Origin of the sequence: Amycolatopsis sp. NPDC051373 (assembly GCF_040689465.1) — a bacterium.
Taxonomy (GTDB): domain Bacteria; phylum Actinomycetota; class Actinomycetes; order Mycobacteriales; family Pseudonocardiaceae; genus Amycolatopsis.
This window is the reverse complement of record NZ_JBFBAE010000007.1, coordinates 1-57,671: the sequence shown is the minus strand read 5'-3', so window position 1 is coordinate 57,671 and position 57,671 is coordinate 1. Positions and strand designations below refer to the sequence as shown.

Below are 57,671 nucleotides of genomic sequence, written 5' to 3'. Positions count from 1 at the left end.
GCGTCCTGGCTCCACACCAGGAACCCGTCGGTGTCACCCAACCAGCTGCCGCCCTCGTCGAACGACGAGCGGATGCGCAGCGCGTGGCGGTGGTCGCACACCGACGGCGCGGCGAAGATCAGCCGCGTGTAGGCGCCGCCGGTGCCCGTGGCGCTCATCGCGAGCGTGGACCCCTGCACGTCGGGCGTCTTCGCCAGACCCGGCTCGGTCACGAACTTCTGGCTGAACGTCAGCCCGCCGTCGGAGCTGATCGCGTACGCCCGCTCGACGGTGGAACACATCGTCCCGGCGTTGTTGCGGGCCGAGGCGTAGATCTTGCCGTCGGGCAGCTCGGTGAGGCTGATCTCCTGCGGGTTGAGCGCGGAGTTGTTCGTGCTCGCGTCGGTGGCGCCGCGGTGCCAGGTCGCACCGCGGTCGTCGCTGTAGATGATCGCGCCCGTGTCGGGCGCGGAGCTGTTGACCTGGTAGCTCATGCCGGCGACCAGACGCCCCTTGTGGGCACCGCGGGTGAGCACCGAAGCGTGCGACGGCCCGGTCGCGAGCCAGCCCGGCGCCGCCGCGAAGCCGAGCTGCGTGGTGAGCACCTGAGGCGCGGCCCACGTGGAGCCGTTGTCCTTGCTGACGCTCACGCGGGGAACGCGGCCGCACGCGGCGTGCGGGGCGACGCACTGCATCACCGACAGCAGCACCACGCGGCCGTTGGGTTCGTCCACGGTCGGCGGCACGACGACGGGCGTGGGGTTGCCCTTCACATCGCCGAAGCCCTGGATCACGATCTGCAGCGGGCCCCACGTGGAGCTGCCCTTGGCCTGGCGCTTCATGACCAGGTCGATGTCGCCGGTGTCGGCGCAGCTGTTCTTGCGGCCCTCGGCGAAGGCGAGCAGGTCGCCGTTGTTGGCCTTGACGATGGCGGGGATGCGGAAGCACGAGTAGCCGCCGGTGCCGGCCTGGTACACCACCGTGCTGGCCGCGTCGGCCGACGCGGCGGGGGTCGCGCCCGGCACCACGGCCGCCGCGGCGAACGCCGTCGCCCCGGCCACTGCCATGAGCAGTCCTCGTGCGACACGTCTCAGATTCACTGTCGGTCTCCGTCCTGGGGGCCGTCCCCGCGATCACGGGGCGGCTGCCGAAAGTGCTCCCAGGCTCCGGCGCGGTCGTACACACGCCGTACAACCGCACGCACAATCGCTTTTGTACCAAGGAGAACTGTTTGCCCGGCGGTGACCTGGCCGTGATCGTCCCACGTCCTACCTGCGGGACCGTTGTCCTGTCGGCAGGGCGCTCTCGCGGACCCGCGCTGTAACGGGCGCTACGCTCAACAGGAGACGTGCCCGCAACCGGTGAGCGAGGGAGGAACCGGTGAGCGAACCCGGTGCCCCCGTCGGGGTCCGGTTCGAGCTGCTGGGACCGCTGCGCGCCTGGCGCGGTGGCCACGAGCTCGCGATCGGGTCGCCGGCGCAGAACCTGCTCCTGGCGGTGCTGCTCGCGCGCGCCGGCCAGCCGACCGGGGTCGACGAGCTCGTGGGCCAGCTGTGGGACGACCAGCCGCCGGCCAGCGCCGTGAACGTGATCCAGCGCTACGTCGGCGCCCTTCGCCGGCTCGTCGAGCCCGACCTGCCCGCGCGTTCGCCCGGCCACTGGCTCGTGCGCCACCCCGGCGGCTACGGCCTGCAGGTCGACGCCGCCTCCTCCGACCTCGTCGAGTTCCGCGCCCGCGTGCAGCGAGCGCGGCGCGCAGAGAACGCCGACGACGCGCTCGCCGAGTTCAACGCCGCCCTCGCCCTGTGGCGCGGTCCGTGCGCGGCCGGGCTGATGATGCCCGGGCGCGCCCGCGCGCTGCTGGCCGGCATCGACCAGGAGGGCCTGGCCACGGTCGTCGAGGCCGCCGACGTCGCCCACGCGGCCGGGCGCCCGCTGCAGCCGTTGCTGCTGCACCTGGAGCGGGCCGTGAAAGCCGATCCCTTCAACGAGACCGTGCACGCCCGGCTCATGCTCGCGCTGGACTCGGTCGGGCGCCGGGCCGCGGCGCTCGAGGTGTACCGCGAGATCCGCAAGCGGCTGGTCGACGAGCTCGGCGTCGAGCCCGGCGCGGAGCTCACGCGCATGCAGCACGACGTGCTGACGCAGCAGGCCGAGGAGGTGCCCGCGGTCCGCGCGCCGCAGGCCCGGCCCGTGGTGCGCCCGGCGCAGCTGCCGCCGGACCTGCCGACGTTCACCGGCCGCCGCGACCAGCTCACCCGGCTCGCCGGGTTGTTCGACTGCGCCGCCGAGCGCCGGCGCGTCACCGTCGCGGTGATCGACGGGCTGGCCGGCACCGGCAAGACCTCGCTGGCCATCCACCTCGCGCACCAGGTCGCCGAGCGCTTCCCCGACGGGCAGCTCTACGTCAACATGCGCGGTTTCGACCCCACGGGTGCCACCGTTGACCCGGCCGACGCGCTGCGCGGATTCCTCGACGTGCTCGGCATCGAGGCCACGCAGGCGCCCTCGGGTCTCGACGCGCGCAGCGGTCTCTACCGCAGCCTGCTCGCCGGGCGCCAGATGCTGGTGGTGCTCGACAACGTCCGAGACTCCGAGCAGGTCCGGCCGCTGCTGCCGGGCAGCGCCGGGTCGGCCGTGATCGTGACCAGCCGCAACCGCCTCAGCGCCCTGGTCGCCACCGAGGACGCCGACGTGCTGACGCTCGACACGCTCTCGTCGTCGGAAGCCCGCGAGACGCTCGTGCGCCGGCTCGGCGAGGAGAAGGTGGCGGCCGAACCCGAGGCCGTGGAGGAGATCATCGAGCTGTGCGGCCGGCTGCCGCTCGCGTTGGCGATCGTCGCCGCGCGCGCCCGGACGCACCCGCAGTTCTCGCTCGCCGACATCACCGCGAAGCTGCGCGCCACCCAGGGGACGCTGGAGGCGTTCCGCGGCGACAGCGCGGGCGACGTGCGCACGGTGTTCTCTTGGTCCTACCGCGTACTCGAACCCGGTGCGGCGCGGCTGTTCCGCCTGCTGTCGCTGCACCGCGGCGCCGACTTCTCGACCGCGGCGGCCGCGAGCCTCGCCGGGGTGCCCCTGCCGCAGGCGCAGGACCTGCTCGAAGAGCTCACGCGCATCCGCTACCTCAGCGAGCACCGCCCGGGGCGCTACCTCGCCCACGACCTCGTGCGCTCGTACGCGATGGAGCTGCGCGAGCAGACCGACCCGGCCGACGAACAGGCCGACGCCCTCGCGCGGCTAGTGAACCACTACCTGTGCAGCACCCACGGCGCGTACCTCGCGCTGAACCCGCACCAGCTGCCGATCGACCCGCCCGTGCTGGAGCCGGGCGTGACCGCCGACCTCGCGCGGGGCTACGGCGAGGCGATGGAGTGGTTCGAGGCCGAGCTGCCCGCGTTGACACTGCTGATCCGGCAGATCGCCGGAGTGCCGCGCCTGGCCGGCAACGTGTGCAAGCTGGTGCTGAGCCTGCAGCCGTACTACCAGCGCAGCGCCCTCTACCACGACTGGGTCACGCAGGCGGAGCTCGCGTTGCGCGTCGCCGTCGGCACCGGAGACCTGGCGGCGCAGGCCAACGTGCACCGCAGCCTCGCGGGCGCCTACCACTTCGTCGAGCGCTACGACGAAGCGCTGGAGCACCTCAACCGCACCGCGGAGCTGTTCGAACAGCTGGGTTTGGCGGCCGACCAGGCCTACGTGCACAGCAACTTCGGCACGGTGTTCGCCAAGCTGGGCCGGTTCAACGCGGCCCTGGAGCACCACGAGCGCGCGTTCGAGCTCTACCGGGCCAGCGGCAACGTCAAGGGCGAGGCCATCGGACTGGAGGGCATCGGCCGCTGCCTGAGCGAGATGGGCGGCAACGCCGAGGCCGTGCCGCTGATCCTGCGGGCGATGAAGCTGTACGAGGACATCGGCGACCGCAACGGCGAGGGCAACTGCTGGAGCACGCTGGCCACCGCGTACGGCTCGCTCGGGCACCTCGACCAGGCGATCGACGCGTGGCGCCGCGCCGTGACCTACTACCGCGAGCTCGGGAACCGCTCCGACGAGTCCGACTCCCTCGTGGCGCTCGGCGACGCGCTCAGCGCGTCGGGCGACCCGGAAGGCGCGGAGAAGGCGTGGCGCGAGGCGCTCCACGTGCTCGACGCGTTCGGCATGCCCGCAGCCGACGACGTGCGGCTGCGCCTCGGCGACCCGGACTCGCGCGTGGTGTCGCCGCCGGGCGCGTGAGCGGTCAGATCAGGCCTTCGCGGATCGCGTAGGCCACGGCGTGGGCGCGGTTGCGCAGCTCCAGCCGGACGGTCATCTTGCTGATGATGTTCTTCACCGTGCGCTCGCTGTAACCCAGCTGGTTGGCCACTTCGCCGGCCGAGAGACCGTCGGCGAGGAAGCGCAGGATGTCGGTCTCGCGGCGGTCGAGGCGGTTCTGCCGGGCCGCCGCGTGCGTCAGCCGGCGCACCTGCGTGCTCAGCCGCTCGACGGGGTCCGCCGGGTGCACGCCGGCCGCGTCGATCACGGCTTGCGTGACGGCCTCGCTGCGGCTGGTCGTCTTGTCCAGGATCGTGACCACGCGGTGCTGGGCGAGCTCGGTGATCGGCAGGTCGTCGAGCCGGCCGATGACCAGCACGGACGGGATGTCGAGCGTCGCGGCGACGCGTTCCAGGATGTCGCGCGTGCGCGGCGTGAACCGGTCGGTGACCACGAGCGAGACCTCGGCGCCCATCGGGCGCGTGCGGTCGACCACGGCTACTTCGGGCTTCCCGTCGAAGTAGCTTTCGAGGCACGCGCGCGTGAGCGCGTCGGAGACCGAGAGCAGGGTACGCACGGTTCCGGTCCGCAGGGTCTGGTTCATGCTGCCAGCATGCGCGAGTGGACTGATCAACTACTCCGGGCGCGTTCAGTCGTCGTTCAGTGGCGCGCAGAGCACCCCGCGGCGGTGGCCGTTCGGTCACGCGTGCGGGAAAGTGCTCGACTCACCGGCGGTGATCGAGTTTGATGCGGGCAGGGGGCAGGTGGGTCCTTCTCAGGACCCCGGACGACGAGCTGGTGCGAACAAGATGGACGACGTTTTGGCCGAGGTGGCCGACCTGGGGCTGACCGCGAAGCTGACTCCGGTGGCGGGCGGGATCGCCGCCGTGTGGCGCTGTGACCTGCTGCGCGACGGCGTGGCGCTCTCAGCCGGGCCGGGCTACGGCGCGGGTGCCACCGCGGAGCGTGATGCCGTGCTCGACGCGCTGACCCGCCGGTTCGGCGGTGCCGCCTGGCTGCGCCCGGCCGACGTTCGCGCGGTGCCGGCGCCTGAGCTGGCGACGGGCCCGCTGGCTGCCGACGAGACCGTGTGCTCCCTGGCCCGCTACACCGACCTGCCCGTCGGCACGCTCGCGTACCGGCGGCTGATGCCCACCGGCCTCGGCCCGGTCGCCGCCGTGCCGGCCGTGCTCGCGATCACCGACTACGGCCGAGCCGGGCACCTGCTGCTGCGCCACTCCGTGGGCGACGTCGTGGGCTACGACGCGCTCGGCACCCGGCCGGCCGCCGCTTCGTGGGGCGCCGCGACGACCAGCGTCGAGGCGACTGTGCGCGCGCTGATCGGCCTGCTCGACCACAACGCCCACGAGTCGATGCTCGCCGGTGCCCGCCCGGCGCTGCTCGACCCGGCCGGCCTGCCCCCGGACCTTTCCGCCCTGCTCGCCTCCGCGTCGCTCGCCGCGGGCGGGCCCGTGCGCGTCGCCGACCTCACGCCCCAGCTCGGCGTGCCCGCTTACCTGGCCGGCGACCGCGCCGCCTGGGGCGCCGGCGTGTCGTTCAGCCGGCGGTGCGCCCTGACCGACGCGTTGACCGGCTTGCTGCGCCGTCGCGCCGCGACCCCGGCCGCCCGGTACCCGGTCCTGGCCGAGGCCGCGGAATTCGTGCCGTTCCGGGAGAACAACCTCTCCGGTACGGCGCCGGAGCTGCTGGCCGAGCTCCTGGACAGCCTCGCCGCGCGGGAACTGACGGCCTACCTCCGCGAGCACCACACCGGCCGGGTGTCGGTGGTCCACGTGTTGGTGCCGGGGCTGCGGTGCCGGGAGGGGCTCACTTCGGTGTGATCCGGGGCAACCCGCTGAACCGCTCGGCGTTTCCGTCCGTGTAACGAAGAGGAGCACCGGCCGCCGTGCCGGTTTCGGGCGGAAAGGAACCCCGTGTCACTCTTCACGCGCACCGACGACCGCGAGCTGTCCGGACTGGAGGATCCGGACCCCGCGCCGCCGGAGCGCAGCCGGGCGCGGCGCGTGACGGCGGTGGTGCTCACGGTGCTGGCGTGCCTGCTCGTGTTGTTCGCATTGGTGGCGCCGAACAACCTGGGGGAGCTCTCGCCCGCGGCGTTCGTCCGGATTCCGGTTGAGGCGCTGGTCGTCACGGCGCTCGCGCTCGTGCTGCCGCCGCGGTGGCGGCGCGTGCTGGCCGGCGTGGTCGGAGCGGTGCTCGGCGTGCTGACGGTGCTGAAGCTCGTGGACATGGGGTTCAACGAGGTGCTCTCGCGCCCGTTCGACCCGATCTTCGACTGGAGCTTCGTGAGTGCGGGGCTCGACTTCCTGCGTGGTGAGGTCGGCGGCGCCGGGGCGATCGCCGCCGCGGTGGGCGTGGTGCTGCTGATCCTGGCGGTGGTCGTGTTCACGACGCTCGCCACGATGCGGCTCACGCGCCTGGCGGCCGGGCGGCGCACGGCGTCGACGCGCGTGGTGGCGGTGCTCGGGGTCGTGTGGATCGTCGCGGCGGTGTTCGGGGTGCAGCTCGCGCCCGGGCAGCCGATCGCGTCGCGCAGCGCGGCCGCGCTCGCCTTCGACGACATCCGGCAGGTCGGGACCGACCTGCACGACAAGCAGGACTTCGCGGCGCAGCTGGCCGACGACCACTTCGCCAACACTTCGGGTGACCAGCTGTTGCAGGGGTTGAAGGGCAAAGACGTGCTGCTGACCTTTGTGGAGAGTTACGGCCGCTTCGCGATCGAGGGCTCCGACATCGCCCCGGCCATCGACACCCAGCTCGATCAGGAGACGAAGAGCCTGCAGGCGGCCGGGTTCGCGGCGAAGAGCGGGTTCCTGGACTCGTCGACCTTCGGCGGCGGCAGCTGGCTCGCGCACTCGACCGTCCAATCGGGAACGTGGGTGGACAACCAGCAGCGCTACAACGACCTCCTGGCGAGCAACCGGCTTTCGCTGACGCGCGCGTTCGGCAAGGCCGGCTGGAAGACGGTCCAGGACGTGCCCGCGCACACGATGCCGTGGCCGGAAGGCAAGTACTACGGGTTCCAGCAGTACTACGACTTCCACACCGTCGGGTACCAGGGCCCGGGCTATGCGTACGCCACGATGCCCGACCAGTACACGCTGTCCTTCCTGCAGCGCACCGAACTCGCCGCGCAGAACCGCAAACCCGTGATGGCCGAGGTCGACTTCGTGTCGAGCCACGCGCCGTGGTCGCCGCGTCCGTCGCTTGTGGACTGGAACAAGGTCGGCGACGGCTCGATCTTCGACCCGCAGCCGGCGATGGGCGAGGACCCGGAGCAGGTGTGGAAGGACCCGAACCAGATCCGCGACGCATACGGCAAGGCGATCCAGTACACCCTCTCGACACTGACGTCCTATTTGGAGACCTACGGCAACGACAACACGGTGCTGGTGTTCCTGGGCGACCACCAGCCGCCCGTCGTCACGCCGGCCGGGGTCACGCACCAGGTGCCGATCACCATCGTGGCGAAGGACCCGGCGGTGCTGAACCGGGTGTCTTCGTGGAACTGGACCGACGGCATGCGCCCGGCGGCCAACGCGCCGGTGTGGCGCATGGACACCTTCCGGGACCGGTTCCTGACCGCGTTCGCCAAGTAGGCGGCGGCCGGTCGCTGCGCGCGGTGCGGCCATCGGGGAAGCTGTCGGGGTGGAAGACGAAGCGGCGGAACGGACGGGCTATCGGCGGTCGGCGGGGTCGCCGCGCGGGGAGGCGCGGCGGCGCGAGCTGCTGGCGCGCGTGACGGACGACCTCGCCGTGAACGGCCTCGTCGACTTCTCCCTCCGGCGCGCGGCGCGGGCGGCCGGCACCACGCACAAGGTGCTGCTCTACCACTTCGCCGGCGCGGAGGACCTGCTCGCGCAAGCCGTGTTCGCGTTGCGCGACCGCCGGATCGGCAACGCGCTCGCCGCCATGTCCGACGGCGCGAAGCAGCGCACGCTCGCCGGCCGTGTGCGCGTGGCGTGGCAGACGCTGCGTGACGAGGACCCCGGTCTGCGCCGAGTGCTCGACCAGGCCGTGGGGCTCACCATGTACGACCCCGAGCGCTACGCCGACCTCGGCCGCGGTTCGACGCGGCAGTACTTGAACCTGCTGGTGTCGTTCTGCCCCCAGCGGTGGCCCGAGCAGCGCAAACGGGAGGTGGCCGAGCTCGTACTGGCGACGTTGCGCGGGTTCGTCGTGCACCGCCTGACCAGCGACGATCCCGGCGGAGCCGACGCGGGCTTCGCGGCGCTGGAGCGGGCGCTGGAGCGGGAGGAAGCAGCGGGAGAGTGAGCCGCTCGGGCGGTTTCCCGGGGCGGCGAGACTGGACGCGTTTGCGAACCACGTGGTTCACTTCTGGCGGGGCGAACGACCGGGAGGTCCGCATGGGGTGTCGGCGAGCACGGTTCGGGGAGTACGGCGGTCCGTCCGCGGGGGAGGCGGGCGAATGAACGAGATCGAGCTGTCCGCGGGGACGATCGAGTACGAGGACACGGGCGGCCTCGGGCCGGTTCTGGTGTTCCTACACGGGTTGCTGATGGACTCGTCGCTGTGGGCCGAGACGATCGCGGACCTCGCGGAGGAGTACCGGTGCGTCGCGCCGACGTTGCCACTCGGGGCGCACCGGAAGGCGATGCGGCCCGACGCCGAGCTGTCGATGCCGGCGCTCGCGCGGCTGGCGGGGGAGTTCTTGGCACACTTGGATCTTCGTGAGGTGACGCTGGTCGGCGTGGACACCGGTGGGGCGCTCGTGCAACTGCTGATGGCCGGGGAAGCCGGCCGGGTGCGGCGGGTGGTGCTCGCGTCGTGCGACGCGTTCGACAACTTCCCGCCGGGGTTGACGGGGAAGACATTGTTTCTCCTGGGCCGGTTGTCGCCGGGGTTGTTCGGGGCCTTCATGCAGCAGATGCGGCTGAAAGCCCTGCGCCGCTTGCCGATCGCGTTCGGGTGGCTCACGAAACGGGGCGACGCGGCCGTGGTCCGGTGGCTGCGGCCCCTGCTGAAAGAGTCCGGGATCCGCCGCGACACCGTCCGCGTGCTGCGGGCCGCGGCGGCCGAAACCGGGATCCTCGTCGAAGCCGCGGCGCACCTGCCGGAGTTCGACCGTCCCGCGCTGGTGGTGTGGGCGAGCGAGGACCGCGTGATGCCACCGGAACACGGGCGACGGCTGGCCGGGCTACTGCCGAAGGCACAACTGTCCGAAGTGGATGACAGCTTCACCCTGCTGCCGCTCGACCGGCCGGCCGAGCTGGCCCGGCTGATCGGCGAATTCGCGCGCACCACCTGAGCCTCACTGTCCACAAGGTCACTTCGCGGCCATCGGGTTCGCGCCGGTCACTGTGCGTGGTCTTGGTGGCCGCGATCGTGCTCTCGACGCGCTTTCCCATGTTGACGTCTGTCCCGTCGCGACTCGATCGGGAAAATCGGAAGCGTTACCTCAGATGATGGCGCCGGGCGGCGCGGAGGCCTAACCTTCCCGCAGCAACAGCCCCACCCCGCACGCCGGCCGCAACTCCGTGGCCGGTTCGCGACCTGGAGATACTTCCGCTGTGAAAGTGTTTCCTTTATCCTGGATCCAATCGCCAATCCGAGAGGAAGGGCTTTCATGATCGATTCCCAGGCCGACACCGACGCCGACCGAGTACGGGCCGATCTCGTCACCTGCACCAGCTTGCTCGTGTTCAAGGGTGTCCTCGACTACAGCGGACACCTCTCCGCGCGGGTGCCGGGCACCGACGACCGCATCTTCATCCAGCCGCGCGACGCGAGCCGCGCCGCGCTGCGACCCGAAGACCTGCTGGTCGTGGACCTGGACGGCAATCTCGTCGAGGGCGAGCTCCCGCCGCCGGCCGAGACGGCCATCCACACCGGTGTCTATCGCGCGCGGCCCGAAGTGGACTTCATCTGCCACGGCCACCCCACGCTGTCGACCACCTTCACCATGGTCGACCACCCTTTCCTGCCGATGCGCCACTTCGCGTACAAGTTCCCCGACGGCCTGGCCGTGCACCCCGACCCCACGCACATCCGCTCGCGCGAGCAGGGTGACGCCGTGGCGAAGACCCTCGGCGACGCCGGCGCGTGCCTGCTGCGCTCGCACGGCACGGTCGTGGTCGCGAACCGCATCCAGGAACTGCTGATGGACTGCCTCGACCTCGAGGAGAACGCCCGCACGCTCCTCATCGCGCGCCAGCTCGGCACGCCGCTGCCGCTCACGCCCGAAGAGATCGTGCAGGTCGCCGAGAGCTACGACCGCGGCGGGCACCGCCCCGGCAAGCTCTGGGACCACTACGTGCACCTCGGCCGCCGCGCCGGTGTGCTCGCCGCCTGACCACACAGGACAGATCCACACAGGACAGAACACCGTCGGCCGGGGAAAACCGGCCGGTGGCAGTCGTTGTGCGCACTTCTCGTGTCCACAGTGCACGAAACCCGCGCTGCGCAACACGGTGCACACGAACGTCATCCCCGAAACGAACAGTTCACGGCCGGACTGCTTGACCTTGATGTCGAATGGATCCAGGCTCCAACTGACAACCGGAGGAGGTCACGGTGTCCCTCACCGAAGACACGAGCTTGGCCAGTTCGGCCCCGGACCGGGCCGGACCGCCGGCCGCGCCACCCAGGAAGTTCCGGATCCCGTGGAACGCGAAGGTCCGCCGGCGGGTGCTGCCCGTCGCGTCGGTCGTGGTGTTCCTGGGCGTGTGGCAGATCTTCGGCGCGCAGGTCAACCCGATTCTGCTGGCCACCCCGTCGGCGGTCGCCGCGTCCTTTGTGGACATCATCGGCAACGGTGAGCTCGGCGCGGCCTTCCTGCGGGCGATGGAGGTGCTCGCGGCGGGCTTCGGGCTCTCGGCCGTGGTCGGCATCGCAGTGGGCGTGTGGATGGGCCGGCGCGAAACGGTGTCGCGCGTGCTCAACCCTTACGTCAGCTTCTTCCAGGCCACGCCGCTGATCGCGCTCACGCCGCTCGTGGTGATCTGGACGGGCATCGGGTTCACCTCCGAGGTCACGATCACCTTCCTGCTCGCGGTGTGGTCGATCATCATCAACACGGCCGAAGGCACCCGCAACACCCCGGCGATCCTGCTCGACATGGCGAAGGTCTACCGGGCGGGGGAGTGGTCGGTGGTCCGTCACGTCGCGATGCCCAACGCCGTGCCCTACATCTTCGCCGGCCTGCGCATCGCGCTGGCCAAGGCCCTGATCGGTGTGATCATCGGCGAGATGGACATCAGCCTCAAGGGTCTCGGCGGGCTGATCCAGAACTACGGCGACTCGTTCCAGACCGCGCCGCTGCTCGCCTCGATCATCAGCTCCTCGATCGTCGGCGTGATCGGCACGATCATCCTCGAGGTCCTGCGCCGCAAGCTCGCCCCGTGGTCGTCCAACGCCTCGGCCCACACCCGCGTCTGAACCCGGCACCGTCAATGAAAGGTTCGCCATGAGCGCACCCACGGCCTGCATCGAGATCGAGCACGTGTCCAAGCGCTACCAGCGCCCGGGCCGCAAGGCCGAGAGCTTCCTCGCCGTCTCCGACGTGCATTTCGACATCCGCCAGGGTGAGTTCATCTCGCTGATCGGCGCCTCGGGCTGCGGCAAGACCACGCTGCTGCGGATGATGTCCGGGCTCATCCCGGTCGACGACGGCCAGATCCGCATCAACGGCAACCCCGTGCAGGGCGTGCCGGGCTCGATCGGGTTCGTGTTCCAGGAGCCGGCGCTGCTGCCGTGGAAGACCGTGCGCGAGAACATGGTCTTCGCCTTGAAGGCCAAGGAGCTTCCGCCCGAAGAGGTCGACGCCGCGATCGCCGCGAAGCTCGAGATGACGAGCTTGCAGGACTTCGCGGGCTATTACCCGTCGGCGCTGTCCGGCGGCATGCAACAGCGCGCCGGTCTGGCCCGGGCCTTGGCCTGCGACCCCGACGTGCTGTTCATGGACGAACCCCTGTCCGCGCTCGACGCCTTCACCCGGCGCCGGCTGCAGCAGGACATCGCCACGATCATCGAAGGCATCGGCGCGACGACGGTGCTCGTGACGCACGACGTCGACGAGGCCGTGTTCTTCTCCGACCGCATCGTGGTGATGGGCACCTCGCCCGGCTCGGTCCGCGATGTCGTCGAGGTCCCGTTCCCCAAACCGCGCACGCACGCGGAGCTGCTCGGCGATCCCGAGGTGGCGAAGCTGCGCGACCACGTGCTGGGCATCGTGCTCGGCCTGCACTGAAGTTCCCGCACTGAAGTTCCTGACTGAAGTTTCTGCACCGAAGAACCACGCTCGAACCGCTCTCCCAACCCCCATCCCCACCCCACCGTCAGATCCAGTCCAGAAAGGAGGGTCCGCGATGTCCGCTCCCTCTTCGCGGCGGCGCCGCACGGCGCTCGTCGTCGGCGCGATCGCAGCGCTCACCGTGTCGCTCACGGCCGCGTGCGGCTCCGGCGACGCGGCCACCGGCACCGGCGACAAGCTGCCGACCTCGGCCGACGGCACGCCGAACCTCAAGGGCACCACCATCCGGATCGTCACCGGCGCCGCCCCCGCCATCGAGGACACCAAGATCGCCCTCGTGGCGCAGGTGCTCAAGAGCTGGGGCGCCGACGCGTCGATCGTCAACCAGACCGGCGACCCCTCGGCCATCCGGGTGCTGCTCGCCGGCGACGCCGACATCGGCACGCTCGCCGTGTCGTCGTCGATCAACTCGGGCCTGAAGATCTTCGGGCCGAGCCAGCCGCGGCTGGACTACCACTTCATCGGCGCCCCTTCGCTGAGCTCGATGAAGGACCTGCCCGGCCACGTCTACGGCACCTCGAACGTCCACGGTGTCGAGGCGCTGATGTTCGCCGACCTGCTGGCGAAGAACAACATCGACCCCAAGGCGGTCACCACGACCGTGGCCGGTGGCGCGTCGGTGCGCGTGAGCGCCATGCTCACCCACCACATCGACGCGACGTTCGCGCACGCCACCGACGTCTCGAAGCTGACCTCGGCCGGCTTCCACGACCTCGTGACGATGTCGAAGACCGCACCTGAACTCGCAGACTCGTTCCTCGCGACCTCACCGCAGTGGCTCGCGAGCCACGGCGCGCTGGCCGTGGCGATCGACCAGGCGTGGATCAAGGCGGCGCAGATCTTCAACACCGACAAGGACCAGTGGGTCAAGGCCGCGGTCGCCTATGCCAAGGCGGACGACAAGGAAGCGTCGAGCACCTACGACGCCCTCAAGGCGGCGGACACGTTCCCCGCGACGAAGGACGCCTACTCCGAGGCTTCGGCGAAGGTCCAGGAGGATCTGGCCAACAAGGTCGGCGCGATCACCAAGGCACCGGCCACGTCCGTCTGGGTCGACACCGCCACGTGGGACAAGGCGACGGCGGCCATGAAGATCAACTGATCCACCTGATCCGCAACGGAAAGTCCCGGTGAAAAGCTCCAGTGGGAAAGGACTCGTCCGGGTCGGTCCGATAATGGATCCAGGATACGATTGTCCGGCAAAACCAGGACGAATGGTAACCGCTTGACGGCCGGCGCACGCCGGTCGAGGGGAGGCTAGGTCACGATGGCTCAGCGTCAGTCCGGGGGAGCCGGCGGCGGTACGGGAGGCGGCACCCCGGAAGGGGCCGCGATCACCGGCCGCGCCAGCTTCGACGAGGTCGTGTCGCGGTTGTCGAGCGGCTACCGTTCGATCGGCGACATGGTCTACGAGGTCCTGCGCCAGGCGTTGCTCTCCGGGGCGTTCGCCCCCGGGGAGCACCTCCGGCAGGAGGCGCTGGCCACCGCGATCGGGGTGTCCCGGCTCCCGGTGCGGGCCGCGCTGCTGCGGCTCGACGCCGAGGGGCTCGTGGAGTTCCACCCGCGCCGCGGCGCGGTGGTCAAGACGCTGACGGCCGAGCAGCTCGTGGAGATCTACGAGCTGCGCGACCTGCTCGAGACCCACGCGCTGCGCAAGTCGATGAAGACGATGACCGTGGACCGGATCGCGAGCCTGCGCCGCAACGCGGAGCTGCTCGACGCCGAGGAGGAGGGCGAAGGCTTCCTCGACGTCCGAGTGCGGTTCTACCGGGAGCTCTACGACGCCGAGCGCAACCCGCGGCTGGTGGAGCTGATCGAGGACCTGCGCAGCAGCGTCGGGCGGTACCTGCTCGGCTGGCGGGTGTCGGGCAGCCGCAGCCACCACGGGCGCCACACCACGCTGGTCGACCACGTCGAGCGCGGTGACGTCGAGAAGGCCGAAGCGGCGCTGCACGACCACCTTCGCGAAGTGAGCGAAGGCGTCGCCAAGATCCTTTCCGGCGAAAGCGATCGCGAACCCGACAGCGAATTCCCCGCGTAACAGAATCCTTTCCCTTCAGTCGAACACAGTTCCGCAATCGAATACAGCGTTGTCCGCAAACCCGGCCGAATCGCCGGGCAGGTATCCCCTGCCCGGAAACCGGCGGGCAGGAGTGAACGGAAACGGCATGAGAACTGACGAGGTCTCCTGGTTCAGCGACGGCGAACGCATCAGCGGGCTCTGGCGCACCCCGGACGAGGGCGACGGGCCCTACCGCGTCGTCGTGCAGGGCCCGGGCTGGATGGGCCTGAAGGACGCGAAGCTCTATGTGCGCTACCACCAGGCGCTCACCGACGCCGGGTTCGCCGTGCTGGTGTTCGACTACCGCGGCTTCGGCGATTCCGAGGGCGATCCGGAGCTGCTGTCGCCGGCCCGCCAGCTGGCCGACCTGCGCAGTGCGGTCACCTACGCCGAGGCGCGGCCCGACGTGCTGCCCGACTCGATCGGCGTATTCGGCAGCGGCGGCACGGGCGGGGGCAACGCGGTGCTGCTCGCGGCCGTCGACCCGCGGGTGCGGGCGGCGGTGAGCCAGCTGCCCGTGGCCGACGGCGGCGACTGGCTGCACCGCATGCGCAGCGAGTACCAGTGGCTCGACTTCCTGGCGGAGCTGGACGCCGACCGGCGCGAGCGGACGCTGCACGGCGTGGGCAAGCTCGTGAACCCGCGCGAAGAGATCATGGTGCCGACTTCGGAACGCCGGGCCACGAGCGTGAAGTCCGATGTGGACGGACGCGTGCCGAAGCAGGTGCGCCTGGCCGCGGCGGAGGAGATCATCGCCTACCGGCCGGCCGAGGCGGCGGCGGCGCTGACCACACCGCTGCTCGTGATCGGCGTGGAGAACGACGCCACCACGCCCACCGACCACGCGGAGCAGATCTACGAAGCCGCGCGCGGGCCGAAGGAACTGATCATGCAGCGGCACACGAGCCACTACGCCGCCTACGACAAGTACTGGACCGCGACGACGCCCCGCATCGTCGCGTGGTTCGAGGAGTATCTCCGCCCGGCCGATGTGGTCGTGCGTTCGAGCCGGCCGGGCGGACACCCGGCCGCAGTGGAGGTGAAGGCATGAGCATCGATCTCCGTGTTTCCGGTGGCCGCGTGCAGTTGCCCAGCGGCGCCGTCGACGGCGACCTGCTGGTGAACGAGGGCAAGGTCGTCGGGGTCGTGTCCGGCTCCGTCGAGATCGCCGACGTCGGCCGCACGGTCGACGCCACCGGGAAGCTGGTGCTGCCCGGCATGGTCGACGTCCACGTGCACACCCGCGAGCCCGGGTTCGAGCACAAGGAAGACATCTACACCACGTCGCTGCAGGCGGCCGCGGGTGGCGTCACCACGATCTTCGGGATGCCGAACCTGAACCCGCCGACCACCACCGCGAAGACGCTGCGCGAGGTGTTCGGCCTCTACGCCGAGAAGTCCATCGTGGACTGGAACCACAACCCGGCGGCCACGCAGCCCGACGAGATCGCGCCGATGGCCGCGATGGGCGTGAACGCGTACAAGATCTACATGGTCGTGGACACCGGCCGTACCTACCCGCACCCGGCCGGCACCGGCATGCACGGGCACGGCGACCTGCTGCGCATGATGGACACCATCGCCAAGACGGGTAAGCGCTTCATCATCCACCCGCACGACCAGTCCTTGATGGACTACATCGAGGGCGAATACCTGGCGCGCGGGGAAAACACGCCGCAGGGCTACGCGTCGGCCTACGCCGCGCGCAACGGCGTCATCTGGGACACGGCGATCGAGGTCGTGCTGCGGCTGGCCGAGGCTTCGGGCTGCAAGGTGCACCTCGCGCACATCCAGACCCGCCGCTCCGTCGAGGCGGTCCGCCGGGCTCGTGAGCACGGCGTGGACGTGACGTGTGAGGTCAACCACTGGCTGCCGTTCCTGTCCACTTGGGACGATGTGGAGAAGCTCGGCCCGTACGCGCTGTCCTACTGGGTGCCCGACGACGGCCGCGAAGCCGTGTGGGAGGGCCTGCGTGACGGCACGATCGACATGTTCTCCTCCGACCACGCGCCGCACACGCGCGAGGAAAAGGAGATCGGCTGGACGCAGATGTGGAGCTCCCACACGGGAACCCCCGGCATCCAGTACTTCTACCCGCTCGCGCTCGACGCGGTGAACAAGGGCCTGCTCACGCTCGACCGCGCGGTGGAGCTCGTCGCCGGTGCGCCGGCCGCGAAGTTCGGCCTGCAGGGTGTGAAGGGCGCACTCACCCCGGGCTGCGACGCGGACTTCGTGATCGCAGACCTCGACGCGCCGTGGACGATCACCAACGACGGCGTGCTGTCGAAGATCGGCTGGACCCCGTACGACGGCCGGCAGCTCACGGCCGGCATCGAGCAGACCTACGTCCGCGGCACCGAGGTGTTCGCGGGCGGCAAGGTGACCGGCGAGGCCGGGCACGGCAAGCAGGCGGTGTCAGGAAAGGTGCAGAACGCATGAAGTTCGGACTGTTGCTCCCGCATTTCGGCGAGCACGCCTCGCGCGACAACGTGCTCCAGGGCGCGATCATGGCCGAGAAGGCCGGGTTCGACTCGGTCTGGGTGCGTGACCACCTGGTGTTCGAGCCGCACGGCGAGATGGAGAAACCCAACCGCACGTTCTACGACGCGCTCACCACGCTCACGGCCATCGGCGCCGTGACCGAGCGCATCGAGCTGGGCACGGGTTCGCTGATCCCGTTCCGGCACCCGCTGGTCACGGCCCTGATGACGGGCACGATGACCCAGCTGTTCGGCCCGCGCGTGATCCTCGGGTTCGGCGCCGGCACATTCGACCACGAGTTCGAGGCCATCGAGTGGGGCGAGCGCGACCGCGTGGAGCTCGTGCGCTCCAACGCCGAGATTTTCAAGCGCGTGTTCACCGAGAACGACGTGACCTACTCGGACGCGAACTTCTCGTTCAGCGACATCACGATCGAACCGAAGCCGCTGGGTGGGCGGGTACCGTTCTGGTACTGCGGTGCCACCCCTCGTTCGGCCCGGCTCGCGGTCGAGTTCTGCGACGGCTGGATGCCGGGCCGGATCTCGATGGCGACGCTGGACAAGCGCGTGACGACCATGCGGGAGCTCTCGGACCAGGCCGGGCGCACGATGCCGACCGTGGCCGTGATCCCGCCCACGTCGATCGAGCGCACGTACGAGGAGGCGGTGAAGCACGTGAACGTGCCGGGCCTGCTGGCCTGGGCGAACAAGGCGAAGTTCGCGGTGAAGCCGCCGTCGGGCACATTCGAGACCGTGAAGGATCTCTCAGGGCAGCTCATCGTCGGGACACCGGAGGATGCTCTGGAGGAGATCGACCGCTTTGCCGCGACGGGAGTGGAGCACCTGGTGTTCGACTTCCGGTTCAAGTTCGATCGGTGGTTCGATCAGATCGAGCTGCTCGGGTCGGAGGTCATCGGCAAGGTGAACGCGGGCGTCTGAGAAGGGACGAGTCCAGTGGTGAGGTTCGGGTACAAGGCGTCGGCGGAGCAGTTCGCGCCGGCGGAGCTGCTGCGCTACGGCGTGCTGGCCGAGGAGAACGGGTTCGACTCGGTGTTCGTGAGCGACCACCTGCAGCCGTGGCGCCACGACGGCGGCCACGCGCCGGCCGCGCTGCCGTGGCTTGGCGCGCTCGGTTCGGCGACGCAGCGGGTGGTGCTCGGCACGAGCGTGCTGACGCCGACGTTCCGCTACCACCCGGCGGTGGTGGCGCAGGCGTTCGCCACGCTCGGGTGCCTGTTCCCGGGCCGCGTGGTGCTGGGCATCGGGTCGGGCGAGTCGATGAACGAGGCCCCGCTCGGCATCGAGTGGCCGGAGCCGAAGGTGCGGTTCGCGCGGTTGAAGGAGGCGATCGAGCTCATCCGCCGCCTGTGGACGGAGGAGCGCGTGGACTTCGAAGGTGCGCACTACCGCACGGAGAAGGCCACGGTGTACGACCGGCCGGAGGTGCCGGTGCCGCTCTACATCGCGGGCTCCGGCCCGGCGGCCACGCGGCTCGCGGGCCGGCGGGGTGACGGGTTCATCACCACGAGTGGCAAGGCGCCGTCGCTGTACACGGACACGTTGCTGCCCGCCGTGCGCGAGGGCGTGGAGCAGTCGGGCCGGGCGGTCGGCGACGTGGACATGATGATCGAGGTCAAGGTCTCGTTCGACGCCGATGCCGACCGCGCGTTGCAGGACACGCGGTTCTGGGGCGCGCTGGCGTTGAAGCCGGAGGAGAAGACGGGTGTCGAGGACCCGGTCGAGATGCAGCGGCTGGCCGACGCGCTGCCGATCGAGCGGGCCGCGAGCCGGTTCATCGTGTCGTCCGACCCGGACGAGCACGTGGCGGCGATCAAGCGGTACCTCGACCTGGGCTTCACGCACCTGGTGTTCCACGCCCCCGGGCCGGACCAGGAGCGGTTCCTGAAGGCCTACGGCACGGAGATCCTGCCGCGGTTGCGCAAGCTGGTGTGACCTGGGTGCCGCAGGCCCGGCGAGTGCGCCGGGCCCGCGGTGTCCACTGTGGTCAGTGCACTGGCATTGGTGTTTTCGCGCGATCCAGCCGGCCTGACACGACGGCCAGCGCGAGGGCGGCCACCGTCATGGCGGCGCCGACCCAGTTGGTCGACGCGTAGCCGTAGCCCGCGGCGATGACGACGCCGCCGAGCCAGGCGGCCAGCGCGTTGCCGAGGTTGAACGCGCCGATGTTCACGGCACTGGCGACCGTGGGTGCCGCCTCCGCGCTGGCCAGCATCCGCATCTGCAACGGCGGCACGGTGGCGAAGCCGAAGCCGCCCAGCAGGAACAGCGTGACGATCGCGGGCACGGCCGCGTGAGCGGTGAAGGCGAACACCGCGAGCACCACCGCCAGCGCGATCAGAACCGTGTACAGCGTCGGCATCAGCGCGCGATCGGCGAACTTGCCGCCGACGAGGTTGCCGAGCACCAGCCCGACGCCGAACAGCACCAGCAGCCAGCTCACCGCGCTGCTCGGCAGGGCGGCGACCTCGGTCATCATCGGCGCGATGTAGGTGAAGCTCGCGAACACGCCGCCGAAGCCCAGGATCGTCGTGCCGACCGCCAGCCACACCCGCGCGTGGCGGAACACGGCGAACTCCGTCTTGATGCTCGTGTTCTCGGGCCTCGGGGTGTCCGGCACGAGCGCCGCGACGCCGGCCAGCCCGAGCATGCCCAGCCCCGCGACCACCCAGAACGTCGCTCGCCACCCCAGGCCCTGCCCGATGAACGTGCCCAGCGGCACGCCGAGCACATTGGCCAGCGTCAGCCCGGTGAACATGAGCGCGATGGCGCTGGCCTTCTTCTCCGGCTTGACCAGGTCCGCGGCCACCACCGCGCCGACCCCGAAAAACGCCCCGTGCGTCAACGCCGCGACGATCCGGCCGGCCAGCAGCGCCCCGTAGCTCGGCGCCAGCGCCGACAACGCGTTGCCGACGATGAACACCCCCATCAGCAGGAGCAGCAGGTGCTTGCGCCGCATCCTGGTGCCGAGCGCCGTCATCGGCAACGCACCGGCCGCCACCCCCAGCGCGTACCCGGTGATCAGCCACCCCGCGGCCGGGATGGACACCCCGAAATCGGCCGCCACCTCGGGCAGCAACCCGGCGATCACGAACTCCGTCGTGCCGATGCCGAACGCGCCGATGGCCAGCGCGAGCAGGGCGAGCGGCATGGGACTTCCTCCTGAAGCGTGGACAACTACCGTCGCTGGCAATAGTTGCATACGCCTGCTGTTGAGGCTGTCGACTGTGATCAGCGGAACTCGTGGCGCGCGAAAGCTCGCCCCTGCGTGGTGAGCGGTGCGGCGCGATCAGCTGCCGAAGACGTGCCGGTCCAGGAACGGGTTGCGGAACTTTCCCCCGGGGTCCAGCCGGGTCGCCAGGGAGCGGAAGTCGGCCGACCGCGGGTAGGCCAGGTCGAGTGCCTCGCCGTGGAAGAGTTTGCCCCAGTGGGGGCGGGGGGCGAAGGGGGCGAGGGTGGACTCGATGGTCGGCAGAAGGGTCTCGACCTCGGGTGGGCGGGGGAGCCAGGTGAAGTGGATCGCCACGCTGTCGCGGCCCGACGAGGGGCTGAGCCAGAGGTCGTCGGCGGCGATGGTGCGGATTTCGGACACCAGGAGCAGTGGGGCGATGAGGTGGCCGATGCCGCGCAGGGCTTCGAAGGCGGCGGGGGCGGCGGCGCGGGGCACGAAGTACTCGGTCTGGAGTTCGGCGCCGACGCTCGGGGTGAAGCCGAGGCGGAAGTGGGGGAGGCGGTCATACCAGGGGCCGGGGGCGCCGAGCTGGGCGGTGGTGTTGCCGGCCGGCACGCCGGCCGCGTGGGCAGGATGGCGGGGACCGTCGGCGGGGACGGCGCCGAACAGTGAAGGCGGGACAGCGGCGGGCGGCGAAGCCGGAAACTCGGTCGGGGTGCGGCTTTTCAGCCAGACCTGGTCGACGACGTCGCGGGCCCAGTTCGTGAACAGGCTGACGCTGTAGCCCGCCGCCTGGATCTCGTCGAAGTGCTCGACGGCAGCGGACCACGGCAGGTTGTCGAACACGTCCTGGCGCACGGTGAACGACGGGATCAGGTCGAGCGTCAGCCGGGTCACCACGCCGAGAGCTCCGAGGCCGACGACGACACCGGCGAAGTCGGCGTCGCCCCGGGTGAAGGTCAGCAGCGAGCCGTCGGCGGTCAGCAGGTCCACCGCGGAGACGGCCGCGGCCAAGCCGGGGTGGCGTTCGCCCGAGCCGTGGGTGCCGGTGGCGACGCTGCCGGCCACGGTGATGTGCGGCAGCGACGCGAGGTTCTCCAGCGCGAAGCCGGCTTCGTCGAGCCGGGCCACGAGGTCGCCGTAGCGGACCGAACCCCCGACGGTCACGGTGGCAGCGCGAGTGTCCAGCGACGGTGAACCCGAGATCCCCGAAAGATCCAGCTGCACGCCACCGGGGCTGTCGGCCACGTCGTTGAAGCTGTGCCGGCTGCCGAGCGCCTTGATCCGCTCCGCGGAGGCGACCAGCTCGCGGGCCTCGTCGAGCGTCCGCGGGGTCAGCACCTCGCGGGCGCCGTAGGTGAGGTTCCCCGCCCAGTTGGCGGCCGCGCCGCGCGCACTCTCGATCACGAACGCCCAGCTTAGGCGGGGCTCGCCAAAGGCGTCGGATCCGGGCAGACTTGGCCCATGCTTCTCGTACAGCCAGTGCGCCCCGGACCGGCAGCGCTCTTCGAATCGGCAGCGCTCTTCGAACCGGCAGCGTTGTTCGAACCGGTAGTGCGTTTCGAACCGGCAGGGCGCTGACGTGCACTCGGCCGGACTGGTACTGCACCCGAAGCGGGACTCCGCCCCGGCGGTCGAGGCCGTCCTCGCGTGGGCCGCGAACCGCGGGATCAAGATCCTCGGCATCGCCGAAGAGATCGTGCGCCTGGACTGCAAGGCGGTGGGGGTGTCGGCGGAAGAGCTCGCCACCCAGTCCGACCTGCTGGTGAGCCTCGGCGGCGACGGCACCATGCTGCGCGCCATGCGCCTGGCCGACGGGCAGCGCGCCCCCGTGCTGGGCGTGAACCTCGGCAAGCTCGGCTTCCTGGCGGAGGTCGACGTGCCCGACCTGCCCGGCGCGTTGTCGATGATCGACGCGCGCGAGTTCACCGTCGAGCCGCGCCTGGCGGTCGACGCGGTGATCGGCGGCCGGACCGTGACGGCGTTCAACGACGTCGCCGTGGTCCGCGTGCCCGGCGACGGCGGGGCGCTGGTCGCGGTGCGCGTGAACGAGGAGCAGTTCGTGAGCTACGCGGCCGACGCGGTCATCGTCGCGACGCCGACCGGCTCCACGGCCTACAGCTTCTCCGCCGGCGGCCCGATCACGAGCCCCGCCGTGGAGGCGCTGCTGGTCACGCCGGCCGCCCCGCACTCCGCGTACGGCCGCGGCGTGGTGCTCTCCGTCCACGACACGCTGGCGCTCGAGCTGCTGCCGGGCAGCGGCCGGCTGGCGGTGGAGGTCGACGGGATCGTGGAGGGCTACGTGGAGCCGGGGGAGCGCATCGAGCTGTGCGCCCGCCCGAGCGCGGCCCGGGTCGTGCGGCTGGGTCATACCACGTTCTTCCAACGGGCCCGGCGCAAGCTGCGGCTGAGTGACTCGGCGGAGATCGCGCCGTCGTCCTGACGGGGCACTCCGCAGGACCACAAAACCGCATCCACGACTCTGACGCGTGATCCTGCGCGGCCCAGCCCTGCCGCTGTCCCGCTCGGGCACCAACACCGGCGACCCCGCCGCAGCACGCAGTCACACCCCGCGCACGCCGGCTGCTTCGCGGCGAACAGGAGCACCTCGTCCGTTCCGACGAGAGCGATGTGCGGCGCTGGAGGACCTGGCCAAGGCAGGCCTGGCAGCCGCGCGCCGGAAAGATTTCGGCTAGCCATGCAACCTCGCGCGGTCTCCGCGTCGTATGGGGTGGTCGACGAGGGGTGGTGACGTGGCGGATCGGAAGAGCTTCACGGACGTGGCGAGGGACCGCGCGCCGGTGTGGTGCCGGGTGTCGTTCCTGATGTGCGGGGACTGGGCCCTGGCCGAGGACATCGTGCAGGTGACGTTGCTGCGGCTGTACAAGCGCTGGCACCGGCTGGATCCCGCGGGAATCGAGGCCTACGCGCGCAAGGTCATGGCCCGGTTGGCGATCGACGCCTCCCGCCGGCCGCACCGCCGCAGCGAAGTGCTGACGAAGCCCCCCGAACGCACGCAGCGCGCCGCGGCCCCCGAGGACGGCGCTGATGTCCGCGCCGCGCTCCGCACGTTGGGGCCACGGCAGCGTGCCGTGCTGGCGTTGCGCTTCTACTGCGACCTCTCGATCGCCGAGACCGCGGCGACGCTGCGGATCAGCGAAGGCACGGTGAAGTCCCAGTCCGCGCGCGCCCTGGCCGCGCTGCGGACGCTGCTGTCGGACGACTCGACCACGCTCAACCCGACCGAAAGGGTTCTGCCATGACGACAGAACGGGAGCTGCTCGAGCGAGCCTTGGGCTCCCGCCGGCCGCCGGTGCCGCTGGACTTCGAGGCGATCGAGGCCCAGGGGGCACGAGCCGTGCGGCGACGCACCAAGCTGGCTCTGGCAGGCACTGCCGCCGCGGTGGTCCTCGTCGGACTCGGCGGGGCGGCGCTGTTCACCAGCGGAACCCCGCAGACGGTGACCCCGGCCGCCGGCGGGCAGGTCACCACCGCGGCGCCGACCGAACGCGAGATCGCCTACTGCTACCAGAACGCGGACATCACCAGCAGCGCGGACGGTCAGCACGTCGCCGTCGGCATCAGCGGCAACAGCGCCAACGGCCGCGGTGACACCGCGGCCCACATCATCTCGCTCTGCACCACCGCTTGGGCCAACGACTACTACCAGTGGCAGAAGCCCGGGCTGCCCCGGGTCGTTCCTCCGCTCGTCGCGTGCGTCCTGACGTCCGCGGCCGTCAACATCGACCAGGCGGCGGTCGGCGCGGTCGGTGTGTTCCCCGGTGACGCGACAACGTGCGCTGCGATGGGCCTGCCCGTCGCGAAAATCTAGAATCCGCGCGTTGGCCATACATCGCCGAACTTGTTCGCTATCTAGGTCGCACCCGGTTGGTTCTCGGCCTTCGTCGAACCCAGGTACGGGCCCGGCACGCAGGTCCACTCCGACGGTTGCGCCGATCGGCCGAGGGCGTTGGGCCACTTGCTCGTGGCGTGTCGATTTTTGTCGGAAACGTGTGACAGCAGTGTGAATCACGGTCCGGATCGCTTGCCCGCGCGGGGCCGACGTGCCGAGAATCCAGCGGTGATCGGCGAGGCGAGCGGGGTACGCGTGGCAGCGGACGGGCGTGACCTCCCCGCGGTCGGCACGCCCCGGCTCATCGGCCGCGACGACGAGCTCACCCGCCTCGCCGCGGCGCTCGCGTCGCCGCCGGGGGTGGTGCTGGTCTCGGGCGAGGCGGGCATCGGCAAGAGCCGGCTCGTGCGGGAGCTGCCGCAGGAGCCCGGTGTGCTCGTCGCGCGCTGCCCGCCGCTGCGGGAGGCGCTCACGCTCGGCCCGATCGTCGACGCGTTGCGCCAGGCGCGCCCCGGCGTCGCCGGCCTGGAGCTGAGCCCGCTGGCCGGCACGCTGCGGCCGTTGTTCCCGGAGTGGGACCTGCCGCCGGCGCCGGAGGCGCTGGCCGACGCGGGCGCGGCCCGGCACCGGCTGCTGCGCGCGCTGGCCGAGCTGCTCGACCGCATCGACGTCGACGTGCTCGTGGTCGAAGACGTGCACTGGGCCGACGAGACCACGCTGGAGTTCCTGCTGTTCCTCGCCGCCCGGCAGCAGCGGCCGGGACTCGTGCTCACCTACCGGCCCGACGAGGTCGGCGACGACAGCCTGCTGCTGCGGCTGTCCTCGCGTTACCCGCGCATCACCCTCGGCGCGCTCGACGTGGCCCAGACCGCGCAGTTGGTGTCGTCGATGCTGGGCGACGAGCGCGTGTCGGAGCCGTTCGCGCGGTTCCTGCACCGGCACACCGACGGGATCCCGTTCGCGCTCGAGGAATCCGTCCGGCTGCTGCGCGACCGCGCTGACCTCATCCGCCAGGGCGGTGAGTGGATCCGGCGTTCGCTCACCGACATCGCCGTACCGCCGACGATCCGCGACGCGCTGGCCGAACGGCTCGTGCGGCTCACGCCCGACGCCCAGGCGGTGCTGCGGGCGTGCGCGGTGCTCGCGACCCCCGCGGCCGAACCTGACGTCGTCGAGGTCTGCGGGCTGCCGGCCGAACGCGCGGGCACGGCGATCGACGAGGCCGCGCGCAGCGGTCTGCTCGTCGAGGACGAACGCGGGCGGCTCGGCTTCCGGCACCTGCTGGCCGCGATGGCCGTGTACGACGGCATAGGCGGGCGCGAACGCCGCGAGCTGCACCGGCGTTCGGGCAAGGCGCTGTCGGCTTGGGACCCCGCGCCGGTCGCCGTGCTCGCGCACCACTTCCGTGAGGCCGGCGAGACGGAGAAGTGGTGCGAGTACGCGGAACGCGCGGCGGATCTCGCGCTCGCGTCCGGCGACCACCACACGGCCGTGTCCTTCCTCCACGGCCTGCTTGCCTCGCCCGCCCTGCCGCCGACGGCCGTGGCCAGGCTTTCGCGCAAGACGCCGCTGTTCGCGTTCACCGGCTACCTCGGGCGGGTCGACCTCGTGCGGACGGTGCGCGGGGTGCTCGACAGCGCCGTGCTCGACCGGCGCGAGACCGCGGAGATCCGCAGCCAGCTGGGCCGGTTGCTGATGCACGCCGGCGACTACGCCGAAGGCGCCGCCGAGCTGGCACGCGCGATCCCCGATCTGGCGGACAATCCGGTCGCCGTCGCGCAGGCGATGTCCGTCCTCGGCCGGCCCGCCGGGGCGTCGTGGCCCGCGCTGGCGCACCGCGAGTGGCTGGACCGCGCCGACGCTGTCGTGCGCTCGGCCGTGCCGGAGGACGAGCGGCTGTCGTTCACCGTCGATCGCGCGACGGCGTTGCTCGAGATGGGCGACGAAGCCGGCTGGACGGTCGCGAACACCCTGCCCGCGGACGACGCCCACGACCCGCTGCAGATCACCCGCGGCCTGCTCAACTACGGCGACGCCGCTCTGCAGTGGGGCCGTTACGCCGACGCGCGCGCCAAACTGACCCGGTCCGTCGAGCTGGCGGAGCGGCAGGGGTTGCAGCGGTTGCGCGACATGGGGCTCGCGACGCTGATCCGCCTCGACTGGCTGACCGGTTCGTGGCAGGGGCTGGCTTCGCGCGTCGCCGAGTTCGCGGATCTCGCTGAGGAACCGCTGATCCAGCTGGACACGACGTTGGTGGGCGCGCTGCTGCAGTCCGCCACCGAGCCCGGCAGCGAGGCGGAGGTCGAACGCAAGCTGACGCTGGTGCTCGACGCCGCCCGGCAACGCGGGATTGTCGACATGCCGCTCGAACCGGCCGCGGCGCTGGCCCGGTTGCACCTCGCGGCCGGACGCCCGGAGCCGGCGCTGGCGGTCACCGAGGAACCGATGGCCGTGGTGGCGCGCAAGCAGATCTGGCTGTGGGCGGACGAACTGGCGCCGGTGCGGGTGGAAGCGCTGCTGGCCGCCGGCCGGGTCACCGAGGCCTCGGCCCTCACCGCCGAGTTCGCCGCCGGCCACCCCGGCGCGACGGGCGCGGCGCACTGGTGCCGGGCACTGCTCACCGAGGCCGCGGGCGACCACGCCGGCGCCGCGCGGGAGTGGGCCGATGCCGCCGCCGCATGGGCGGCCTTGCCGCGACCGTACGACGCCCTGCTCGCCCGCGAACGTGCAGCGCTGTGCCTGCTGGCCGGCGGTTCGAGCGCTCCTGCGTTGGAACAGCTGGAAAAGGTGCTCACGGACTGCGTCGCCTTGGGCGCCTCTGCCGCCGCCTCTCGCGTCCGCTCACACCTCCCCGGCACCGCCGTGTGGCGCGGCGGCCGCCGCGGCTACGGCGACCAGCTGTCCCCTCGCGAGCTGGAAGTCGTGCGGCTCCTGCTGACGGGCCTCACCAACCCGGAGATCGCCCAGGTCCTGTCCCGCTCCCCGAAAACCGTGGCGGCCCAGCTGAACTCCGCGATGCGCAAACACCGCGTGTCCTCCCGCACCGCGCTCGCGGTGAGCGCCACCCAGGCCGGCATCACCCCGGCGACGGCGGACTGAACCAGCTTCGATCACAGGGGCTGACCGCCGACGACGGCGCTGTGGCGCCGCTGGTGAACTCGCCCTGGTTCACGTCGCGTGTGGTGGTCGCCGGGAGCGCGTTGTCGCGGGGAGCCTTATGGCCGCGGCGGACTGAACCAAGTGGCGGACCGGCCGATCCGGAGCCGTGGACTAAGCCGGCGCGGGCCGGAGATTAGGTCATCCGCCCAATCGCGAACGGAGCGTGCGCGCCCCGATACTTCGCCGGTGAACGCGACGAGACCCGGCGATGACCGTCCGGTGGACGGCACCGCGATACCCCGGCCCGACGCGGGAACGGATCCCCACCCCACCACCGCGGATCCCGCCGACGCCGCACCGGCGCCCGGCGATCGGTCCGACCGGGCAGTCGACGAAGCCGGGCGCGACCTGCCCGCGGGGTACGAACCCCTGTGACTGCCCGGGCGAACGGAAAGGTTATCCCTTGAGAGTCCCCCGGGGGCGCCTGCTGGCGCTCATTCTCCCGGTGCTGGCCGGCCTGGCGCTGGTCGTCGGCACCACCGAAGCCGGCACGACCCAACCCCGCGCGGCACAACCACAACCGTCCGCGAACGCACTCGCCACCGCCGGGCAGGCCGTGCTCGACGCGGCCAACACCTCCGGCGACGCGAAGCCCGTCGCCGCCGACAAGGCCACCCGGACGGCCACCGGCAAGACCGCCGCGAACGCACCCAAGGCGCTCTACGCCCCGACCGGCTGCAACCCCGCCAAGCCGAAGCCGCACACCGTCACGTGCAACTCGCTGTTCAAGGCGGGCAAGGACCTGCGCCCGCTGACCAGCAACGCCGGTCCGCTGCCGGACTCGCTCGGCCCGGCCGACATCAAGGCCGCCTACGACCTCCCCGACGGCGGCGCGGGCAAGACCGTCGCCATCATCGACGCGCTCGGCGACTCCCACGCCGAGGCCGACCTCGCCGTGTACCGCGCGCAGTACGGCCTCCCGCCGTGCACCACGGACAACGGCTGCTTCCGCAAGGTCGATCAGAACGGCGGCGTGAACTACCCGGCCGACGACGACGGCTGGGCGCAGGAGACCGCGCTCGACCTCGACGCCGTCTCGGCCGCGTGCCCCGCGTGCCACATCCTGCTCGTCGAGGGCGCTTCCACCAGCCCCTACGACATCGTGGTCGGCGTGGACACCGCCGTGCGCCTGGGCGCGAAGTTCGTCTCGAACTCCTACGGCATCGACGGTGAAGACCCCGAAGAGGGCACGCTCGACTCGCACTACACCGTGCCCGGCGTCGCGATGGTCGCCTCGACCGGCGACCACGCCTACGGCCTGCAGGACTGGCCCGCCGCCAACCCGAACGTCGTCGCCGCCGGCGGCACGAACCTCTACCGCGACCCGGCGAACCCGCGCGGCTGGAGCGAGCAGGCCTGGTCCGACGCCGGCTCCGGCTGCTCCCCGTACGAGCCGAAGCCCGAGTACCAGCAGGAGCTCGCCACCGGCTGCGCGAACCGCGCCATCGCCGACGTCTCCGCCATCGCCGACCCGGCGAGCGGCTTCGCGATCTACGACTCCGGCAAGTCCGGCGGCTGGGGTCAGGTGGGCGGCACGAGCCTGTCGTCGCCGCTGATCGCCTCGATGTTCGCCCTCGCCGGCGACCCGCGTCCGGGCACGAACCCCGCGACCTACGCCTACTTCAACCACGGCAACGACCTCTACGACGTCACCGAGGGCACCAACGGCTCGTGCGGCGGGGTGCTGTGCACCGCCGGCCCGGGCTGGGACGGCCCCACCGGCCTCGGCTCACCCCACGGCGTCGCGACGCTCGCCTACACTCCACAAGGGACGGTCGCCGGGCACGTCCGCGACACCGCGGGCACGCCGATCGCCGGCGCCACCGTGACCGCCACCGGCAAGGGCACCGGCAACGTCTACCACGCCACGACCGACGCCCAGGGTGCCTATCACCTCGCCGTCGCCGCCGACTCCTACCGGATCGCGGTCACCCGCTTCGGCTACGAGAACGGCAGCGGCGAGCTGTCCATCGTGGACGGTCAGGCCACCACCTCCGACTACGCCGTCACGAAGATCGCCACGCAGACGGTGTCCGGCACGGTCACCGACGGCTCGGGCCACGGCTGGCCGCTGTACGCGAAGATCACCGTGGACGGTTACCCCGGCGGCGCGATCTTCACCGACCCGTTCTCCGGGCACTACAGCGTCGACCTGCCGCAGGGTGGTGACTACCAGGTGCACATCTCGGCCGTGCAGCCCGGGTACGCGCCGATCGACCGGCAGGTGAGTGTCAACGATTCGAGCGTGCGGCAGAACTTCACCGCCACCGCCGATCAGCAGGCGTGCAGCGCGCTCGGCTACGGCCACGCCGCGCTGACGAACTTCGAAGGCTGGCTCGGCACCACGCCGAAGGACGGCTGGACGATCACCGACACCGCGTCGCCCGGCTGGTCGTTCGACAACGGCATCGAGCTGTTCAACTTCATCGGCACCGGGAACTACGCCATCGCCAGCCCGATCACCCGCGACGGCAAGGCGGAGGACACCGAGTTCGTGTCACCGGTGCTCGACCTGAGTGGTGACCTCGCTCCCGCGCTGTCGTTCGGCGGGCTGTACGTGCCGGACGGGGACAGCGTGTTCGACACCGACCTGTCCCTCGACGACGGTGCCACCTGGACCACGCTGGCGCACCACACGGCGGATCTCCTGCAGAGCCAGGTGTCGATCCCGCTGCCGCAGGCCGCGGGCAAGGACAAGGTGCGCGTGCGGTTCCACTTCAGCGGTGCCGGCAACTCGCTCGCGGAGCTCGACGACGTCGTGGTCGGTTCGTGCACCCCGACCGAGGGTGGCCTGGTCGCCGGGGTCGTCACCGACGCCAACACCGGCGAGGCGCGCGACGACGTGACGGTGGCGGACTCCGCCACGGCCCGCTCGGCCGTGAGCACCCCGACGCCCGACGACGCGGCTCTGCCCGACGGTTTCTACGAGCTGTTCGACACCACCGGTACGCACCAGTACACGGCGAGCCTGCCGCGGTACTCGTCACCGGCGCTGTCGACGACAACCGGCCTGAACTCCGTGGCCCGCCTGGACGTCAAGCTCAAGGCCGGGCAGCTGGCGGTCGGTTCGACCGCGCTGGCCGTGAGCAAGACGATGGGCCAGGTCGCGAACCAGACGGTGAAGCTCACCAACACCGGCACGGCACCGGTGCACGTGTCGCTCGGCGAGCACGTCACCGGATTCACCGGGGTCGACCCGTCGGCGGCGGCCGGCTGGCAGCCGCTGGCGGACGTCCCGGAGTTCACCTACGAAAGCGCGCTCGGCGGTTACCAGGGCAAGATCTACAGCGCGGGCGGCATGCCCATGCACATGCTCTCGCCCTCGGCCCGCAGCTACGTGTACGACCCGGTCACCGCCGCGTGGTCGCCGATCGCGGACATGCCGGAGCCGGTGATGCGTGGTGCGGCGGCGTTCCTGAACGGTTCGCTGTACGTCGTCGGCGGAGCCGGGATGCCCGGCGTCCTGTCCACGACGTACGCCTACCACCCGCAGACGAACACGTGGTCGCGGCTGGCGGACCTGCCGGCCAAGCTCTACGGCAGCACCGCCGCCACCCTGGGCGGCAAGCTGTACGTGGTCGGCGGCTGCGCGAGCGTGTGCGGCAAGGACCCGGTGAAGTCGGCGTTCGTCTACGACCCGGGGCACAACACCTGGTCGGCGCTGCCCGACTACCCGGAGGCCGAGAGCGACGCGGCCTGCGCCGGTATCCACGCTGAGCTCGTGTGCGCCGGCGGATACCTCGGTGGCGTCACGAACATCAAGTCGACCTATGTGTTCAAGCCGGGTACCACCGCGTGGACGAAGGTGGCCGACGCGCCGTACGAGGTCTCGCAGATGGCTTACAGCGGGGCGAACGGTCGCCTGCAGCTCGCCGGTGGTGAGACCGGGACCGGCACGGTCGTCTCGCAGGCCGGCGAAACCGCGCACACCATCGAATACGACCCGGTGAGCGACAAGTGGTCGTCGCTGCCGGACCTGCCGCAGGAGTACTACGGCGGCGGGCGCGGGGCGTGCGCGCTCTACCAGGTCGGTTCGTTCGTGCCGGCGCTGCGCACCACGGCGATGCTGCCGGGCTACGACCAGTGCGGTGACGACGACGCCGGCTGGCTCTCCGAAGGCAGCACCGAGCTGGACCTCGCACCCGGCGCCACCGCGAACGTCGCGGTGACCGTCGACTCCGGCAAGGTCACGCAGCCCGGCAAGTACACGGCGACGATCGCGCTCGACACCGACTCGCCCTACGCGGTGGCGGCTCTGCCCGTCACGCTGCAGGCCGCGGCCCCCAAGGCCTGGGGTGAGCTTTCGGGCACGGTCACCGACGCCGCGTCGGGCGCCCCGGTGTCCGACGCCACGGTGCAGGTCTGCACGATGGTCCACAATGGAGTGTGCGGCCAGGTCTCGTACACCCTCAAGACCGACGCGCAGGGCCACTACCGGCTGTGGCTGGACAAGGGTTACAACCCGCTGATGGTCACCGTCGCCGCCAACGGGTACCAGCCGCAGTTCCGGCAGGTGAAGGTGATGGCGGGCACGGCCACGGTGAACGACGTGGCCTTGCCGAAGATCTAGGCGCGGCCCGGAAAGCCGAAGCGGTCCCACCCGGCATCCCCCGGGTGGGACCGCTTCGGCGTGCCGGTCTCAGTACGACTTGGGCAGCCCCAGCACGTGCGTGGAGACGTAGTTCAGCACCATCTCCTGGCTCACCGGCGCGATGCGCAGCAGGCGGGCTTCGCGGAAGTAACGCTCGACGTGGTACTCCTTCGCGTAGCCCATGCCGCCGAGGGTCTGCATCGCGCGGTCGGCGGCCTGGAAGCCGGCGTCGGCGCAGAGCCACTTGGCCATGTTGGCCTCGCGCCCGCAGGAGAGGCCCTGGTCGTAGCGCCAGGCGGCGTTGCGGGCCATGAGCGCGGCGGCGTCGAGGCGCGTCTGGGCTTCGGCGAGCGGGAACGCGATGCCCTGGTTCTGCCCGATCGGCCGGTCGAACACGACGCGCTCGCGCGCGTAGGTCACGGCGCGGTCCACGGCGGCGCGGCCGAGGCCGAGGGCTTCGTGGGCGAGCAGGATGCGTTCGGGGTTCAGACCGTCGAGCAGGTAGCGGAAGCCCTGGCCTTCCTCGCCGATGCGGGCCGACGCGGGCACGCGCAGGTCGTCGATCGCGACCTCGTAGGAGCTGACGGCGTTGCGGCCCATCTTCGGGATCGCGTTCAGCGTGATCGCATCCGGATCGACGTCCACGAGGAACAATGACATGCCGTCGGTGGGCCGCTCGACGTCCTCGAGCGGGGTGGTGCGCGCGATGAGCACCATCTTCTGCGACTGGCCGGCCTTGGTGATCCAGACCTTGCGGCCGTTGATCACGTAACCGTCGCCGTCGCGGCGGGCGAAGGTGCGGATGCGCGTGGTGTCGGTGCCGGCGTCGGGTTCGGTCACGCCGAAGCAGACGTGCAGCGAGCCGTCGGCGGCGCGGGGGAGGATTTCCTCGCGCAGGGCGGCGCTGCCGTGTTTGACGATGGTGTTGAGGCCGAAGATCGTGAGGTGCATGGTGCTGCACCCGTTCATCCCGGCGCCCGAGGCGGCGACTTCTTCCAGCAGCAGCGCGGCTTCGAAGATCCCGAGGCCGCCACCGCCGTACTCCTCGGGAATCGCGATGCCGAGCCACCCGGCGTCGGCGAACGCGGTGTAGAAGTCCCACGGGAACGTGCCCTCGGCGTCACACCGTGCCCAGTACTCGTCGGGGAACCTCGCCGCCAGCTCGCGGGCGCCGCGGCGCAGTGCTTCCTGGTCTTCGGTCAGCCCGAAGTCCACGTGCTCCACCTCCGTGTGTCGTTACGACGGCAGTTGTCATTCCGGCAGTGCCGACTCCAACGCCCGGATGACCTGGGCGACGTGCCGGCGCGTCGCCTGTTCCGCGGCCGCCGTGTCGCCGGAGCGCAGCGCGTCCAGGATCTCCCCGTGCTCGTCGAGGCTGGCCTCGGGGCGGCCCGCGACGGTGATCGTCACGTTCTGGCCCAGCTGCAGCTGCGCGCCGAGCAGGTCGGCGATGGCCAGCAGGCGGCGGTTGGCCGAGCCCTGCCAGATCAGGCCGTGGAACTCGCGGTCGAGCTCGGCGTAGCGCGGCACGTCGCCGGAGGCCAGGGCCGCCTGCTGGCCCTCGACGAGCTCGCCCAGCCGGGCGAGCAGCTCCGCCGGCTGCGTGCGGGCGATGTCCCGCGCGGCGAGCGTGTCGACAGCGGAGCGCAGCTCGTAGATGTCGCGCATGTCCGCGACGGTCAGCTCGGCGACGAAGTACCCCGAGTGCCGGCGAGCCACGAGGAACCCCTCGCGTTCGAGGATCGCCAGCGCGGCCTTGACCGGCGTCGGCGAGATGCCGAGCCGCTCGGTCAGCGGCCGCACGGTCACCCGCTCGCCGGGCAGCAGCTGCCGCTCCAGCACGGCCTCGCGGATCGCCCGGTACGCGGTGCGGACCAGGCTGGCCGGTTCTGGGGGCTGGTCAGTCACCGGGTCGCGGCTCCTCGATCGTGGCTGCGGTTGCTGTGGTTCCGGGCGGGTGCATCGGGACGAGCTCGTGGTGCTGCCACGAGGTCAGCTGGTCAGAATAGTGCCGCGAACCGGGCGAGCCGGACGCTCCGCCCGGAATCACCCAGCCGGAGGCGTCGAGATCGGCCAGATCGAGCACCTGGCGGTAGACCGACAGGTTGGTGATGTCGAACCGCCCACCAGGGGTCCAGCCGTAAGCGCCGTTCTGGATCGTCTCGTTGTCGCCGCCGATGCCGATGGCCGGCGGGTCGAACTCCGAGCCGACGACGGGGTGCAGTGGGTGCTTCGCCGCGGTCCGGTGCACCTCGCCCCACGGCCGCGGGCCCGTTTCCGCCACGCGGCGCCAGGCCGCGGCGAGCGCGTCGGCCAGCAGGTCGTCGCCGAGCCGCTCGGCGGGCCACTCGCCCTCGCGCGGCCAGGTCAGGCTCGCGAACCAGCGTCGCAGAACCACCGGCATGCCCGGCAGCCCGCACTTCATCAGCCACGCCCGCGTGTCCGCACCGATCTCGGCGTCCAGCACGCGCGCGGCGATCTCGCGGCGGAAGCACGCGTGCACGAGCCCCGTGGCCTCGCCGGGCCCGAGGTCGCCCCGCCCGGCCACGATCACGGCGCGGGCGAGCTCCGCGTCTCCGGAAAAAGCACCGTACCGGCCGCGCCCGTCGAGCAGCTCTGCCCAGCGCCGGGCCGCGACCGACGTCGTGTCGCCCTGCCACGCGCGCATGTCGTCGGCGGTCGCGGGGCCGGCCGCGGCGGCCAGCTCGTGGATGCGCTCGGAGCGGTAGGAATCGTTGACGGCGTGGGAGATGACCGGGTGCGTGGCGGCGGTGACCGTGTTGTTCGACGTGACGATGAGGTCTTCCGGCGGGTCCTCGGTCCGCGGCATCTCGCCGAACGGCACGCGGCCGCGCCAGCGGTGCGCCGACTCCCAGCCGGGCACCGGCACCTGCGTCGCGGCGTGGTTGTCGCGCGCCGGGAGCTGCCCGCGCAGCAGGTAGCCGACGTGTCCGACAGGTCCGTTGTTGTCGGCGGCCAGGAGGTTGTTGACCGGGTCGACCCAGCCGTCCTGAGCGTCGAGCAGCGTGGGTACGTCGGGGGCGAGCAGCATCCGGCGCAGCACGCCGAACTGCTCGCACGCGCCGTCGGTGGCCGTCCAGCGCAGCGACAGGGCCGCGCCGCTCGCCGGATCGCCGTGCACGACGGGACCGTTCGGGGTCAGCCAGCAGCGTTCGACGCGGTCCTCGCCGTCGCGTACGTGGATGACCTCGTCGCGCACGGACGCGTCCGCCCAGCCGTCGGCCGTGCGCACCTGCTCACCGCGGAAGTGCTCCACGTAGAGGTCCTGCGCGTCGGCAGCGGCGTTGGTGATCGCCCAGCCGACGCGGCCGTTGTGGCCGAAGTGCGGGAAGCCCGGGAGCCCGGGGAACGTCGCCCCGGACACTGTGAACCCCGGGCAGCGCACGTGGGCCTGCCAGTAGGTGTTCGGCACGTCGAGCGCGCGGTGGGAGTCGTTGACCAGCAACGGTTTCCCGCTCGCGGTGCGGCTGCCGCCGAGCACCCACGCGTTGGACCCGCCCTCGGACTCGCTCAGGAACCCGAGGTGCTCGGACGCCGCCTCGACGTCGGCGCGCGCCTGCTCGAACAGCTTCGCGCGGGCCTCGCCGACCCGGCCCAGCGGCGGCACCGTCACGCGCATGCCCGGCAACGGCCGCGGGTCCAGCTTCGCGGCCACCTCGGCGCCGGCCGTCGCGCGCAGCACGGCGCGGGCGATCTTGTACTGCCACACGCCCATCAGCACGTGGCGGATCTTGAACATCAGCAGCGAGTCCCGTGGCGTCCACGGTTCCCAGCCGATGCCGCCGCGTTCGTGCTCGACGCCCGTGCCGTGCTCGGCGACGTGGGCGTTGACGCCCGCCGCGTAGTGCTCGAACGTCGCGAGCGTGGCGGCGTCCATGGCCGCCAGGTCGCGGTCGGCGGCGTCGGCGAGGCGCAGCCGGCGCGCGAGCCGGTCGGCGGCCACGGCCGGCTCGCCCACGACCTCGGCCCAGCGCCCGCGGGCGCGGCGGCGGTCGTACTCCAGCTGCCACAGCCGATCCTCGGCGGCGGCGAGGCCGAGCTCGAACCACGCCTGGTCCTCGGTTTCCGCCACCACCGAGGGAATTCCGTACTCGTCGCGAGTGATCATGCGGCCCCGACCCGCGCGGTCTCGGCGTAGTGGCACGCCGCGGCGCGCGTGTCCGCGAGGGGCCGCAGCGCGGGATCCTCGGTGCGGCAGCGGTCCGTGGCCAGCGGGCAGCGCGGGGCGAACGAGCAGCCGCTCGAGCGCGCCAGCGCACTCGTGGCCTCGCCGAACTGCTCCACCGGTTCCTGCCGGTCGTGGTCACGCACGCGTGGCCGGGGCGCGGCGGCGAGCAGCAGCTGCGTGTACGGGTGGCGCGGGTCGGCGAACAGCTCCTCGGTCTCGCCCTCCTCCACGATCCGGCCGAGGTACATCACGGCCACGCGGTGGGCGAGGTGGCGCACCAGTGCGAGGTCGTGGCTGATGAACAGGTAGGTGATGCCGCGCTCGTCCTGCAGGCGCCGCAACAGGTTCACCACCTGTGCCTGCACGGAAACGTCCAAAGCGGACACCGGCTCGTCGCACACGAGGAACTCCGGGTCGAGCGCGATGGCCCGCGCGATCGCCACGCGCTGGCGCTGCCCGCCCGAGAGCTCGTGCGGATACCGCTGTGCGAGCTCCGGCGCGAGCGTCACGGCTTCGAGCAGCTCCCGCACCCGCGCGTCGAGGTCACCGCGGAAGTGGTGCACGCGCAAGGGTTCCGCGACGATCTGGCCCACGGTCATGCGGCCGTTGAGCGAGTCGTACGGGTCCTGGAACACCGGCTGCATCGTGCGCCTCAGCTCGCGCAGCTGCTTCTTGCCGATCGAGTGCACGGCCTGCCCGGCGACCTCGACGCTGCCCTCGTCGGGCCGTTCCAGCGCGAGCAGCAGCCGCCCGGTGGTCGACTTCCCGCAGCCGGACTCGCCGACGAGCGCCAGCGTGGTGCCGCGTTCGATGCTCAGACCGACGCCGTCGACGGCCGCGACCGTGCCGCCGCGAACCGGGTAGCGCTTGACGAGTCCTTCCGCGACGACGAGATCCGTCATCACGCCACCTCCATGCGGGATCCGGTGTGCGGGTGGAAGCAGGCGACCCCGTCTTCGAGAACGGGCGCGATGCGGCACAGGTCGTCGGCGTGTTCGCAGCGCGGGCGGAACGGGCAGCCTTCGAGCACCGCGCCGACGGCGGGGACCTGCCCGGGGATGGTGGGCAGTTCCCCGGCCGCCGGGCGGTCGGGATCGGGCACCGAGCGCAGCAGCGCCGCGGTGTAGGGGTGGCGCGGGGCTTCGAGGACTTCGCGCACGGTGCCGGTCTCCACGACCTTCCCCGCGTACATCACCGCGACGCGGTCGGCGATCTCCGCGACCACGCCCATGTCGTGCGTGATGAACAGCAGTGCCGTGTCCCGCGTGCGTTCCCGCAGCAGCGCGAGGACCTGGGCCTGCACGGTCACGTCGAGCGCCGTGGTGGGCTCGTCCGCGATGAGCAGTTCGGGACTGCCGGCCAGCGCGATCGAGATCATCACGCGCTGGCGCATGCCGCCGGACAGCTCGTGCGGCATCTGCCGCGCCCGCGCCGCGGCGTCGGTGATGCCCACGGACTCCATGAGCTCCACCGCGTGGCGCAGCCGGGCCGAGCGCCGCATCGGCGTGTGGATGGCCAGCACCTCGGCGATCTGCGTGCCGATGCGGGTGGTCGGGTTCAGCGAGCTCATCGGGTCCTGGAAGATCATCGCCGCGCGGGTGCCGCGCAGGCGCCGCAGCTCGCGTTCGCCGCGGCCGATGAGCTCCGTGCCGGCCAGCGTCGCCGACCCCGTCACCCGCGCGGCGGTGGGTTCGAGGCCGAGCAGCGACAGCGCGGTGAGGCTCTTGCCGCATCCGGATTCCCCGACCACGGCGAGGGTTTCGCCGCGGCCGACGGTGAGGTCGACCCCGCGCACGGCTTCACGCCCGGCACCGAAGGAGACCTTCAGGTCCTGTACTTCCAGCAGCTCAGTCATGACCGGGCCTGCCCAACTCTTCGAGGGGGACTTCGTATCCGGTGGCGTGCTCGCGGTGGTGCGTGGCGAGTTCACCGGCGGTGGGTGTGGCCAGCTCGCCGTCGGCGACGACGGAGGCGAGCAGCGCTTCCAGCGTGGCTACACGGGCGGGACGGCCCGACAGCCACGGATGGACGGTGATCATGCACAGCGAGCCGAGCTTCTTCGCCGCCGCGATCTCGGCGGCCCAGCCGGCCAGCACCTCGGGCGTGGTCGTGGGCGGCCGGGGATCCCCGCCGACGTAGCGGTAGTAGGGCGCGTCGTCGGTGGCCCAGTCGACGGGGACCTCCACGAGACCGTCGACGAGGTAGGGCCGGTCGTCGCCCATCAGCGAACTGTCGTAGGTCAGGCCGAGCTCGTGCAGGACTCCGAAGACGTCCGTGGTCATGTCCCAGCTGGGGGAGCGGTAGCCGACCGGCCGTTCGCCGGTGATCGCGGTGAGCGTGTCCGCCGCGCGGGCCAGCGTGCGGAGCAGGTCGTCGCGGGTCAGGCCCGTCGGCGCTTCGTGGCACCAGCCGTGCAGCGCCAGCTCGTGCCCGCGGGCGTGGACCTCCGCCACCTGTTTCGGGTAGCGGTCGGCGATCCAGCCGGGGACGAAGACCGTCGCGCGCAGGTGCAGATTGTCCATCATGGACAGCAGGTTGTGGATCCCGCGCCGCGGCCCGTAGCGCCGCTGCTCCAGCTCACCCACGGAGACTGGCGGGTTTTCGCGGGTGCGCCACAGGTGCGGTGACTCGCCGTCGAAGTCGAGCGTGAAGCACACGGCCGCGCGGGCGCCGCCGGGCCAGGGGTAGGTCACGACGTGCCTCCGGAGGGGGTGAAGTCGCCGGCGGTGCGGCCGCCGTCGACGTCGAGCGTGGTGCCGGTGACGAACGACGCCGCGCTGGAGCACAGCCAGAGGATCGCCGACGGCGCGTCGCCGGGCCCGGATGTGCGCCCGAGCGGGATCGCCCGGCGCATCTTGGCGACGTGCTCCTCCGGCAGTTTGCTGACCTCACTGCCGGGCGCGAACCCGGGGCCGACACTGTTGACGCGGATCCCGGCCTCGCCCGTTTCGAGGGCGAGCGACCGGGTGAGCATCTCCAGCGCCGCTTTGCTCGCGGAGTAGACGCCGCCGGTGCGGGTCGGGCGTTTCGCCGCGCCGGACGACAGGTTGACGATGCAGCCCTGCGTGCCGGTGGCGGTCATCGTCGCGATCACGTGCCGCGCCAGCTGGTAGGGCGCCAGCACGTTGATCGCGAAGATCCTCTCCACCGTCTCGCGCTCGGTCGTCGCCACGGGCGTACGCGGGTAGATGCCGGCGTTGTTGACGAGGATGTCGGCCGTCGGCCAGCGCTCGTCGATCGCCGCGATCAGCTCGTCGACACCCGCGCCGGTGGTCAGGTCGGCGACCGCCGCATGTGCGCCGAGCCGGTCGGCCAACTCCTGCACCGGCTCGGGCCGGTTGTCGGACAACACCAACTCGGCGCCTTCGGCGTGGAACGCCTCGGCCGTCCACGTGCCGATCAGTCCGGCCGCGCCCGTGATGACCACGCGCTTGCCGGTGAACTCGCCTCGGTAGTCGGGGATCATGCGGTCTGCCTCGCCATCCGTCGAAGGAGCCGCGGGCGCGGAAGCTCGGCGCGTTTCGCCGGGTCCAGTCGGTCGCGGGCCGCGTCGCCCAGCAGGTTCACGGCCAGCACGAGCAGGAACAACGCGATGCCCGGGAAAGTCGCCAGCCACCACGCGGACGCGATGTACTGCTGGCCGTCGGAGAGGATCGAGCCCCACGACGCGGTGGGTGGCTGCACGCCGAGGCCCAGGAACGACAGCGAGGCCTCGTAGATCACCATCAGCCCCAGTTCCAGCGTGGCGACCACAATGGACACCGGCAGCACCTCGGGCAGCACGTGCCGCAGCACGATCCACCTCGCGGGCGCACCCGTCGCCGTGGCCGCGCGGACGAACCCGCGGCCGCGGGCCTGCAGCGTCGCGGAGTGGGCGACGCGGGCGTAGCGCGGCCAGCGCACGAGCGCCAGGCACACCACCACGTTGAGCAGGCTCGGCCCGAGCACCGCCACCACGAGGATCGCCAGCAGGAAGAACGGAACCGACAGCACGATGTCGACCACGCGCATGATCACCGCGCCGAGCCAGCCGCCGCGCCAGGCCGCGAGCACGCCGAGCGCGATACCGACGACGCCACCCGCCACGACGGCGCCGATCGCCACGAGCAGCGAGACCTGTGTGCCGTAGATGACGCGGGATGCCACGTCACGCCCGAGCGCGTCGGTGCCGAGCCAGTGGTGCGCGCCCGGGGGCAGCAGCCGCTGCGCGAGCGTGACCTTGTCCGGGTCGAACGGCGCCAGCCCCGGCGCGAAGACCGCGACCAGCACGTAGATCGCCAGCACGACCAGGGGAATGACGATCGCTCGCCGCTTCACGCCGCACCTCCGTTGGCACCGGTGGCGACGCGCCGGTCGATCACGCCGTAGAGCAGGTCGGTGAGCAGGTTGATCACGATGTACACCGCCGAGGCGAACAGCACGATCGCCTGCACCACCGGGAAGTCACGCGCCGACACCGACTGGATCGTCAGCTGGCCGATGCCCGGCCACGCGAAGATCACCTCGGTCACCACCGCGCCGCCGAGCAGGTTGGCCAGCTCCAGCGCGGCGACCGTGAGCACCGGGATCGCGCTGTTGCGCGCGAGGTGGCGCAGCACCAGGCGCGTGGTGCTCGCGCCCTTGGCCCGCGCGGTGCGCACGTAGTCCTGCGACAGCTGTTCGAGTACCGCGCCCCGTGTCACCCGCGCGATCGCGGCCGCCGACAGCGAGGCGAGCGTGACGGCGGGCAGCAGCAGGGAAAGCGGTCCGTCGTACCCGGTGGAAGGCAGCCAGCGCAGCGCCACTGAGAACACGAGCACGAGCAGCAGCCCGGTCCAGAACGCGGGCATTGCCTGTCCGATGAGGACGATCGGCATGAGCACGCGTTCCTGCCAGCGGCCGCGCTTGAGTGCCGTGACGACCCCGATGACCACGCCGAACACCACCGACAGGATCAGCGCGGCCACCGCGAGGTTCGCGGTGTAGGGCAGCCGCTCGGCGATCAGCGCCGTCGCCGGCCGGTTCTGCACGTAGGAGTACCCGAGGTCGCCGCGCACCGCGTTGCCGAGGAACGAAAGGTACTGGTGCCACAGGGAATCGCTCAGGCCGAGCTGCTCGCGCACCCGCTCGATGTCGGCCGCCGTGGCGCCCTCGGGCACGAGCAGCCGCGCCGGATCGCCGGAGAGGCGCAGCGCGAAGAACACGATGGTGGTCACGCCGAACAACGCGAGCACGGCCTGGCCCAGCCGGCCCGCGACGTAGCGCGGGGTGGCCGGCAGGCTCCTCGTCCGCCTCCGGCGGGCCGACACTGCGATCGCCGTCATGTCAGCTCACCTTCATCTGGTCGAGGAACAGGCTTTCCGACGCGTCGGGTGTCCACTGCAGACGCGAGTTCGCGCCGTACACCGCGTACGCCTGGAACAGGCCGATGCCCGGCAGGTCGCGGTTGAGCAACTCGAACGCCTGCGAGTACAGCTTGGTCCGCTGCGCGGAGTCGATCGTCTCGCGCGCCTGCTCCACGATCTTGTCGAAGTCGGGGTTGCTGTAGGAGCTCCAGATCTCGCCGGTGTGGAACAACGGGTAGATCACGCCGTCGGAGTCGAGGCACGAGCACGACCACTTGCCGAAGCGGATCGAGCCCCATTCGTGCGACGGGTCCTGCACCTTCTTCAGGTACGTGGCCTGGTCGCTGTTCTGGATCTCCACCTGCAGCCCCACGGCAGCGAGGTCGCCCTGGATCGCCTGCACCACCTGCGGGTCGAACGACGGCGAGGTCGCCATCACCAGCTTCGCGCCGACCGCGTGCGCTTCCTGCAGGAGGCGTTTGGCGTCCTCGGGATCGTGGTGGTTGTCCGGCAATGACTTGTCGTAGCCGAACGCCAGCGGCGTGGCCATGGAGTTGATCGGCTTGGCGTAACCGCGCTGGAGGTTCTTGATCAGCGCGTCGTAGTCGATCGCCTCGGCGATGGCCTTGCGCACGCGGGGATCGTCGGTGGCCCCGCCCTTGATCGTGTTGTACGCGAGGTAGGCCACGCGCTCGGTGGGCGTGGACAGGATCGCCAGCGTCGGGTCGCGGCGGATCTGGTCCGCGGCGTCCGGCGTGAGCGTGGTCGCCAGGTCGACCTTGCGCGACTGCAGGTCGGCCACACGGCTGGCCACGTTGGGCACCGCGCGGAACACGGCCGTGCGGATCTGCGTGGGCGGGCCCCACCATTTCGGGTTGGCCGTGAGCACGACCTCGGACCCGGCCGTCGCCGACCGGAGCACGAACGGGCCGGACCCGATCGGCTTCACGGCGAACTGCTTGTCCCCGACGCGCTGCACGTAGGCCTTCGGCACCACCGAAAGCGTGGTCAGGTAGCTCAGCAGTGTGGGGGAGGGCACCGAAGTGTGCACCACGAGGTCGCCGCCGTCGGCCGTGGCCTTGTCGATGACGGAGAAGTTCGCGTACTGCTGGCTGCCGAACTTCTTGTCCAGGATCCGGCTGATGGAGTACGCCGCGTCTTCGGCGGTGAGCGGGCTGCCGTCGCTGAAGGTCACGCCTGGGCGCATGGTGAAGCGCCAGGTGAGCGGGTCGGTCTGCCGCCACTTCGTGGCGAGCCAGGGCACGACCGCGTTCGTCTTGGGATTCCGGCGCAGCAGCTGGTCGAAGATGTTGCGGTACACCGAGTACGTGTCGGTGTCGTACTGCTTGCCGGGGTCCAGTGTGGACGGGTAGTTGGCGGTGTCGATCGTGATCGTGCCGGGGCCACGGCCCGCGCTCGCCGGCTGGATGCCGCACGAGGCGGCACCGAGAGCGAGGGCAGTGGCCAGGAGGAGCGCCGCACGGAAACGTCGTCGGTTCATGGGCTCGGTCCTGTCAGATCGGCTGCTGAGGCGGGGACGTCAGATCAGATCCAATCGTGCTGGCGAAGGCCTGCGAGCAGGGTCAACGCGCCCGCAACGCACCCCGTGCGGGGATCGCGTCGGTCTTCGCCAGCAGCGGCGCGTCGACCTCCACGGTCTCGGGGTACTTGATGCCGGCTCCGGTGTTGAGGACCACGACCTCGTCGTCCTCGCTCACCCAGCCGGATTCGCGCAGCTGGTCCAGCGCCGCGAAGCAGGCTGCGCCCTCGGGGCAGATGAAAGCGCCCTCGAGTGCGGCCAGCCGCCGTTGGGCGGCCAGCAGTTCGTCGTCGGTCACCGCGATCGCGGTGCCCTCGGTGGCCCGGACGGCGTCCAGCACGAGGAAGTCGCCCAGCGCCTTCGGCACGGTGATGCCGAAGGCGACGGTGTGCGCGTCGGGGAACAGGACGCTTTCCGTGGCGCCGGACTTGAAAGCCTCGACGATCGGCGCGCAGCCGGTGGCCTGCACGGCGACCAGGCGCGGCAGGTCGCCGGAGATCCAGCCCAGCTCCCGCATCTCCAGCAGTGCCTTGTAGATGCCGATGATGCCGACGCCGCCACCGGTCGGGTAGAGGATCACGTCGGGCACGCGCCAGTCAAGCTGCTCGACGATCTCGTAGCCCATCGTCTTCTTGCCCTCGAGCCGGTAGGGCTCCTTGAGGGTCGACACGTCCTGGTAGCCCTGGCGTTCGGCCACGGCGGCGCCGACGAGCTTGCCCGCGTCGCCGATCAGGCCGTCCACGCGGTACAGCTCGGCGCCGGCGGCGAGGCACTCCTTCATCGTGATGGCGGGGGCGTCGTCGGGCATCGCGATGAGGCTGTCCATCCCGGCGCGAGCGGCATAGAGCGCCCAGGCCGCACCGGCGTTGCCGTTGGTCGGCATCGCGACGCCGCGCACGCCGAGCTCGGCCGCGCGGGACACGCCCACCGCGGCGCCGCGGGCCTTGAACGACCCGGTGGGCACGAGGCCCTCGTCCTTCATGAGCAGCTTCGGCACGCCGGACTGCTTGCCCTGGTTCGGCAGCGGCAGCAGGGGAGTCAGGCCTTCGCCCAGGCTCACGATGTTGTCGCGCGAACGCACCGGCAGCACCTCGTGGTAGCGCCAGAGACTGGGCTCGCGCGCCGCGATGTCCTCGCGCGTCACCGTTTCCCGCACCCGCTCCAGGTCGTACCGCGCGAGCAGCGGCGCTCCCGCGGCCGACGTGCCGGCCACCTGGTCCGCCTCGTACCGGTCTCCGGTCCGCGAACACTCCAGGTGACTGAGGAACGAGAACGTCATGCCGCCTCCATGCGTCGGGTCGGGAATCCCCGAGAGTTTGGATCCAAAACGGCGGTTCGTCAACCGGGTCCACCCTTCGGTATCGGTTCCGAAGCCTCGTCGGCCCTGCTCGGTCGCGCAGCGGTGATCATGGAAAACGCTTCGACGGAATGCGCGACGACGGGCTCCCGCATCGTGATCACGGCCGTGCGAAATGGCTGTCGAGGCCGTGTCAATGGCGGGTAGCCGGAAAGTCGATATCACGGCTGACCTGCATCGATCGGTGTTGATCTGTGCGGACAATCACTCGACGGTGACATTCCCGTGTCCGATTCGTAATGTCGAGGCCGCTTTGCGTGCGCCGTATCCCCCGAACGCGGCGCGCGTTCCCCGAGCGAAGAAAATGGTGCACCAGGATGTCCGGAAGACATCGCTACCGGTCGCTGTCGTGGCGGCTGCCAGTCGGGGTCGGCGTGTTCGCCGCCCTCGGGATGGCGGCCCTCGTGTGGCTGACGGGCGCTATCCCGGGCGGTGGGCAGGTCTCGGCCGCCGACCGCCTCGCCCTCAGTGCTCCGCGGCCCGCTTCGAGCGCTCCGCTGTCCGGCGCCCCCACGCCGAGCAGCACGACGCCGAGCAGCCCGACCCAGACGACCCCCAGTACGACCCCGAGCACATCGGTTCCCAGTATGTCGGCCGCGGTCCCGAAGCCGACGACGACGAAACCGGTCGCCAAGACCAAGCCGAAGCTGCCGCCCGCGGCGAAGACCTTGTCCGCCGGCAAGGCGTGTTCGTCCACTTTGGCCGGTGCGCAACCCAATGCGGCCCAGGTGGGCAACCACATCCTCACGAAGTTCAAGGTCGGCTCCGTCGGCGGCCGCGCCGGCCGGGCGGGCGCGAGTGACCACCCCACCGGTCTCGCGCTCGACTTCATGGTCGACACCGCGACCGGCAACGCGCTCGCCGCATACGTGCTGGCCCACCAGGGCGAGTTCGGCGTGACGTACGTGATCTGGCGCCAGCGCATCAACACCGGCAGCGGCTGGGACCCGATGGAGGATCGCGGCAGCCCCACCGCGAACCACTTCGACCACGTGCACGTGTCGTTCAAGGCCGGGGCCAAGGTGTCCGTCACCTGCTGAGCGGGTGACGGACACCGGAAACGACAAGGGGTTTCCTGCCCGGCGTGGGCAGGAAACCCCTTGTCTCCCCACTGCGCGCCACGGGAAGGCGCGGCGGGGCACCGAGTTCCGTCCGGCTACGGGGTCGGTTTGCCCTGCTTCTCGATCTGCTGCTGGATCGACGGCCAGAACTGGTACATCTGCGTCGGGTACGGCAGGTTCGGGAAGTACTTCTGGTACAGCTTGAGGAATGTGCCGTCGTTCGCGAGCGCGGTGAGCTCGGTGTTGTAGGCGTCGAGGAACTTGGTCAGCTTCTTGTTGACCGCCTCGGCGCCGGGCTGGTCCTGCGGTGAGGTCAGCGCGACCTTGAGCTTGCCCGGGTGCTCGGTGAAGATCTGCCCGACGTGCGTCGAGCCGAGCACCATCGCGTCGAGGTTGCCCGCGAGCAGTTGGTTCACGCCCGCGCCGTCGGTGGCCTCGGACACGAGCTGCGACGTGGTCATCTTCTTCTTCGCGAAGTCTTCCTGCGTGCTGTTCGCGCCGGCGCCCACGCGCTTGCCGGCCAGGTCCGGAATGGACTTCGCGGTCGAGCTCGCCGGGACCACGACCACGTTCTGACCCCAGAAGATCGCCTTCGTGAACGCCACGCTCTTCTTGCGTTCGTCGCTCGCCACCAGGCCCACCGACATCAGGTCGTACTGACCGCTGGTGAGGCCGGGCAGTCCCGCTTGGACGGTGGTCGTCTTGTAGACGATCTTGAGGTGCATCCGGTCGGCGATGAGGTTGTTCAGGTCCACGAGCATGCCGACCGGCTTGCCGCTGGCGTCGGGGGAGACGAACGGGTAGTCGCCCGCCGTGACCGCCGCCGTGATGGTGCCGGGCTGGGCGAGACCGAAGTCGTCGCCGGCCGCGGAGTCGCCGCCGCCGCACGCGGTGACAGAGGCGGCGGTGAGTGCGGCGAGGCCGAGCGCACCGAGCGCGCGCCGCAGGGGAAGTCGGTTCATGGGTCTCCTTCGCCAGACCGAGAGGTGGGGAGAGAAAGCGGGAGCGCTGACGATGGAGCGGAACTATAGGCTATAGAACTTCAGAACGTCAACGACCTGTAGTACCGGCTTCAGCACGGTGTCTCCCGGAAGATCAGTGCAGGTCGGAGGCGGTGCCGACGGCCGAGATCCGCTCGGCGAGTGCCGAGATCACGAGTCGGTAGGCGTCTCCGGTGAGGTGCAGACCGTCCTCGTGGACGGGCTCTCCGGCGGCGACGAGCGGCGCAACCGCGGCGTCGGTGTCCACCGAGTTCGCGGCCGAGACGACCTCGCGCAGCACCTGCCGGTAGGTGTCGAGTACGGCGTTCGTGCGCCCGCGCTTGCCGACACCGTCGATCTCCTCGATCGAGGGCGGCAGGAACCCGATCAGCGTGGCCGGGGCGAAGGCGGCGGCGATCGTGCGCATGTTCTCGGCGTACGCGTCGAGCTCCACGAGCCGGTCGGGCGCGCAGTCGTTGGCGCCGAAGGACAACACCACCACGTCGGGCTCGGTCCTGGCGATCGTGGCCGCGCGGCGCGCCCCGTCGTCGCTCTTCCAGCCGCCCGCGGCGCAGTTGAAGACGATCACGTCGCCGGCCTCGGCCTCGAGCTGTTCGATGCGGGGTTTGGTGAACCGGCCCAGCATGCTGTCGCCGAACAGGACGATCTTCTTCACTCGTCGCCGCCTTTCCCGCGGTTGACAATCTGGTACTTGTAGCTTAGAAAATACCAACACTCGGAGGCGAGCCGGAAGAGGTGAAGCGGTGGCGCGTGACTGGACCCGCGCCGAGGTCGAGGAGCAGCTCCACGGCCGCAGCAACTGGGGCCGCTGGGGCGTCCACGACCAGGTCGGCGCCGTCAACCTGATCACCGCCGCCAAGCGCGCCGAAGCCGCGCAGCTCGTGCGCACGGGCCGCTCGGTGTCGCTCAGCCGGCCGTTCCCGACCCGCCCGCACGTGGACAATCCGCGGCCGGCCTCGCACTACACGACCAAAACGCCTCGCGGCACCGGCGGGATCTCGGGCGACTACTACGGCATCGAGTACCACGGTGTCGCCTCCACCCACGTCGACGCGCTCTGCCACGTCTGGGACGAGCGCGGTTTGTGGCAGGGCCGCGACCCCGACGTCGAGCTCACCTCGCGCGGCAGCCGCTGGGGTTCGGTGGACCACTGGCGCGAGGGCATCGTCACTCGCGGGGTCCTGCTCGACGTGCCGGCCTTCCGCGGCGAGCCGTACGTGACCCTCGAACGCCCGGTGCACGGCGACGAGTTGGAGGCGATCGCCGAGGCGCAAGGCGTCTCCGTCGGCCCGGGCGACGCGGTGGTCGTCCACTGCGGACGCGACGCGTGGGACCGCGAGAACCCGCCGTGGGGCACCGAGGCGAGCCGGCCTGGCCTGCACGCCTCCTGCCTGACGTTCCTGCGCGACCACGACTGCGCCGCACTGGCGTGGGACATGCTCGACCGCGCCCCGAACGACGGGGGAGTGCCGTGGACCGTGCACGGCGCGATCTTCGCCTACGGGCTGGCCGTGGTGGACAACTGCGCGCTCGAACCACTGGCCGCCGCGTGTGCCGAGGAAGGTCGTCACGAGTTCCTCTTCGTGGTGGCGCCGCTCGTGGTCGAGGGCGGGACGGGTTCGCCGGCCAACCCGCTGGCGCTCCTGTGAGCGCGCTCAGGCCTCCAGCGCGGCGATCGCCCGGCGGCCGAGGCTGCCGAGCACGTGCTTCTTCATGGTCCGCTCGGCCGTGCGGGCGTCCCCCGAGATCACGGCTTCCGCGATCTCGATGTGCTCGCGCCGCACGCGTTCCTGGTCGGCCGGGGAGTCCGGTTTGGACTGCAGGCCGATCAGCCGATAACGGTCGGCCTTGTCCCAGAGTCCTTCCAGCAGCGTCATCAGCAGCGGGTTGTGCGAGGCCGTGTAGACGCTGCGGTGGAACGCGCGGTGCACGAGCAGCGAGTCGAAGCCGGTGGACGTGCTCAGCGGCTCGAGGTCCTTGAGTGCCGACTCGATCGCCGCGATGTCGGCGTCGGTCCGGCGCGTGGCGGCGAGCTTGGTGGCCAGCGGGTCGAGGCGTTCGCGGACCTCGAAGAGGCTGCGGGCTTCCTCGGCGTTGAGCCGGCTCACCCGCGCGTCGCGGTGCGCGTCGATCGTCACGAGCCCTTCGGCATCGAGCCGCCGCAGCGCCTCGCGCAGGGGAGTGGTGCTCACGCCGAGCTCCGCAGCGAGCTGCTCCTGGGAGATGGACTGGCCCTGGATCAGCTCGCCGGCCAGGATGCGCCGGCGCAGCTCCTCGTAGACGTACGCGTTTTTCGTGAGGGCTGGGCGGGGGTGGGTCATCGGCCTGACAATCTCTCTCCGCGGGCAAAGGGGGACCGCAAGGATATCGGTCTCCCTCCCGCTCGGTGGGCAGGCTGTGGCCTGCGGCCTGCATCCTGTCGTCACGGTTGAGGCCACCTCGTGGGTCCGCTCGCCCGGAGTTGTCGCATCACGCAGTGTCAAAAGGCGTCTTCAGGTCCTCGAATGAACCTATAGCCTATATCGTCTTCGTGCTTAGTGCACCGCTCGTGCCCGTCCCCGAACCCCGAGGAGCCCCCGGCTGCCATGACCGCCACCACCGAACCCGACTCGCAGGGAGCCCACTTCGTCGGCGCGACCCCGTTCTTCGCCTCCGGCCACGACCAGCGCCTGTCCTACGGGCTGTTCGTGCCGAAGGACCACACACCCGCCGCCGCGCCGTTGCCGCTGGTCGTGGTGCAGCACGGCACGGGCCGCTCGGCCGAGCTCTACCGCAACCAGTGGGCGGACTTCGCGACCCGTCACGGGTGCGTGATCCTCGCGCCGCTGTTCCCGGCCGGCATCGGCAAGCGGCGCGAGCTGCACAGCTTCAAGTTCCTGGAGTACGACGGGATCCGCTTCGACGAAGAGCTGCTGCACATCGTCGACGAGGTCGGCGAGGAGTTCAACACCGAGACCGAAACCTTCTTCCTGCACGGTTTCTCCGGCGGCGGACAGTTCGCGCACCGGTTCTTCTACGCCCATCCCGACCGCCTCGCCGGCATCTCGATCGGCGCGCCGGGCCGCATCACGCAGCTCGACGACTCGCTGCCGTGGTGGCTCGGCACCGGGGGTTTCCGCGAGAAGTTCGGCATCGAGCTCGACCTCGCGGCCCTGCGCCGCGTGCCGGTGCAGATGGTGGTCGGCTCCGCCGACGTGGAGACGTGGGAGATCAACAACGCCGGCGGTCCGAACTGGATGGACGGCGTGGAGAAGACCGGCCGCACGCGCATCGAGCGCATCGAGACGCTGCGCGACAGCTTCGAGCGCAGCGGGCTCTCCGTGCGGTTCGACGTGGTGCCCGGGGTGGCGCACCAAGGCAGCTTGGTGATCCCCGTGGTCCAGGACTTCTTCGCCGGCCTGCTCGCGAGCCGTGTGAAGTGAGCACTTCAGTCGTTGACTATCTTGTCGAATCTGCTACCGTGAGCGCCACGTCACAGTTATAGTCTATAAGACGAACTGCCGGCCGGTACCGTCGCCGACTCCGCTGAGCCCGGGTCCGCGCGCACTCCAGCGGTCCGCGGCCGAACCGAGGTAAGGACACCTGGTCCCATGGGCGATTTCCTGCATTCCTTTTTCGACATCCACCAGATCCTCGCCGTGCTGCCCTCGCTGCTCGGGGAGGGCCTGCGCAACACGTTGATCATCGCGTCGCTCGCGCTGGTCCTCGGGCTGGTGGTGGGCCTGCTGCTGGCGATGCTGCTCATCTCCACGCGCTGGTGGCTGCGAATGCCGGCCCGCGTCTACGTCGACGTGTTCCGGGGCCTGCCGGCCATCGTCACGGTGAGCCTCATCGGCATCGGGCTGCCGTCGGCGGGTGTGCGCTTGTTCGGCCAGTCGCCGATGGGCTACGCGATCCTCGCGGTGGGCCTGATCAACGCGGCCTACATCGCGGAGATCTTCCGCTCGGGCATCCAGAGCGTGCCGCCCGGCCAGGCCGAGGCCGGCCGCAGCCTCGGGATGAGCCACCTGAGCACGCAGCTGCTCGTCGTGGTGCCGCAGGGCATCCGCAACGTGCTGCCGGCGCTGGCGAACCAGTTCATCGTGGCCGTGAAGGAGAGTTCGCTGGTGTACCTGCTCGGCCTGGCCGTCGGTGAGCGCGAGCTGTACTTCATCGCGCAGCAGGCGCAGTCCATTTCGTACAACTCGTCGTCGTTCGTGGCCGCGGGCCTGGTCTACATCGTGTTCACGGTGCCGCTGACGCACCTGGTGAACTGGTTCGACAAGCGGCTGCGCGAAGGCCGCCGTCCGGCGAGCGGCGGTGGCGGCCCGGCCGAGACGCCGCAGCCGCTGGTCCCCGTCGGTGCCACCGGATTCGAAGCGGGAGCGTGAAGGTGAACCAGGTAACGACTTCTCCGCAGGCGCAGGACGAGGCGAAGGCCGACGTCCCCGCGATCGAGCTGGTCGACATCTGCAAGTCCTTCGGCCTCGTCGAGGTGCTCAAGGGCGTGTCGGCGACGGTCGCGCGCGGCGAGACCGTGTGCCTCATCGGCGCCTCGGGGTCGGGCAAGTCGACGCTGCTGCGGTGCGTGAACCTCCTGTCCCCGCCGACGTCGGGCACGATCCGGCTGCACGGGCAGACGATCACCGACCCGAAGGTGGACCTCAACGCCGTGCGCTCGCGCACCGGCATGGTGTTCCAGCACTTCAACCTGTTCCAGCACAAGAGCGCGGTGGACAACATCGCGCTCGCGCTGCGGCGGGTGCGCAAGATGTCGCGCGAGGAAGCGCGGGAACGCGCGATGCAGCAGCTGGACAAGGTGGGCCTGCGGGCGCTGGCGTCCGCGCGGCCCTCGCACCTGTCCGGCGGGCAGCAGCAGCGCGTGGCGATCGCGCGCTCGCTCGCGATGGAGCCCGACATCATGCTGTTCGACGAGGCGACCTCGGCGCTCGACCCCGAGCTGGTTAAGGGCGTGCTCGACGTGATGCGCGACCTCGCGACGTCGTCCGGCATGACGATGATGGTGGTCACGCACGAGATGAACTTCGCCCGCGAGGTCGCCGACCGCGTGCTGTTCGTGGACAGCGGCGTGATCGCCGAGGAGGGGCCGGCCCGGCAGCTGCTGACCGACCCGCAGACGCCGCGGCTGAAGTCGTTCCTTTCGCAGGTCCTGTAATTCTGTAAGAAGTTCCGCACGAGAACGGTGAGCATGAGCAACGCCTTCGACGATCCGGCGCCGACGTTGGACCCGGGCCCGGTCCACACCCTGCTGCAGACCATGGCCGAGCGCAGGATGCGCGTGCACTCCCTGCTCGTGCACCGCCACGGGCGGACCGTGCTGGACCTGTGGCAGTGGCCGCACGAACCGGGCCTGCGGCACAAGGTGCACTCGGCCACGAAGAGCTTCACGTCCGCGGCCGTCGGTTTCGCCGAGGCCGAAGGCCTGCTCTCCCTCGACGACCCCGTCGTCGGCTTCTTCGCCGACCGGCTGACCGGCGAGCCGAGCGAGAACCTCGGCCGCATGCGCGTGCGCGATCTGCTGACGATGTGCACGGGTCACGCGCGCGGGCTGTCGGGCGCCACCACACGCCTGCGGCGCACAGGCTGGGTCGACGAGTTCCTCGAGGAGCCCGTGGTCGAGCTGCCGGGACGCAACTTCACCTACAGCAGCACCACGAGCCACGTGCTGTCGGCGATCGTGCAGCAGGTTTCGGGTCAGCCGGTCGACGAGTACCTGCGGCCACGGCTGTTCGACCCGCTGGGGATCACGGACTACACGTGGGAACGTGACCCCGAGGGCGTGTCCAGCGGCGGCAACGGGCTTTCGCTGCGCCCGCGCGACCTGCTGAAGTTCGGCGTGCTGCACCTGCAGGACGGCGTGTGGGACGGCTCCCGCGTGCTGCCGACCGGCTGGGTGCAGAAGGCTTCCGCGCTGCACGTGCGCCGGGCGATCAGCGGGGAGTGGAACGGCAAGGAGCTCGTGCCGCCCGCGCCCGACGTCGTCGCCGACGAGGGGTACGGCTACCAGTTCTGGACCACCGAGGCGGGGATCTACAGCGCTTCGGGCATTTTCGGCCAGGAATGCATGGTCTTCCCCCGCCACGACGGCGTCGTCGTGATCACCGGCGCCATGGGCGATGGCAGCTACCACGATTTGCCGGGGATGTTGCGTTCCGCGTTCACCACGGCGTTCGAGAGCCCGGCTCGGGAGCAGTCCGAAGTGGACGCTCTGGCCGCGTGGGTGGACCGCGTGCAGGAGCCCGAAACCGTCGGCGCCGCCGTCCAGCGGGCCGGGTTCACAGCGACGTACGACTTCGAGCCCAACGAGCAGGGTCTCGTGTCGCTGGCGGTCGAGGTCCGCGACGGCTCGGTGCGCGTCGTCGTCGAGGACGAGCTGGGCCGGCACTCGATCGACCACGGCGTGGGCACCTGGACGCGCCAGGACACCGGCGTGAGCGTGTGGCGCCTGCACCACTCCTACCAGGACCCGTCGGCTGCCGTCCTCGCCGCCGGGCAGTGGTGGTCGGCCGACGAGCTGCACCTGACGTGGCATTTCCTGGAATCGCCGTTCGTCGACCGGCTCGACCTGACCTTCGACGACACTGGCGTGACTGTCGGCCACGCCACGAACGTCAACTCCGGGCCGACGACGCTGCCGCCGGCGCGCGGCGTGCTTCGCAAGTAATCCCCCAGCCCCCGGCCGTGGGGTCTGCCGCACCGACGGCGGACCCCACGGCCGGTTTCAGTTGTCAGGCCCGCAGCGCGGCCAGTGCGCGCCGCAGCCGCTCCAGGAACTGGGTCACGTGCGTGTCCTCCCACACCAGCGGCGGCCGCACCTTCAACACGTCACCGCGCGGGCCGGTGGACCCGGCGAGCACGCCTTGCCCGACCAGCTCCGAGAGGAGCGCGCGCGTGACTTCGCGAGAGGTCGACGCACCCGAGGCGAGCACGTCGACACCCGCGAGCAGCCCGGTGCCGCGGACCTCGCCCAGCAGCGGTTCCTCCGCGGCCAGCGCCCGCAGGCCCTCCCGCAGGAACGTGCCCGTCGCGGCGGCGCGCGCGGGCAGGTCGGTGAGGCCGAGGACGTCGAGCACCGCGTGGCCGGCCGCGGCCGCCGCCGGGGTCGCGGCGAAGGTGGAGAAGTACTCGTAGCTGCCCGCGAGCGCCTCGGCGATCTCGCGCCGCGTCACGACGGCGCCGATCGGGTAGCCCGCGCCCATCGGCTTGCCCAGCGTCACGAGGTCGGGTGTCACGCCGGCGAGCAGGAAGCGCCACAGCTGCGGGCCGCTGCGGCCGTAGCCCGACTGGACCTCGTCGGCGAGGTACAGCGCGCCCGCCGCGTGGGCGCCCGAGACCAGGCCGGCCACGAACTCGCCGGGCACGTCGAGGATGCCTTCGGAGGTGAACTGCGAGTCCGCGAGCACGAGGGCCGGACGCTCACCGGCGGCGCGCAGGGTTTCGTCCGCCCGGCGGATCCGTTCGGCGGCAACGGTTTCCGTCAGTTCGGGAGCCGGGCCGCGCGGTGCTTCGAACGTCGCGACGTGCGCGGGCCGGTACCCCGCGGGCCACTCGTTCGAGCTCAGGTCCGCCATCCATTTCGACGCCCCGTGGTAGGCGTGCTCCGCGATCACGGCCGCGCCCGCGCCGGTGTACTCGGTGGCCAGGCGCCACGCCAGCTCGTTGGCCTCGGTGCCGGAAGTGGTGAACAGGACCGTGTCGAGCGGTGCCGGCATGGTCGCGAGGATGCGCTCGGAGAGCTCGACGATCCCCGCGTGCAGGTAGCGCGAATGCGTGTTGAGCTGGGCCAGCTGCAGGCGCACCGCCTGCGTCACGGCGGGGTGCGTGTGGCCGATGACCGCGACGTTGTTGTACGCGTCGAGGTACCGCGCGCCGTCGCGGGCGTAGAGCCACGGTCCTTCGCCACGCACGATTTCCAGCGGTCGCCGGTAGAACAGCGGGGAGAGCTTGCCGCCCATGGCCTGCGCACGGCGCGCCGGGAGGCCGTCCGGCGAGATCGCCGCCGTGAGGTCCCGCGTGCCCGCAAGCCGCGCCAGCCGGTCGGCGAGCTCCCGCACGGAAAACGCCGACAGCAGCTCCAGCGCCTGCTCGCTGTTGGTGTCGTACTGGGTGATGTAGCGGTGGTTGTCCGCGTGCGGCCCACGCCGGGTGGCCGAGACCGCGAGTGTCGTGAGCAGGCGCGCGATCACCAGCTCGCCCAGCACCGCCACCTCCGCCGGCGACAGCGAGCGGTGCCGCTGGTAGCCGCGCAGCACGGCGTCGACGAGACGCCACAGGCGGTCCGCGTCGCCGCCGCTGAGGCGCACCACGGAAGTCAGCGTCACGGCGAGGTCGGCGACGGCGGCCGTGTGGTGCATGTCGCCGAAGTCGATCACGCCGGTCACGCTCGCGCGCGAGGCCAGCACGTTGGTGAGGGTCACGTCAGCGTGCTGCACACCCGACGGGAGCGTGGCGGTGGCCGCCAGCGCGGGGGCGACGCGCTCGGCGAGCTCGCCCAGCCGCCCGGTCGCGATCCCGGCCGCCGCCAGGACTTCCGGCATCCGCCGGATGTCCCACATCAGTGTCCGCCCGGCGCAGCGGTGGAAGAACCCTTGCAGCGCCACGGAAACACGCGCGGCCACCGCGCCGACCTGCGCGGCGAGGTCGGGATCCAGCGGTCCGCCTTCCAGCGGTGAACCGGGCAGCAGCGTGATCAGCCGGGCGAGGCATTCGCGTCCGGCGTCGTCGAGCGGGCGCGCGACGGGTTCGCCCGCCGTGGTCGCGACCGTCTCCGGCACCGGCAGTTCCGGGTCCGCGGCGTGCACGTGGTCCAGCGCGCGGGTCTCCATGTCCACGACTTCGGCCTGCTCGGCGGGGTTGGAGATCTTGAGCACGAACCGGCCGTCGACGAGCACGTTGAGATCGCGTTCGCTGTCGAGCGGCTTGAGTACCGGGTCGGCGAGCGCCCAGTGCTCACCGAGCACGGCATGAAGGCTCTCGGTGGAGAACTTCGGAGCCGGCTCGGCGAAGATGCCGGTGGCGGTGGTCATGCTGGGGAGGTTCCTTTCGGCGGAGACCCGGCCTCAAGACGGCGCGGGCGGGTCGTCGGTCAGCGGGTCGGGCGCGAGCACATCGAGGTCCACGCGTGGGAGCAGGTACCGGCCGGGCAGCCCGGCCTCGATCGTGAACGGCCGGTCGTGGCCGGGGTACACCACGTCGGCCCGGGTCCGCACGAGCTCGATCGACGCGGCGGCCGCTTCCTCGTTCGCCGCTGTGGTGGCGCGGCCGGCCCGCAGGGCGCGGGAGGAGGGGACGGCGTCGCCGGTGAGCAGCGCCGTGCCGTCGGCGGTCTCGACGGTGAGGCCGAGCGAACCCGCGGTGTGGCCGGGCAACCCGGTGATGGTGACGCCGGGCGCGAGTTCGAGGCCGTCGGGGTCGTCGAAGCTGCCTTCGTGCAGCGCCAGGCCGGAGAAGATCGCGTCCGTCCACACCGGAGTGACCGGGTCACCAGCCTGGGGGTCGCGTTCGGCCGGGTGCAGGAACACCTCGGCGTGGGTGAAGAGGTCGGCGTTCTGCACGTGGTCGTAGTGCGCGTGGGAGAGCACCAGCGTGTCGACGTCGCGCACGCCGAGCCCGTGGCGGGCCAGCGCGCGGTGCAGCGCGCGGCGGCGGCCCGCGTGACCGCAGTCGAACAGGATGCGCCGCCGCGGCGTCTGCACGAGGTAGACGCCGCAGAACCCGATGCTGCCCTGGTCCGACGAGAGGCCGTAGCCGAGCACCAGCGTTTCGACGACGGGCGCGGGATCAGTCAAGCTCACCTCGCAGGATCAGCCGGTGGACGTACGGCAGCACCCCGCCGTTCGCGTAGTAGGTGGCTTCGCGCGGGGTGTCGAGCCGGGCGCGCACGGAGAACTCGAACGCCGGCCGGTCCGCCGGGCGCACGCGCACCGTGAGCGGCCGCGCCGGATCCTCGACGACGTCGGCGATCCCGTCGAGGTCGAACTCCTCCGTGCCGTCGAGCCCGAGCGAGGCCGCGCTGTCGCCGTCGAGGAACTGCAGCGGCAGCACGCCGAGCGCGACGAGGTTGGACCGGTGGATCCGCTCGAACGACTGTGCCAGCACGGCTTTCACCTTCAGCAGCGCGGTCGTCTTCGCCGCCCAGTCGCGCGACGAACCCGTGCCGTACTCCTGGCCGGCGATCACGATCAACGGCACGCCGGCCGCGGCGTAGGACTGGGCAGCCTCGTGGATGGGCACCAGCGCGCCGTCCCGGGTGAAGTCGGGGGTGACGCCGCCGGCGGCGTCCGGGGCGAGCAGGTTGGCCAGCCGCGGGTTGGCGAACCCGCCGCGCACCATCACCTCGAAGTTGCCGCGGCGCGAGGCGTAGGTGTTGAGATCGGCCTCGCCCAGCGCCGTGAGGTAACGCCCGGCGCTGCTCGCCGCGGGGATGCGGCCGGCGGGGCTGATGTGATCGGTGGTCACGGAGTCGCCCAGCAGCAACAGGGTGCGCGCGCCGGTCACATCGGTTGGTCCGGCGGCGGTTTCGGTCACGTCGTCCAGGAAGGGCGGGCGGCGCAGGTACGTCGAGTCCGGCTCCCACGCGAAGTGGTGGCCGTCGGACTCGGGCACGCCGGCCCAGTGCTCGTCGCCGCCGAACACGTCGGCGTAGGCCTCGCGGAACAGCTCGGGCGTGAGGTGCGCGCGCACGACCTCGTCGATCTCGGCGTCGTCCGGCCACAGGTCCGCGAGCAGCACGGGCTCGCCCTCGGCGTCGACCCCCAGCGGCTCGCTGGACAGGTCGTGCTTGACCGAACCGGCCAGCGCGTAGGCGACGACGAGCGGGGGAGAGGCGAGGTAGTTGAGGGAGACGTCGTTGTTGATGCGGCCGTCGAAGTTCCGGTTGCCCGACAGCACCGACGCCACCACGGCGCCGCGCTCGGCCACCGCTTCGGCGGCACTGGGCAGCAGCGGGCCGGAGTTGCCGATGCACGTCATGCAGCCGTAGCCCACGAGCTGGAAGCCCAGCTCGTCGAGCGGCCCGGTCAGCCCGGCGCGCGCCAGGTACTCGGTGACGGTCTTCGAACCCGGTGCGAGGCTCGTCTTCACCCACGGCTTGGCGGTGAGGCCTCGCGCCCGGGCGTTGCGGGCGAGCAGACCCGCGGCGACCATCACGTGCGGGTTGGACGTGTTGGTGCAAGAAGTGATCGCCGCTATCGCGACGGCACCGTCGGCTGCGGCTCCGCCGCGGCCGACGGTGCCTTCGCTGTGTTTGTTGGCCCCGGCTTCGCCGGGGCGTGCGAGATCGCCTTGGAGCCGGCTTCCGGATGGGGCAGTCGGATCGGCCGGGGGCCGCTCGGACTGCCCC

Annotated in this window: 47 protein-coding genes (1 of these 47 running past the window's edge); 26 read left to right on the top strand and 21 right to left on the bottom strand. The window is 71.1% G+C overall.

Annotation, left to right across the window (positions count from 1 at the left end; translation table 11 throughout):
- Positions 1 to 1,046 carry the 5' portion of a sialidase family protein gene (locus AB0383_RS14680; RefSeq protein ID WP_366187449.1) on the bottom strand. 430 nt of this gene lie to the left of the window's left edge, so the window shows 1,046 of its 1,476 coding nt (coding positions 1-1,046); it begins with the start codon at positions 1,044 to 1,046; the stop codon falls past the left edge of the window.
- Positions 1,047 to 1,359: 313 nt separating this feature from the next.
- Here AB0383_RS14680 and AB0383_RS14675 point away from each other — a divergent pair, with 313 nt between their 5' ends.
- Entirely contained in the window at positions 1,360 to 4,212 is a 2,853-nt protein-coding gene (locus tag AB0383_RS14675) for a BTAD domain-containing putative transcriptional regulator (protein WP_366187447.1), read from the top strand.
- Positions 4,213 to 4,216: 4 nt separating this feature from the next.
- Here the strand turns inward: AB0383_RS14675 and AB0383_RS14670 are convergent, their stop codons facing one another.
- Positions 4,217 to 4,834 (bottom strand): LuxR C-terminal-related transcriptional regulator, encoded by a 618-nt coding sequence (locus tag AB0383_RS14670; RefSeq protein ID WP_366187445.1) that lies wholly within the window; start codon positions 4,832 to 4,834, stop codon positions 4,217 to 4,219.
- 205 nt (positions 4,835 to 5,039) lie between these two features.
- On the opposite strand from AB0383_RS14670, the gene AB0383_RS14665 reads away from it, so the two are divergent.
- From AB0383_RS14665 to fgd, 13 genes are all read left to right on the top strand, one after another.
- Positions 5,040 to 6,071 (top strand): YcaO-like family protein, encoded by a 1,032-nt coding sequence (locus AB0383_RS14665; RefSeq protein WP_366187443.1) that lies wholly within the window; start codon positions 5,040 to 5,042, stop codon positions 6,069 to 6,071.
- A 183-nt stretch (positions 6,072 to 6,254) separates the two neighbouring features.
- On the top strand, positions 6,255 to 7,850 hold the full coding sequence (locus tag AB0383_RS14660; protein ID WP_366187649.1) for a sulfatase-like hydrolase/transferase: 1,596 nt from the start codon (positions 6,255 to 6,257) through the stop codon (positions 7,848 to 7,850).
- Between the two features lie 49 nt (positions 7,851 to 7,899).
- The gene (locus AB0383_RS14655; protein ID WP_364175603.1) at positions 7,900 to 8,526 is read left to right on the top strand and encodes a TetR/AcrR family transcriptional regulator; all 627 of its coding nucleotides are present in this window, start codon (positions 7,900 to 7,902) and stop codon (positions 8,524 to 8,526) included.
- Positions 8,527 to 8,680: 154 nt separating this feature from the next.
- Positions 8,681 to 9,520: an alpha/beta hydrolase gene (locus AB0383_RS14650; RefSeq protein WP_366187441.1), complete on the top strand. Its 840-nt coding sequence runs from the start codon at positions 8,681 to 8,683 to the stop codon at positions 9,518 to 9,520.
- A gap of 318 nt (positions 9,521 to 9,838) precedes the next feature.
- The gene (locus AB0383_RS14645; protein ID WP_220239245.1) at positions 9,839 to 10,564 is read left to right on the top strand and encodes a class II aldolase/adducin family protein; all 726 of its coding nucleotides are present in this window, start codon (positions 9,839 to 9,841) and stop codon (positions 10,562 to 10,564) included.
- 221 nt (positions 10,565 to 10,785) lie between these two features.
- Positions 10,786 to 11,649, top strand: coding sequence for an ABC transporter permease (locus AB0383_RS14640; protein ID WP_220239246.1), 864 nt, complete (start codon positions 10,786 to 10,788; stop codon positions 11,647 to 11,649).
- Between the two features lie 28 nt (positions 11,650 to 11,677).
- Complete coding sequence (locus AB0383_RS14635; RefSeq protein ID WP_354884468.1) at positions 11,678 to 12,460, top strand: ABC transporter ATP-binding protein; 783 nt, start codon at positions 11,678 to 11,680, stop codon at positions 12,458 to 12,460.
- 118 nt (positions 12,461 to 12,578) lie between these two features.
- On the top strand, positions 12,579 to 13,625 hold the full coding sequence (locus AB0383_RS14630) for an ABC transporter substrate-binding protein (protein ID WP_366187438.1): 1,047 nt from the start codon (positions 12,579 to 12,581) through the stop codon (positions 13,623 to 13,625).
- Positions 13,626 to 13,790: 165 nt separating this feature from the next.
- Complete coding sequence (locus tag AB0383_RS14625) at positions 13,791 to 14,564, top strand: GntR family transcriptional regulator (protein ID WP_220239249.1); 774 nt, start codon at positions 13,791 to 13,793, stop codon at positions 14,562 to 14,564.
- A gap of 127 nt (positions 14,565 to 14,691) precedes the next feature.
- Complete coding sequence (locus AB0383_RS14620; RefSeq protein WP_366187436.1) at positions 14,692 to 15,636, top strand: alpha/beta fold hydrolase; 945 nt, start codon at positions 14,692 to 14,694, stop codon at positions 15,634 to 15,636.
- Entirely contained in the window at positions 15,633 to 17,024 is a 1,392-nt protein-coding gene (locus tag AB0383_RS14615; protein WP_366187434.1) for a dihydroorotase family protein, read from the top strand. Before AB0383_RS14620 ends, AB0383_RS14615 begins: the two co-directional genes overlap by 4 nt.
- The gene (locus AB0383_RS14610) at positions 17,021 to 18,004 is read left to right on the top strand and encodes an LLM class flavin-dependent oxidoreductase (protein WP_366187432.1); all 984 of its coding nucleotides are present in this window, start codon (positions 17,021 to 17,023) and stop codon (positions 18,002 to 18,004) included. Before AB0383_RS14615 ends, AB0383_RS14610 begins: the two co-directional genes overlap by 4 nt.
- A gap of 15 nt (positions 18,005 to 18,019) precedes the next feature.
- Positions 18,020 to 19,018: a glucose-6-phosphate dehydrogenase (coenzyme-F420) gene (gene fgd, locus AB0383_RS14605; protein ID WP_364175631.1), complete on the top strand. Its 999-nt coding sequence runs from the start codon at positions 18,020 to 18,022 to the stop codon at positions 19,016 to 19,018.
- 52 nt (positions 19,019 to 19,070) lie between these two features.
- On the opposite strand, the gene AB0383_RS14600 is transcribed toward fgd, so the two are convergent.
- Complete coding sequence (locus AB0383_RS14600) at positions 19,071 to 20,234, bottom strand: MFS transporter (protein ID WP_366187429.1); 1,164 nt, start codon at positions 20,232 to 20,234, stop codon at positions 19,071 to 19,073.
- 138 nt (positions 20,235 to 20,372) lie between these two features.
- A complete protein-coding gene (locus tag AB0383_RS14595; protein ID WP_366187427.1) occupies positions 20,373 to 21,662 on the bottom strand; it encodes an FAD-binding protein in 1,290 nt (429 codons plus the stop codon).
- A gap of 175 nt (positions 21,663 to 21,837) precedes the next feature.
- Here AB0383_RS14595 and AB0383_RS14590 point away from each other — a divergent pair, with 175 nt between their 5' ends.
- From AB0383_RS14590 to AB0383_RS14565, 6 genes are all read left to right on the top strand, one after another.
- The gene (locus AB0383_RS14590) at positions 21,838 to 22,698 is read left to right on the top strand and encodes an NAD(+)/NADH kinase (RefSeq protein ID WP_364175639.1); all 861 of its coding nucleotides are present in this window, start codon (positions 21,838 to 21,840) and stop codon (positions 22,696 to 22,698) included.
- Between the two features lie 310 nt (positions 22,699 to 23,008).
- A complete protein-coding gene (locus AB0383_RS14585) occupies positions 23,009 to 23,518 on the top strand; it encodes a sigma-70 family RNA polymerase sigma factor (protein WP_366187425.1) in 510 nt (169 codons plus the stop codon).
- Positions 23,515 to 24,087 carry a hypothetical protein gene (locus tag AB0383_RS14580; protein WP_366187423.1) on the top strand — a complete coding sequence of 191 codons (573 nt, stop codon included), beginning with the start codon at positions 23,515 to 23,517 and terminating at the stop codon, positions 24,085 to 24,087. Before AB0383_RS14585 ends, AB0383_RS14580 begins: the two co-directional genes overlap by 4 nt.
- Positions 24,088 to 24,336: 249 nt before the next feature.
- Positions 24,337 to 27,207 (top strand): AAA family ATPase, encoded by a 2,871-nt coding sequence (locus AB0383_RS14575; RefSeq protein ID WP_366187421.1) that lies wholly within the window; start codon positions 24,337 to 24,339, stop codon positions 27,205 to 27,207.
- 246 nt (positions 27,208 to 27,453) lie between these two features.
- The gene (locus AB0383_RS14570; RefSeq protein ID WP_364175651.1) at positions 27,454 to 27,642 is read left to right on the top strand and encodes a hypothetical protein; all 189 of its coding nucleotides are present in this window, start codon (positions 27,454 to 27,456) and stop codon (positions 27,640 to 27,642) included.
- 28 nt (positions 27,643 to 27,670) lie between these two features.
- Entirely contained in the window at positions 27,671 to 31,837 is a 4,167-nt protein-coding gene (locus tag AB0383_RS14565; protein WP_366187419.1) for a carboxypeptidase regulatory-like domain-containing protein, read from the top strand.
- Positions 31,838 to 31,906: 69 nt separating this feature from the next.
- On the opposite strand, the gene AB0383_RS14560 is transcribed toward AB0383_RS14565, so the two are convergent.
- The 11 genes from AB0383_RS14560 to AB0383_RS14510 form a co-directional block, all read right to left on the bottom strand.
- Positions 31,907 to 33,073: an acyl-CoA dehydrogenase family protein gene (locus AB0383_RS14560; protein WP_364175656.1), complete on the bottom strand. Its 1,167-nt coding sequence runs from the start codon at positions 33,071 to 33,073 to the stop codon at positions 31,907 to 31,909.
- A gap of 36 nt (positions 33,074 to 33,109) precedes the next feature.
- On the bottom strand, positions 33,110 to 33,766 hold the full coding sequence (locus AB0383_RS14555) for a GntR family transcriptional regulator (RefSeq protein ID WP_364175658.1): 657 nt from the start codon (positions 33,764 to 33,766) through the stop codon (positions 33,110 to 33,112).
- Entirely contained in the window at positions 33,759 to 35,987 is a 2,229-nt protein-coding gene (locus tag AB0383_RS14550) for a penicillin acylase family protein (protein WP_364175661.1), read from the bottom strand. The genes AB0383_RS14555 and AB0383_RS14550 overlap by 8 nt, the downstream gene beginning before the upstream one ends.
- Positions 35,984 to 36,949: an oligopeptide/dipeptide ABC transporter ATP-binding protein gene (locus AB0383_RS14545; RefSeq protein WP_364175663.1), complete on the bottom strand. Its 966-nt coding sequence runs from the start codon at positions 36,947 to 36,949 to the stop codon at positions 35,984 to 35,986. The genes AB0383_RS14550 and AB0383_RS14545 overlap by 4 nt, the downstream gene beginning before the upstream one ends.
- Positions 36,949 to 37,902: an ABC transporter ATP-binding protein gene (locus AB0383_RS14540; RefSeq protein ID WP_364175665.1), complete on the bottom strand. Its 954-nt coding sequence runs from the start codon at positions 37,900 to 37,902 to the stop codon at positions 36,949 to 36,951. Before AB0383_RS14540 ends, AB0383_RS14545 begins: the two co-directional genes overlap by 1 nt.
- Positions 37,895 to 38,740, bottom strand: a complete 846-nt coding sequence (locus AB0383_RS14535) for a polysaccharide deacetylase family protein (RefSeq protein WP_364175668.1) — start codon at positions 38,738 to 38,740, stop codon at positions 37,895 to 37,897. Before AB0383_RS14535 ends, AB0383_RS14540 begins: the two co-directional genes overlap by 8 nt.
- Positions 38,737 to 39,513 (bottom strand): SDR family oxidoreductase, encoded by a 777-nt coding sequence (locus AB0383_RS14530; protein WP_366187415.1) that lies wholly within the window; start codon positions 39,511 to 39,513, stop codon positions 38,737 to 38,739. Before AB0383_RS14530 ends, AB0383_RS14535 begins: the two co-directional genes overlap by 4 nt.
- The gene (locus AB0383_RS14525; protein WP_366187413.1) at positions 39,510 to 40,364 is read right to left on the bottom strand and encodes an ABC transporter permease; all 855 of its coding nucleotides are present in this window, start codon (positions 40,362 to 40,364) and stop codon (positions 39,510 to 39,512) included. The genes AB0383_RS14530 and AB0383_RS14525 overlap by 4 nt, the downstream gene beginning before the upstream one ends.
- Complete coding sequence (locus AB0383_RS14520; RefSeq protein ID WP_364175676.1) at positions 40,361 to 41,350, bottom strand: ABC transporter permease; 990 nt, start codon at positions 41,348 to 41,350, stop codon at positions 40,361 to 40,363. Before AB0383_RS14520 ends, AB0383_RS14525 begins: the two co-directional genes overlap by 4 nt.
- Position 41,351: 1 nt before the next feature.
- Positions 41,352 to 42,872 carry an ABC transporter substrate-binding protein gene (locus tag AB0383_RS14515; RefSeq protein WP_364175679.1) on the bottom strand — a complete coding sequence of 507 codons (1,521 nt, stop codon included), beginning with the start codon at positions 42,870 to 42,872 and terminating at the stop codon, positions 41,352 to 41,354.
- Positions 42,873 to 42,954: 82 nt separating this feature from the next.
- Positions 42,955 to 44,190, bottom strand: coding sequence for a threonine synthase (locus tag AB0383_RS14510; RefSeq protein WP_364175681.1), 1,236 nt, complete (start codon positions 44,188 to 44,190; stop codon positions 42,955 to 42,957).
- 395 nt (positions 44,191 to 44,585) lie between these two features.
- On the opposite strand from AB0383_RS14510, the gene AB0383_RS14505 reads away from it, so the two are divergent.
- The gene (locus AB0383_RS14505) at positions 44,586 to 45,308 is read left to right on the top strand and encodes a hypothetical protein (RefSeq protein WP_364175683.1); all 723 of its coding nucleotides are present in this window, start codon (positions 44,586 to 44,588) and stop codon (positions 45,306 to 45,308) included.
- A 116-nt stretch (positions 45,309 to 45,424) separates the two neighbouring features.
- Here AB0383_RS14505 and AB0383_RS14500 read toward each other — a convergent pair whose 3' ends face one another.
- Positions 45,425 to 46,291 (bottom strand): ABC transporter substrate-binding protein, encoded by an 867-nt coding sequence (locus tag AB0383_RS14500; RefSeq protein WP_364175686.1) that lies wholly within the window; start codon positions 46,289 to 46,291, stop codon positions 45,425 to 45,427.
- A gap of 133 nt (positions 46,292 to 46,424) precedes the next feature.
- On the bottom strand, positions 46,425 to 46,985 hold the full coding sequence (locus AB0383_RS14495) for a GDSL-type esterase/lipase family protein (RefSeq protein ID WP_364175689.1): 561 nt from the start codon (positions 46,983 to 46,985) through the stop codon (positions 46,425 to 46,427).
- Positions 46,986 to 47,073: 88 nt separating this feature from the next.
- On the opposite strand from AB0383_RS14495, the gene AB0383_RS14490 reads away from it, so the two are divergent.
- The gene (locus tag AB0383_RS14490; RefSeq protein WP_364175692.1) at positions 47,074 to 47,979 is read left to right on the top strand and encodes a cyclase family protein; all 906 of its coding nucleotides are present in this window, start codon (positions 47,074 to 47,076) and stop codon (positions 47,977 to 47,979) included.
- A gap of 6 nt (positions 47,980 to 47,985) precedes the next feature.
- Here AB0383_RS14490 and AB0383_RS14485 read toward each other — a convergent pair whose 3' ends face one another.
- Positions 47,986 to 48,651 carry a GntR family transcriptional regulator gene (locus tag AB0383_RS14485; protein WP_364175695.1) on the bottom strand — a complete coding sequence of 222 codons (666 nt, stop codon included), beginning with the start codon at positions 48,649 to 48,651 and terminating at the stop codon, positions 47,986 to 47,988.
- 264 nt (positions 48,652 to 48,915) lie between these two features.
- Between AB0383_RS14485 and AB0383_RS14480 the strand changes: the two genes are divergently transcribed.
- From AB0383_RS14480 to AB0383_RS14465, 4 genes are all read left to right on the top strand, one after another.
- On the top strand, positions 48,916 to 49,752 hold the full coding sequence (locus AB0383_RS14480; protein WP_364175697.1) for an alpha/beta hydrolase: 837 nt from the start codon (positions 48,916 to 48,918) through the stop codon (positions 49,750 to 49,752).
- Between the two features lie 168 nt (positions 49,753 to 49,920).
- Complete coding sequence (locus AB0383_RS14475) at positions 49,921 to 50,700, top strand: amino acid ABC transporter permease (RefSeq protein WP_364175700.1); 780 nt, start codon at positions 49,921 to 49,923, stop codon at positions 50,698 to 50,700.
- Between the two features lie 2 nt (positions 50,701 to 50,702).
- The gene (locus AB0383_RS14470) at positions 50,703 to 51,485 is read left to right on the top strand and encodes an amino acid ABC transporter ATP-binding protein (RefSeq protein WP_304504295.1); all 783 of its coding nucleotides are present in this window, start codon (positions 50,703 to 50,705) and stop codon (positions 51,483 to 51,485) included.
- Positions 51,486 to 51,518: 33 nt separating this feature from the next.
- On the top strand, positions 51,519 to 52,994 hold the full coding sequence (locus AB0383_RS14465) for a serine hydrolase (RefSeq protein ID WP_366187407.1): 1,476 nt from the start codon (positions 51,519 to 51,521) through the stop codon (positions 52,992 to 52,994).
- A 64-nt stretch (positions 52,995 to 53,058) separates the two neighbouring features.
- On the opposite strand, the gene AB0383_RS14460 is transcribed toward AB0383_RS14465, so the two are convergent.
- The 3 genes from AB0383_RS14460 to AB0383_RS14450 all read right to left on the bottom strand — a co-directional run.
- Positions 53,059 to 55,356, bottom strand: coding sequence for an aminotransferase class III-fold pyridoxal phosphate-dependent enzyme (locus tag AB0383_RS14460; RefSeq protein ID WP_366187405.1), 2,298 nt, complete (start codon positions 55,354 to 55,356; stop codon positions 53,059 to 53,061).
- Between the two features lie 33 nt (positions 55,357 to 55,389).
- Positions 55,390 to 56,118, bottom strand: a complete 729-nt coding sequence (locus AB0383_RS14455; protein ID WP_366187403.1) for an MBL fold metallo-hydrolase — start codon at positions 56,116 to 56,118, stop codon at positions 55,390 to 55,392.
- The coding region (locus tag AB0383_RS14450) for an aconitase family protein (protein ID WP_366187401.1) at positions 56,111 to 57,671 on the bottom strand (1,561 nt) is incomplete at its 5' end. The genes AB0383_RS14450 and AB0383_RS14455, both read right to left, overlap by 8 nt.

Bases quoted from the DNA above. Each gene is read 5' to 3' on its own strand.
- AB0383_RS14670 (WP_366187445.1), bottom strand. From the start codon at position 4,834: ATGAACCAGACCCTGCGGACCGGAACCGTGCGTACCCTGCTCTCGGTC.
- AB0383_RS14665 (WP_366187443.1), top strand. From the start codon at position 5,040: ATGGACGACGTTTTGGCCGAGGTGGCCGACCTGGGGCTGACCGCGAAG.
- AB0383_RS14650 (WP_366187441.1), top strand. From the start codon at position 8,681: ATGAACGAGATCGAGCTGTCCGCGGGGACGATCGAGTACGAGGACACG.
- AB0383_RS14645 (WP_220239245.1), top strand. From the start codon at position 9,839: ATGATCGATTCCCAGGCCGACACCGACGCCGACCGAGTACGGGCCGAT.
- AB0383_RS14635 (WP_354884468.1), top strand. From the start codon at position 11,678: ATGAGCGCACCCACGGCCTGCATCGAGATCGAGCACGTGTCCAAGCGC.
- AB0383_RS14630 (WP_366187438.1), top strand. From the start codon at position 12,579: ATGTCCGCTCCCTCTTCGCGGCGGCGCCGCACGGCGCTCGTCGTCGGC.
- AB0383_RS14625 (WP_220239249.1), top strand. From the start codon at position 13,791: ATGGCTCAGCGTCAGTCCGGGGGAGCCGGCGGCGGTACGGGAGGCGGC.
- AB0383_RS14620 (WP_366187436.1), top strand. From the start codon at position 14,692: ATGAGAACTGACGAGGTCTCCTGGTTCAGCGACGGCGAACGCATCAGC.
- AB0383_RS14615 (WP_366187434.1), top strand. From the start codon at position 15,633: ATGAGCATCGATCTCCGTGTTTCCGGTGGCCGCGTGCAGTTGCCCAGC.
- AB0383_RS14610 (WP_366187432.1), top strand. From the start codon at position 17,021: ATGAAGTTCGGACTGTTGCTCCCGCATTTCGGCGAGCACGCCTCGCGC.
- AB0383_RS14600 (WP_366187429.1), bottom strand. From the start codon at position 20,234: ATGCCGCTCGCCCTGCTCGCGCTGGCCATCGGCGCGTTCGGCATCGGC.
- AB0383_RS14580 (WP_366187423.1), top strand. From the start codon at position 23,515: ATGACGACAGAACGGGAGCTGCTCGAGCGAGCCTTGGGCTCCCGCCGG.
- AB0383_RS14550 (WP_364175661.1), bottom strand. From the start codon at position 35,987: ATGATCACTCGCGACGAGTACGGAATTCCCTCGGTGGTGGCGGAAACC.
- AB0383_RS14545 (WP_364175663.1), bottom strand. From the start codon at position 36,949: ATGACGGATCTCGTCGTCGCGGAAGGACTCGTCAAGCGCTACCCGGTT.
- AB0383_RS14540 (WP_364175665.1), bottom strand. From the start codon at position 37,902: ATGACTGAGCTGCTGGAAGTACAGGACCTGAAGGTCTCCTTCGGTGCC.
- AB0383_RS14530 (WP_366187415.1), bottom strand. From the start codon at position 39,513: ATGATCCCCGACTACCGAGGCGAGTTCACCGGCAAGCGCGTGGTCATC.
- AB0383_RS14520 (WP_364175676.1), bottom strand. From the start codon at position 41,350: ATGACGGCGATCGCAGTGTCGGCCCGCCGGAGGCGGACGAGGAGCCTG.
- AB0383_RS14515 (WP_364175679.1), bottom strand. From the start codon at position 42,872: ATGAACCGACGACGTTTCCGTGCGGCGCTCCTCCTGGCCACTGCCCTC.
- AB0383_RS14510 (WP_364175681.1), bottom strand. From the start codon at position 44,190: ATGACGTTCTCGTTCCTCAGTCACCTGGAGTGTTCGCGGACCGGAGAC.
- AB0383_RS14505 (WP_364175683.1), top strand. From the start codon at position 44,586: ATGTCCGGAAGACATCGCTACCGGTCGCTGTCGTGGCGGCTGCCAGTC.
- AB0383_RS14500 (WP_364175686.1), bottom strand. From the start codon at position 46,291: ATGAACCGACTTCCCCTGCGGCGCGCGCTCGGTGCGCTCGGCCTCGCC.
- AB0383_RS14485 (WP_364175695.1), bottom strand. From the start codon at position 48,651: ATGACCCACCCCCGCCCAGCCCTCACGAAAAACGCGTACGTCTACGAG.
- AB0383_RS14480 (WP_364175697.1), top strand. From the start codon at position 48,916: ATGACCGCCACCACCGAACCCGACTCGCAGGGAGCCCACTTCGTCGGC.
- AB0383_RS14475 (WP_364175700.1), top strand. From the start codon at position 49,921: ATGGGCGATTTCCTGCATTCCTTTTTCGACATCCACCAGATCCTCGCC.
- AB0383_RS14465 (WP_366187407.1), top strand. From the start codon at position 51,519: ATGAGCAACGCCTTCGACGATCCGGCGCCGACGTTGGACCCGGGCCCG.
- AB0383_RS14460 (WP_366187405.1), bottom strand. From the start codon at position 55,356: ATGACCACCGCCACCGGCATCTTCGCCGAGCCGGCTCCGAAGTTCTCC.